The organism is Blastococcus sp. SYSU DS0753 (assembly GCF_054051175.1).
Window position 1 is genome coordinate 1 of record NZ_JBJHAT010000018.1, and the last position, 57377, is coordinate 57377.

Here is a 57377-nt window from a genome sequence, read left to right on the forward strand (position 1 = left end):
GGGCCCGGGAGCGTCATCGCTCCCGGGCCCCCGGCGTCCACCCCTCCCGTCGGTCAGCGGCGGCCCCGCGCCTTCCGCAGCTCCTTCACCAGCAACGCGATCCCGGCACCGATCAGGACCAGCCAGAGCAGGCCACCGTCGTCCAGCAGGCCCAGGGCGAGGTCCACGCCGGCCATCGTCGTGATCGCCAGGAGCACGAAGACCAGGCCGGGCACCAGCGCGACGAGATCCGGCTTCCGCCGCTGTGGCGGCTGCGGGTGGTCCTCGGTCGCCAGCGGCGCCACCATCTGCCACTGCTGCTCCTGCCACGCCGTCGGCGTGGTCGGGAACTCGCTGTAGTCAGCCACGGGACACCTCCACCTGTCCGATACCGGAGTCGATCTCGAGCACGATCTCGGCCTCGCCATCGTCGGTCCACTCGGCCGCGCCCGTCCCGGGGTAGAAGCCACCGCCGGACCCGAGGGAACCGAGGACGTCGGCCTCACCCAGCCCCTGGTCCACGCGGACGCTCGCGTCCGCGGAGGAGGGCAGGACGACCTCGACGTCGCCGACGCCGTGCTCCACGCGGATCTCGAGGGCGTCGGCCAGATCGGCCACGGGCACCTCGGAGAGGTCCACGGTGAGGGTGCCGACACCGCCCTCGTAGAGCTCGCGCACGTCGGCGACGGACTGCGGCCGGTACGTGCGGTCGCCCACCCCGGCGTCGTTCGGCGCCGCGTCGGCGATCGCCAGCGCCACCGCCAGGATGATGCCGAGGGTGAGCAGGCTGCCGCGCGCGGTGCGGCCCTGGCTGAACGCGGCGACGACGAGCCCGGCGCCGACCACGAGCAGGGCGGTCCCGAGGTAGCCGACGGCGCCGACGTCCCAGCCGGTGAGCTGGGCGATCAGCGCGAGCGCCCCGACGACGATCAGCAGGCAGGCGATCGTGAAGCCGGGGACCGGCGAGCGGGGGCCGGCCGGTTCCCGGACGCGCGGTGTGGCGGGCTGCCCGGGCGACGGCTCGGCCGTCCCTTCCGGGCCGGCCGGCATGAGCAGCCAGAGCAGGAGGTAGACCAGCAGGCCGGTGCCGCCGGCGAGCGCGAGGGCGACGAAGCCGACCCGCCACAGGAGTGCGTCGATGCCGGTGTACTCGGCCAGGCCGCCGTTCACCCCGCCGATGACCTTGTCGGTGCGGCTGCGGCGCAGCGGGGGGCGGGCCGGTGGGCCGGGCGGCGGGGACCAGGCCGGTGGCTCCACCGTGGGCGGAGCCGGAGGGGGTGGTGAGGTCATGCCACAGAGCCTGCCCACCGGACGAGGCGGACACCATCAGGGAATCCCCGGAACCGACCCTGGTTCCTCTTCCGGGGTGATCACCGGTGTCGGCGGCGCCACGCCCGGTGCGACGATCGGTAGCGTGACCACCACCCTGCCGCCGCGCCCGCCGCTGGTGCGCCCGCGCGAGGGCCGGGTCGTCGCCGGGGTGGCGGCCGGAACCGCGGCCCACCTGCGCCAGGACCCCCTGGTGGTGCGGGTGGCCTTCGTGCTGCTGGCCACCACCGGGCTGGGCATCATCGGGTACGGGCTGCTCTGGATGACGATGCCGGTCGGCGCGCCCGGGGTTCCGGCGCCCGAGCCGCAGGGCTGGCGACCCGCCGGCGTCCGCCAGTGGGTCCTGCTGGCGGTCCTCGGCCTCGCCGCGGCGAGCCTGCTCGGTCAGCTCACGGCCTGGACCAGCAGTGACGTCGTCCTCCCGCTCGTCCTGCTCGTCGGCGGCCTGGCCGTGATCTGGCGGCAGCTGGACACCGACCGGACGCTCGCCGTGCCGGCGGCCCGCTGGGTGCTGGCCGGCGGGGTCGCCGTCGTGGGTGTCGGGCTCTTCCTCCTGCTGGCCACCACCGGTCAGCTGGCCAACGCCCGCAACGGCTTCGCCGCGACGCTGCTGATCCTCACCGGCGTCGTCCTGGCGACCGCACCGCTGTGGCGCCGGCTGCTCGACTCCCGCGCCGAGGAGCGCGCCGCGCGGATCCGGTCGGAGGAGCGAGCCGCCGTCGCCGCGCACCTGCACGACTCGGTGCTGCAGACCCTGGCCCTGATCCAGCGCAACGCCGACGAGCCGCAGGCGGTGAGCCGGCTGGCCCGCAGCCAGGAGCGCGAGCTCCGGGCCTGGCTGTACGACCCGGCGGCCGTCCGCGAGGGCGGCACGTGGGCCGGGCTGGTGGCGGGCATGGTCGCCGAGGTGGAGGCGGACCACGCGCTCACCGTCGACCCCGTCGTGGTCGGCGACGCCCCCGTCGACGAGGAGCTGGCCGCGCTCGGCGCCGCGACCCGCGAGGCCCTGGTCAACGCGGCCAAGCACTCCGGCGTGCCGTCCGCGGACCTGTACACCGAGGTGACCGCCGACCAGGTGTCGGTGTTCGTCCGGGACCGCGGCAAGGGGTTCGACCCCGGCACGGTGCCCGACGACCGGCGCGGCCTGCGCGACTCGGTGCGGGGCCGGCTGGCCCGGCTGGGCGGCAGCACGCAGATCCGGTCGACGCCGGGGGAGGGGACCGAGGTGGAGCTGGTCCTGCCGAGGAAGGCCGTGGGCGGGCAGCGGCGGGAGCAGCGCGGCGAGGCGGCCGCGGACCGGGCGGGAGCACCGCAGCGAGGATCGAGAGTGGAGCGGACCAACCGCGGAGGTGGCCTGGGCATGCGAGCGGGGAGCGGTGCGCCGCACGGAAGCGAACAGGGAGGCCGGGCATGACCTCGCGGGTGTTCGTGGTCGACGACCACGCGATGGTGCGCACCGGGGTGCGGGCGGAGCTCGGCGACTCCGTGGCCGTCGTCGGCGAGGCGGCCGACGTCGCCGGCGCGGTCGAGGGCATCCGTGCCACCCGTCCCGATGTCGTGCTGCTGGACGTGCACATGCCCGGCGGGGGCGGGCGCGCGGTGCTGGAGACGCTGCGGGGCGAGCTGCCCGAGGTGCGGTGGCTCGCGCTCTCGGTGTCCGACGCCGCCGAGGACGTCATCGCCGTGATCCGCGCCGGGGCGCGCGGCTACGTGACCAAGACGATCTCCGGGCCCGACCTGCTCGACGCCGTCCGCCGGGTCGCCGACGGCGACGTCGTCTTCAGCCCCCGGCTGGCCGGGTTCGTGCTGGACGCCTTCGCCGCCGGGGGCGCGGTCGCGCAGGCGCCGGCGGCCGAGGAGGCCAGCGACCCGGGGCTGGACCTGCTGAGCGCCCGCGAGCGGGAGGTCATGCAGCTGCTGGCCCGCGGCTACACCTACCGCGAGATCGGCTCCCGGCTGTTCATCTCGGTGAAGACGGTCGAGTCCCACGCCTCCAACGTGCTGCGGAAGCTGCAGCTGTCCAACCGCAACGAGCTCACCCGCTGGGCGGCGACCAACCGGCTGCTCTGACCGGCGACGACTGGCCGCTCCGCCGGCCCCCGGCCAGGATGTGTGGCGGACCACATCCCCGGGGAGAGGAGCTCCTTCGTGCTGCGCACCCTGTCGCGCCCGCTGGTGACCGGCGTCGAGAGGTACCTCCCGGGGGCCTTCGTCTTCGCCGTCGTCCTGACCGTGATCGTCGCCGTCCTCGCGCTGGTCTTCGGCGACATCGGTCCCGCCGAGCTGACCCGGGCGTGGGGCGACGGCCTCTCCGGCCTGCTGGCCTTCATGACGCAGGTGGCCCTCGTGCTCCTGCTCGGCTACACGCTGGCGCTCACGCGGCCGGTCAAGGCCGGGCTGACCCGCATCGCCGACGTCCCCAAGAGCCCCCGGGCGGCGTACGCCTTCGTGGCCCTCGTCTCGGCCCTCGCCTCGCTGATCAGCTTCGGGCTGGGGCTGGTGGTCGGCGGCGTCATCGCCCTCGAGGTCGGCCGGGCCGCCCGGCGTCGCGGCACGCGACTGCACTACCCGCTGCTGGTGGCCAGCGCCTACTCCGGCTTCGCCGTCTGGCACATGGGCTACAGCGCCACCGGCCCGCTGGCCGCGGCGACCCCGGGGAGCTTCGTCGAGGAGGCGATCGGCCGCACCATCCCGATCAGCGAGACGGTCTACTCGCCGTGGAACCTCATCGCGATCGTCGTCGCCGTCGCCGCGATCCTCGGCACGGTGGTGCTCCTGGCCCCCAAGGACAGGGACCGGGTCGTCCAGCTCCCCGAGCGGATGGGGACCGAGGAGCCCGACATCGAGCTGAAGACCCCGGGGACCCCGGCCGAGCGCCTGGAGGCCTCGCGGCTGGTCACCCTCGTCCCGGGTGTCGCCCTGCTCGTCTACCTCGGCGTCTACTTCGCGCAGGAGGGCTTCGACCTCACCCTCGACATCGTCAACTGGAGCTTCCTCGCGGCGATCCTGCTCATCGTGCGCAGCCCGGCGGAGCTGGCCGAGCTCGTCGGCGGAGCGGTGCGGACCGTCGGGGAGGTGCTGCTCCAGTACCCGCTCTACGCCGGGATCATCGGGATGATGACCGCCTCCGGGCTGGCGGCGCAGCTGAGCGGGTGGTTCACCGACATCGCCAGCCCCGGCAGCCTCGGGCTGATGGCCTTCCTCTCGGCCGGGCTGCTGAACCTGTTCGTGCCGAGCGGCGGCGGCCAGTTCGCCGTGCAGGCACCGATCTTCCTCGACGCCGCCGACTCCCTCGGCGTCGATCCGGCCGTCATCACCATGGCGATCGCCTACGGCGACCAGTGGACGAACATGATCCAGCCGTTCTGGGCCCTGCCGCTGCTCGCGGTGGCCGGTCTCGGCGTCCGCGACATCTTCGGGTTCACCGCGATCACCTGCCTGATCACCGGCATCATCTTCGCCGGCACCCTGCTCGTGCTCGGCGGCGGCTGAGCGGCGCCGCCGCCGAGCACGGCCGTCAGCGGAAGTGGCTCTTCGGGATGACCCCGTGCACGCCGACGGTCCGGTCGACCACCTGGGAGACCTCGAAGTCGACCGCGGCGGACAGGTACGCGTAGGCGACGGCGCGGTCCATCCCGAGGTCGTTCTGCAGGAAGTCCAGGGCGTGCACCACCGCCCGCCGGTTGGCGACGTCGAGATCGCTGCCCTGCCCGAACCGGGCGCCGTCGGGGTCGGACAGGCCGATCGGCAGCCATGACTCCGGCGTCTCCCCGAACGGGTAGCGGAACGCCACCGAGGGGGCGTCGGAGGTGCCCGCGCGGCAGACGGTCAGCCGGAACGTGAGGCGCAGCGAGCCCTCGAGGGCGGTGAGGGCGACCTCGCCGCTGCCCATCGACATGTGCGGGTCCCCGACCGAGAAGAGCGCGCCGGCCGCGACGACCGGCACGTAGAACGCCGACCCCACACCGAGAAGGTTCACGTCGATGTTGCCGCCACCCACGGTGGGCGGGATGGAGTTGACCAGCGGGTCGTTGAGCGCCGTCGCGTCCCCGACCGTCGCCACCGCCATGAGGCCGGCGAAGGGGTCGACCGGCCAGGAGACCGTGCCCTTCGGCCCGCGCGGCAGGGATGCCCGCACCACGCCGCCGCGGACCGCCAGCGGGGTGAAGTGCGAGACGTTGCCGTACTTCAGCGGGTCCCCGGTGCCGCGCCCGTCGGGCGTGGTGGGCATGACCTCGGCGGCGGTGATGTCGCCGGGGTCGGCGGCGAACGCCGCCGACAGCGCGCCTTTGCCGTGCCGGCTGGAGACGACGCCGTAGGGGACGCGGGGCAAGGCCGTCAGCAGTTCGATCTTGAGGACGTCGCCCGGGCGCGCGCCCTCGACGTGCACCGGCCCGGTGACCACATGCGGGCCGTCGGCGTCGAAGTTCCGTGGGTGCCGGGCGTACTCCGCCGCGATGGCGACGGCGTCGTCGAGCACCTCGCCCCGGGGCACCCCCTTGCTGCCGAACCAGGCCACCGGGTCGCGCCCCTGGTCCTCGAGGATCCCTTCGTGGCTGACGGTGTCGATGGTGATCGTCCCGCCCGACCGCAGGTGGGCCACCGGGGTGTCGGTGGTGCGCGGGAGGTAGCCCCACCGCACCTCGTCGGGTCGTGAGGGCAGGTAGACCTGGCCGTCGATCGGTCCCTTGCCCGGCTGGAGGACCTCCCGGGGCAGCCGCGTGCGCGGCGCGGGTGCGGCGGCCGCCGGACCCGCTGTCGCCGCCCCCGCGGCCAGCAGCGCCCCGGTGGCCAGGGCGGCCTGCACGAACCCGCGGCGGCCGAGCCCCCGCTCGAGGCGCTCGGCCGCCTCCTGCGGGTCGGGGGTGGCGCGGTCGTGCGAGGTGGTCGTCAACGTGTTCTCCCGGTGCCGGCGGTGGGCGTCGGGGGAGTTCTACGGGCCCGGTGTTGCGTCCACGTGGCGCCGACGGGACGCCGTGTTACGAGCTCGTTCCGCCCGCCGTCGAGCGCTCGGGAGCGAAGGCGGCGCGCCGGAAGGCGTCGAACAGCGGCGGTGGCTGCGGGGAGGCCCACATCTGGTTGGTCAGCAGGACGGCCGTCGTGCCGGTGACCGGGTCGGTCCACCACGTGCTGCCCAGGCCGCCGTCCCAGCCGTAGGACCCGGCGTGCCGCCCGTCCGCCTCGTCGGTGCGGCGGACGCCGATACCCAGCCCCCATCCGCCGCCCTCGTCGTCCACCGGGCCGACCTGATCGGTGGTCATGGCGCGGACCGCGCCCTCGCTCAACACCCGCGTCCCGTCGGGGGCGCACCCTCGCGTCTCCAGCGCGCAGGCGAGAGCGGCCAGGTCGCCGACCGTGGAGACCAGGCCGTCGGCGCCGTCGGGGAACGCGGGTGCCGACGACCACTGGCCGTCCACCGGGTCGTAGAGCTCCCGCACGCCATCGGGCCCCGGCGGCGTCCAGTGCGGCCCCAGCCGGTGGCGGGCCGCCGCCGGCACCCCGAAACCGGTGCTGCGCATCCCCGTCGGCCGGAGGATCCGCTCGTCCAGGACCGCGGGCAGCGGCCGCCCCGCGGCGCGCGACACCAGGACGCCGAGCACGCTGGCGCCCACGTGGTAGAGCCAGCGCCTGCCGGGCTGGTGGGCCAGCGGGACCGTGCCGAGCAGCCGCATCCACTCGTCCGGCTCCGGTGCGGCCCGGGGCGCCGGGGGTCCCACGGGCAGCCCCGCTGCGGCGAGCGCGGCCACCGTGGGGGACGGCCAGGGCGCGGTGAAGTCCAGGCCGAGCCCCAGCCGGAGGGTGAGGACGTCGCGGAGCGTGATCGGCCGCTCGGCCGGCACGGTCCCGGCGTCCGGGTCGGTGGGATCGACCAGGACCCGACGGGCGGCGAGCTCGGGGAGGAGTGCGTCGACGGGCTCGTCGAGGGCGAGGACGCCGTCGTCCACGAGCGCCATGGCCGCCGCGGCGACGACCGGCTTGGTCACGGAGGAGATGCGGAACACGGTGTCCGGGCGCACGGCGTCGCCGGTGCCGGGCGCGTGCACGCCCGCTGCGCCGCTGGAGACGGGTTCGCCGTGCCGGCCGACCCACCACGCGGCGCCCGGCACCTCCCCGGCGGCGACCGCCCCGGCCACCGCGTCCTCGATCCGGTCTGCGCGCTCTCTGCCACCGTCCACGGGGAGATGACCGGTCGCGCGGCCGCGACTCATCGCGTCAGGCGGTGTGCACCACGTGGAAGGCCTCGGCGGCCCGGCCGGCGGGCAGGCCGAACCGCTCCGCCGTCTGCCGCATCCAGGCGGTGACGAAGCCGTCGAGGTCGTCCAGATGGCTCACCTGGGTGACGTGCCGCCGGAGCGCGGCCAGCTTCCGGTCGAGCGCGTCGGTGACGTCGACGGCGTGGTCGGCGCGCGGGCTGGCGCCGAGCCACACCTCCGCGACGGTCCACGCCTCCAGCCCCTCGTCGGTCAGCAGCTCGGGGAAGGCGAACGGGTTGCGGGCGTCGGGGTAGACCGCGCGCAGGGTCGACTCGCCCACGGTCATGTGGTCGGGGTGGCTCGCGCCGATCCGCTCCCAGAAGCGCTCCGGCGAGCTGGTCAGCACCCGCTGGGGCCGCACCTGCCGGATGACCCGGCTGATGTCCCGGCGCAGGTCGAGGCTGAGCTCCAGCCGGCCGTCCGGGTAGCCGAGGAAGCGGACGTCGGTGACGCCGACCTCCGCGGCCGCCGCGACCTGCTCGGCCCGGCGCAGCGGCCCCATCCGCTCCCGCGGCGTCTCGTCGAACCCGCCCGCGTCGCCGTCGGTGACGATCAGGTAGGTGACCTCCGTGCCGGCGGCGGTCCAGGTGGCGACCGTCCCGGCGCTGCCGAAGTCCACGTCGTCGGGGTGGGCGAGCACGCAGAGAGCGCGCTCGACGTGGTCGGCGGGCCGGGTCGGCAGCGGGGAGGTCACCCGGCGGAGCCTACGGAGAGCCCGCGGAGCTTGTCCGGGTTGCGCACGACCAGCAGCTGCTCGATCCGCCCGTCGGTGACGACCGGCGAGATGGCCAGCAGCGGCGTTCCACCCGCCCACGCAGCGATGCCCGCGGCGCCGTTGACGTCGACGACCTCGATCCTCAGGTCTGGCAGCGCCGCGCCCTGCGCGACGATCCCTAGCAGGAAGCGCGCCACCTTGTCCGCGCCGGTGACCGGCCGCAACGCCGCCTTCACCTTGCCGCCCCCGTCGCTCACCAGGACGACGTCCGGCGCGAGGGCGGCGAGCAGCGCCTCGACGTCCCCACCGGCGCAGGCCGCGAAAAACCGCTCGGTCACCTCCTGCTGCGACCGGCGGTCGGCGGCGAACCGGGGACGGCGTGCCCGCACGTGCTCGCGGGCGCGGTGGGCGGTCTGGCGGACCGCGGCCTCGGACCGGCCCAGCGCCGCCGCCACCTCGGCGACCGGCAGGCCGAAGACCTCGCGGAGCACGAAGACCGCGCGCTCGGCGGGGGAGAGGCTCTCCAGCACCACGAGCAGGGCGAGGCCGACCTGCTCGCCGAGTTCCGCGGATCCGGTCGGGTCGGTGGGTGCGGGCGCGGCCGCCACCGGGGCGGCGCCGGTGAGCAGCGGCTCGGGCAGCCACGGCCCCACGTAGCTCTCCCGGCGGGCCCGGGCCGAGCCGAGCCGGTCCAGCGCCAGCCGGGTGGTGATCCGCACCAGGTAGGCCCGCGCGTCGGCCACCTCGCCCCGGTCGGCCGCCGACCAGCGCAGCCAGGCGTCCTGCACGACGTCCTCGGCGTCGGCGACGCTGCCGAGCATCTGGTAGGCCACCGAGAACAGCAGCCCCCGGTGCCGGTCGAACGGGGCGAGGGGCGCAGTCACGCGGGGAGCTCGCAGCGGTCCGAGAAGCCCTGGCTGGTGAGGCCCAGTGCGCTGTTGAACCGGGACCGCGAGTTCTCCACGGAGATCATCATCGTCAGCTCGACGAGCTCGGCGTCGTCGAGGTGGCGGCGCAGACCGGCGACCATCTCGTCGGTGACCTGCACCGGGGTCGTCGTCATCGCCTCCCCGTAGGCGAGCACCTGCCGCTCGAGGTCGGTGTAGACGTCGCTGTCGCGCCACCGCCGGACGTCCCGGAGCTTCGCCGGGTCGACCCCGTCCTGCGTGCTCACCCAGTAGCCGAAGTCCAGGCACCAGGAGCAGCCGATCGTCGCGGCCGACGACATGACCGCCAGCGCCTTGAGCGTGGGGTCCAGGCGGTTCCAGCGGGCCACCGACTGCTCGTGCCGGACGTAGGCGCGCAGCACGCGGCCGTGGTGCGCCATCGCCGCGCCAGGGTCCAGGACGACGCCGAAGCGGCGGCGGGAGTACCACTCGGCGAGGCGGACGAGCGGGGTGCGGGGCGGGTCGAGCGGGATGCGGGCCATGGTCGTTCCTCCCCACGGGGACGGGTGCCCATGGAGACGACGCAGCCGGCCGGGATGTGACACCGGGGCGCCGTCGACCGCGCCGCCGGCATCCCGCAGACTCGCCGTCGTGCCCGCCTTCACGCTCTCGGTCGCCCTCCGGTCCTCCGCCCCGCTGGACGACGCCAGGGTCGACGAGCTCCGGGCCGCCCTCGCCCCGGGCGACCCCGAGCTGCGGCTGTGGCGGGAACCCGACCGGGCGGTGCTGCGGGTGGCGACGGAGCGGGAGGCCGCGGACCTCGACGCCGCGCTGGTGCTGGGCATGCAGCTCGCCGACGAGGCGAACGAGGCCTGCCCGGGGCGGGTGTTAGAGGTCGCGGCGATGGGCGACGACGACTCGCAGGTCTGGCGCAGCGGCCCCTAGGCCCCCGTCGAGCCCCTCACCCCTCGCGCGCGAGGGGTGAGGAGGACGGCGGCCTCCTTGCAGGGGCCCGCGGCGGCCCCGTCCAGAGGCTCATCCTGAGCGTGCGAAGGGTGAGGAGGACGGGGTGTTCCTAGAGCCGGCCGCGGCCCTGGCGCAGCAGCATCATGCCCAGGTCGGCACCGCCGGGCCCCAGCGCCGAGCGGAACCGGGACAGGACCTGCTGCTCGCGGGAGAGCGAGAGCCGGGTTCCGCCGGAGGCAGCGCGCAGCGCGCCGATCTCCTGGCTGATCCGCAGCCGGCGGCGGACGAGCTCGATGATCTCGGCGTCGCAGGCGTCGATCGCGCTGCGGAGCGCACCGATCCGTTCGGCCGGGTCGGCGGGAGCGGTCGGGCCGGCGGGGGAGGAGGCGGTGAGCGTGTTCATCGGATGTCCTTCGCGGTGGCTGGACCTGGACCCGGGAAAAGAAAAAACGCCCCGGGCTCCTCGGGCCCGGGGCGTCGATTGCGGCATGTGCTCAGCCAGCGGTGACGGACACCGGATCCCGGTGGCCGTAGGAAAAGCGGACCGTGGCGAACACGAGCGGGAGTGTGCCACAGCCGCGCGGCCGGAGGTAGACGCGGTCGCCCGGGGCGGGTGGTGCGGCTGGTCCCCGGGCCCGGCGGAACGGTCACCCGTCCGGCTTACAGTGGCGGTCTCATGAGCAGCAGCCTCCAGCAGTCCCTCCCCGGCACCGCCGCCCTGCAGCGCTCCGCTCCCGGCTCGCTCGGGCGGGAGCTGGACCGGATGCTGGCGGGGCTCAACGGCCCGCAGCGCGACGCCGTCGTCCACGAGGGCAGCCCGCTGCTCATCGTCGCCGGCGCCGGGTCGGGCAAGACCCGGGTGCTCACCCACCGGATCGCCTACCTGCTCGGCGCGCGCGGGGTGCAGCCGGGCGAAATCCTCGCGATCACCTTCACCAACAAGGCCGCCGGTGAGATGAAGGAGCGGGTCGCCGCACTGGTCGGACCGCGGGCGCGGTCGATGTGGGTGTCGACCTTCCACTCGATGTGCGTGCGCATCCTGCGGGCCGAGGCCGCCAAGCTCGGAATGAAGTCCTCGTTCACGATCTACGACCAGGGCGACTCCATCCGGCTGATGACGATGGTCGCGCGCGACCTGGACCTCGACGCGAAGCGCTATCCCGGCCGCAGCCTGGCCAACCAGGTGTCCAACCTGAAGAACGAGCTCGTCGACGAGGAGTCGTTCAGCCCCCAGACGGCGCCGGAGAAGGTGCTGAAGGAGGCGTACACGCTCTACCAGCGGCGGCTGCGCGAGGCGCACGCCATGGACTTCGACGACCTGATCATGACGACGGTCCACCTGCTGCAGGCGTTCCCCGACGTCGCCGAGCACTACCGCCGCCGGTTCCGGCACGTGCTGGTCGACGAGTACCAGGACACCAACCACGCCCAGTACATGCTCGTGCGCGAGCTGACCGGCACGGGCGAGGGGCCGGTGCCGCAGGCCGAGCTGTGCGTCGTCGGTGACGCCGACCAGTCGATCTACGCGTTCCGCGGCGCGACGATCCGCAACATCGACGAGTTCGAGCGCGACTACCCGCAGGCGACCACGATCCTGCTGGAGCAGAACTACCGCTCCACCCAGCGGATCCTCAAGGCCGCGAACACGGTCATCGCCAAGAACACCGGCCGCCGGCCGAAGAACCTGTGGACCGACTCCGGCGACGGCGAGCTGATCGAGGGCTACGTCGCCGACAACGAGCACGACGAGGCGGCGTGGGTCGCCGAGCAGATCGACGCCCTGGTCGACGAGGGCGCGTTCCAGCCGAAGGACATCGCGGTCTTCTACCGCACGAACAACGCCTCCCGCGTGTTCGAAGAGGTCTTCATCCGCGTCGGCATGCCGTACAAGGTCGTCGGCGGGGTCCGGTTCTACGAGCGCAAGGAGGTCCGCGACGCGCTGGCCTACCTGAAGCTGGTCGCCAACCCGGCCGACGTGGTCAGCCTGCGCCGCATCATCAACGTGCCCAAGCGGGGGATCGGCGACAAGGCCGAGTCCTGCATCGAGTCGTTCGCCGACCGGGAGCGGATCGCGTTCGGGTCGGCGCTGCGGCGCTGCGCCGAGGTGCCCGACCTGGCCACCCGCTCGCTCAAGGCGCTGCAGGAGTTCGTGGCGCTGCTCGAGGAGTTCGAGCAGCTCGTCGAGACCGGCTCGGGCCCGGCTGCGCTGCTGGAGAGCATCCTCGACCGCACCGGCTACCTCGCCGAACTGCAGGCCAGCACCGATCCGCAGGACGAGGGCCGCGTCGACAACCTCAACGAGCTCATCTCGGTCGCCGCGGAGTTCGAGGCCGCCAATCCGGGTGGCTCGGTCACCGACTTCCTGGAGCAGGTGTCGCTGGTCGCCGACGCCGACCAGATCCCGGTCTCGGGTGACGAGGCCGGCGTGGTCACGCTGATGACCCTGCACACCGCGAAGGGGCTGGAGTTCCCGGTCGTCTTCCTCACCGGCATGGAGGACGGCGTCTTCCCGCACCTGCGCGCGCTCGGTGACCCGCGGGAGCTGGAGGAGGAGCGCCGGCTGGCGTACGTGGGCATCACCCGGGCGCGCCAGCGGCTGTTCATCTCGCGGGCGACGGTGCGCACCAGCTGGGGGCAGCCGGCCTACAACCCGCCGTCCCGGTTCCTCGACGAGATCCCGGCCGAGACCATCCACTGGGAGCGCACCGACCCGGTGCCCGCCCCGTCGACCGGCTACAAGTCGGCGCAGACGCGGGTGGCCGCCACCGGCCTGTCCACCGGTGGTCTGCGCGGCGGGGCCGGCAACCGGCAGGTGATCAGCGTCGAGGTCGGCGACCGGGTCAGCCACGACGCCTTCGGGCTCGGCACGGTGGTGGAGGTGACCGGCGTGGGGGACAAGGCCCAGGCCACGGTCGACTTCGGTTCCGGCGGCACCAAGCGCCTCGTCCTCCGCTACGCCCCCCTCGTGAAGCTGTAGCCCGAGGAGCGGGGCACGAAGGGTCCCCGACGAGGGCTGGAAGCCGCGGCACTGACCGGAGGAGCGGGCCCGAGGGGCCCTCGACGAGGGTCAGGACGCGCTCAATGCATCAGGGGACGGCACGTGGCCGCGGTGTCGCCCGGAGGGCGACGGATCAGGGAGTCGCGGTCGATCGGGCGGAGCCCGATCGATCAGACGCTCGCCCCGCGCTCGGCCAGCCAGGCCCGGGGGTCGATCGGTCGCCCGTCCATCCCGCCGCGGTGGATCTCGTAGTGCAGGTGCGGCCCGGTCGACTGGCCCTCGTTGCCGATCTTGGCGATCTGCTCCCCGGCGGTGACGATGTCGCCGGCGGAGACGCTGTAGTAGCGCATGTGCCCGTAGATGTGCACGTTGCCGTCGGCGTCCTGGATGTAGACGGCGTTGCCGTACCCCGAGGCGCGTCCGGCCCGCACGACGACGCCGTCGGTGGCGGCGACGATGGGCGTGCCGAGCGGCGCCGCCAGGTCCAGGCCGTAGTGCATGGTGCCCCAGCGGCGGCAGAAGCAGGTGGTGAGCGTGCCCTGCGTCGGGGCCACGATCTTGGGCTGCCGGGCGGCGCGGGAGGCGGCGAGCTCGCTGAGCCGCGCCTGGGCCTCGGCCTCGGTGATGCCGCGCCGGGCGTCGGCGCCCTCGAGGCCGCCGGCGAAGCTCACTTCGGTGCTGACGCCGAGGCCGTAGTCGGAAGCGGAGGCGGAGACGTCCGCGCGGTCCCCGGTCGCGGCCGGGACCCCGGCGAGGACGGCGCCGGCGACCAGGGCGGCGAGCCAGAGGGGGGCGCGACGGCCCGGCGGGTGCGGCAGCCGGCGGCGGACGCGTGGCTCGGCCGAGGTCGTGGGCTCGGCGGGCGGCGGCGTCGGGGCCGGCGCGCGCACGGGGCCCTCGACGGCGGCGCGCGGCCGGGGCACCACGGCGACGTCGGCGCGTGGTCCCTCCAGCACCTGTGCACTGCTGCGAGACACGGCGAACCTTCCCGGACTGCCTGGCCGGCGAGCGCTCGCTGAGCGTTCGTCGGGGGAGCGACGACGGCGAGGACACCGTCAGTGGCGTCCGCCGGCCGTACCGGCGCCGTGATCGGACCGTAACGATCCGTGAGTGGGCGACCAAGCACCGAACGTTGCGTGTCGCGATGTGTGCACGTCGTCTCGTCGACGGGTCGACTCGGCGCGCCTCCCCGGGGCCGGTCGGCTCAGGCGACCGCGGCCACCGGTGCGCCGTGCGCAGTGGGCTCGGCGACGTCGGCGAGGGTGGCGGCCACCTCGTCCAGGACGCCGCGGTGGATGGGCAGCGACATGTGCCCGACGCCCCGGAACAGCACGTTGCGGGCGCCGAGGTCGGGGTGGTCGCAGCGCCCCGAGTGCGTGGGCAGCACCACCTGGTCCAGGTCGCTGTACACGGCCGTGACGCGGGTCCGGCAGGCCGGCGCGGGGTGGTCCAGTTCCTGCAGCAGCGGCGAGCCGGGACGCAGTTGGCGCACCAGCGGCGTGGGCAGCACGTGGGCCAGGATCGAGCCCCGGTGCGGCGTGCCCAGGGTTACGAGCGTGTCGACCCGGCGGTCGCCACCCTGCCGCTGGACGTGGTACCGGGCGATCAGCCCACCGAGGCTGTGTCCGACGACGTGCACCCGGTCGTAGCCGGTCTGCTCGCAGATCCGCTCGATGTGCTCGCCCAGGTCGGCGGCACCGCGCGTGACGTCGGTGAGGAAAGGGCTGTAGTTCCACGAGCAGACGGCGGCGAACCCGCGCCGGCGCAGGCTCCGCCGCATGACGGCGAAGACCGAGCGGTTGTCGATCAGCCCGTGCACGAGCAGCACCGGGGTGCGGGCCGCCAGCGGATCGGTGGCGAACAGGGCCCGCGCGGCGGGGGGCTGGGCATCGGTCCGCCGGCACGGGTCGGGGCGGAACTGCTCCATCCGGGTGCCCAGCGGGTACAGCAGGGCATGGGCACCGACCCAGGCCAGCTCGGTGAGGCCGCCGACGATCCCGGCGGGCGAGCAGAGCGCGCGCAGTCCTCGTGGCGTGGCGTCGGCGTCGTCCGCGGTGTGCCACTCTGGACCAGGGCCCAGCTCGCTCGATGGGCGCATGGCTGCCCTCCCGTTGGAGCCTCCGGCGGAGCACGGCTCGTGCCCGTCCCGCCGACCGGCGGTGCTCGGGTGTGTGTGCTCCGTTCACCGCACGGTAATGCGGGGGTGTGTCGGTCGTCACATGAAAGTCACCGACGAGCCGTCGATCGAGTCCGGTTCGTGACATGCAGCAGAGGGGGAGACGTGTCCACCCGCGACGATCGCGCCCGGGCAGGCCGGACCAGGGGCGCCGCCCGCAGAGGGCCCGCAGGGGCGTCGGCGGCCACGCCGCCGGCGGCCGACGGGGACCGGGTGGTCGTCGGTACCGTGCCGCCCTCGGTGCGGCTCTGCGGACTGCTGCTCGTGCTCGCCGGCCTGGCCGGCGTGCTCGCCGCCGTGCCGACCTACCTCGTCGTCGGTGGAGAGGAGCTGCGCCAGGTGCGGGGGTTCGGCGGTGCGCTCGCAACCCTCCTCGTGCCCGCCGTCCACCTTGCGGTGGGGGTCACGCTGCTCCGCCGCGCCGTTCCGAAGTTCGGGCTGGCCTACGCCGCCGTGGCCGGTGCGCTGTCGGTGGGGGAGCTGCTCATCGAGCTCTACCGGGGGAGCAGTTCGACGGCCCGACCCGGCGTGGAGGTGCTGGCGGGCGAGCGGGTGCTGACCAGCGGCGTCCAGATCGGCGCCGGCTGGGTGCTGGGCATCGTCGCGCTCGTCCTGACCGTGCTGGCCGGCGCCGTCGCCGTGGCGGCCTGGGGCCGGACCGTGATGGAGGACCGCGGACCGCTGGAGCCGATCCGCTCCGTGCTGGCGGGGGCCGCGGTGCTGCTGGGGGTGGTGGCCGTCCTCTGCCTGGCGCTGCCGCCGGCCGATGTGCCCCAAGAGCTGCGCATCGACCCCGTGACCGGCATGCGGGTCGTCGTGACGCAGGAGGGGCCGCAGGCGCTGCTCGAGCGGCCGGGGCTCGCGCTGCTCGGTGGGCTGCTGCTGGCCGGTGCGCTGCTGCTCTGCGCGGTCGTCGCACCGTCGCTGCGGCCCCGGCTGGGAGCGGTCGGGGGGCTGCTCGCCGTCGCCGTCACCGTGCTCGGTGCGGGGCTGGAGGGCCTGCGGGACGCCGTCTCGTCCGACGAACTGGTCTGGACCGTTCCCGGCATCGGGCTGCTCGTCGCGGGGCTGGGTCTGCTCGGCCTGACGGCGGGCGCCTGGCGGGTGCGGCGCACCGGGACGTGACCCGCGCCACTGCGCCGGCGCGAGAGCTCCTAAGCTGCCTGCCGTGGTGGACGAACGCATCCGGGTGGTCATCGCAAAACCAGGGCTCGACGGGCACGACCGCGGGGCCAAGGTCGTGGCGCGGGCACTGCGCGACGCCGGGATGGAGGTCGTCTACACCGGCCTGCACCAGACGCCCGAGCAGATCGTCGAGACGGTCGTGCAGGAGGACGCCGACGCCGTGGGCCTGTCCGTCCTCTCCGGCGCGCACATGACGCTCTTCGCCCGGCTCGCGGAGCTGCTCCGGGAACGCGGTGTCGACGACGTGGTCGTCTTCGGTGGCGGCATCATTCCGGAGGAGGACGTGCCCGAGCTCCAGCGGCTCGGCGTCACCGGCATCTTCACGCCCGGGGCCACGACGACCGAGATCGTGGAGTGGGTGCGCAGCCACGTGGGAGAGTCCGCAGGCGCCTGAGGGGCCTTCGGCGCTGTGACCAGCGCGAACGCGCGAGCAGCGTTGTGATGCAGACCACGTCCGACCCCCGTCCGGGCCGCCCGGGGCAGCGTTCCGGTGGCCAGCGGTCTACGGTGCCTTTCCGTGGATCTCTTCGAGTACCAGGCCCGTGACCTGTTGGCCTCGCACGGCGTCCCCGTGCTCCCCGGCGGCGTCGCCGAGACCCCCGAGCAGGCGGAGGCGATCGCCCGCGAGATCGGGCAGACCGTCGTCGTCAAGGCGCAGGTGAAGACCGGCGGCCGCGGCAAGGCCGGTGGCGTCAAGCTCGCCGACAACCCCGAGGACGCCAAGGCGCGCGCCCAGGACATCCTGGGGCTGGACATCAAGGGCCACATCACGCACCGCGTGATGGTGGCCCAGGCCAGCGACATCGCCGAGGAGTACTACTTCTCCTACCTGCTCGACCGCTCCAACCGCACCTTCCTGGCCATGGCCTCGAAGGAGGGCGGCGTGGAGATCGAGCAGCTGGCCGTCGAGCGTCCCGAAGCGCTGGCCCGCATCCCGATCGACGCCACGGTCGGCGTCGACAGCCAGAAGGCCGCCGAGATCGTCGACGCCGCCGGCTTCCCCGCCGAGGTGCGCGACCAGGTGATCGCCATCGCCGTCCAGCTGTGGGACACCTTCGCCAAGGAGGACGCCACGCTGGTCGAGGTCAACCCGCTCGCCAAGGCGCCCGACGGCACCGTCCTCGCCCTGGACGCGAAGGTCACCCTCGACGAGAACGCCGGCTTCCGGCACGCCGAGCACGCCGCGCTCGAGGACGCCGCCGCCGCCGACCCGCTCGAGGCCGCGGCGAAGGAGAAGGACCTCAACTACGTCAAGCTCGAGGGCGAGGTCGGGATCATCGGCAACGGTGCCGGCCTGGTCATGAGCACCCTGGACGTCGTCGCCTACGCCGGAGAGGAGTTCGGCGGGGTCAAGCCGGCCAACTTCCTGGACATCGGCGGTGGCGCCTCGGCCGAGGTCATGGCCAACGGCCTGGGGATCATCCTCTCCGACCCCGCCGTGAAGAGCGTCTTCGTCAACGTCTTCGGCGGGATCACCGCCTGCGACGCCGTCGCCAACGGCATCGTCGCCGCCCTGCAGCAGCTGGGCGACCAGGCCACCAAGCCGCTGGTGGTCCGCCTCGACGGCAACAACGTGGAAGAGGGTCGGCGGATCCTCGCCGAGGCCAACCACCCGCTCGTGACCGTGGTCGACACGATGGACGGCGCCGCGCGCCGGGCCGCCGAGCTCGCCGCCGCCTGAAGCCCTAGCGAACAGGACCTGTAGAGATGTCGATCTTCCTCAACGAGAACAGCAAGGTCATCGTCCAGGGCATGACCGGCTCCGAGGGCATGAAGCACACCTCGCGCATGCTCGCCTCCGGCACCGCGATCGTCGGGGGCGTGAACCCCCGCAAGGCCGGTACCAACGTCGACTTCGACGGCAGCAGCGTGCCGGTGTTCGGCTCGGTCGCCGACGCCATGAAGGAGACCGGCGCCGACGTCAGCGTCATCTTCGTGCCGCCGCCGTTCGCCAAGGGCGCCGTCATCGAGGCCGTGGACGCCCAGATCGGGCTCGCCGTGGTCATCACCGAGGGAATCCCGGTGCACGACTCGACCTACTTCTGGGCGCACGCCCAGGGCGGCTCGACGCGCATCATCGGCCCGAACTGCCCCGGGCTGATCAGCCCCGGGCGCAGCAACGCCGGCATCATCCCGGCCAACATCACCAAGCAGGGCAAGATCGGCCTGGTGTCGAAGTCGGGCACGCTCACCTACCAGATGATGTACGAGCTGCGTGACATCGGTTTCTCCACCGCGATCGGCATCGGTGGCGACCCGGTCATCGGAACCACGCACATCGACGCCCTCCAGGCCTTCCAGGACGACCCGGAGACCGAGGCGATCGTGATGATCGGCGAGATCGGCGGCGACGCCGAGGAGCGGGCCGCTGACTTCGTCAAGGCCAACGTCACCAAGCCGGTCGTCGGGTACGTCGCCGGCTTCACCGCGCCCGAGGGGAAGACCATGGGCCACGCCGGCGCCATCGTGTCCGGCTCGGCCGGTACCGCCCAGGCCAAGAAGGAGGCCCTCGAGGCCGCCGGTGTGCGCGTGGGCAAGACGCCGTCGGAGACGGCGCAGCTCATGCGGGAGATCGTCGGCTCCTGACCTCCCACGCCGCCACGCTGCCCGGTGACCGCTCTGGTCACCGGGCAGTGGTGCGTCCGGAGGGCGCCGGGTGGGTGGCAGCATGTCGTTGCGCGGGCCGCGTCCCGACCGCCACGATCGATGAGCACCTGATCCGTCCGGAGGAGATCCAGTGACCGCGAGCCAGCCCCCGCAGCCGCCCGAAGGCGGCCGACCTCCTGCGGGTGGCCAGTCACCCGAGGGGCTGGGTGAGGAGGCTCCGCGGACCGCGGAGGCCGGGGCGCAGGGAGGGGACCCGGGGCCGTACCAGCAGCCGCAGGGTGGACAGGCCCACGAACAGCCCGCCTACGGCCAGTTCCCGTACGGGCAGCAGCAATACGGCCAGCAGCAGTACGGGCAGCCCCCGTACGGGCAGCCCGCCTACGGCCAGCAGTACGGGCAGCCCCCCTACGGGCAGCCCCCGTACGGCCAGCAGCAGTACGGGCAACCCCCCTACGGGCAGCCGGCCTACGGCCAGCAGTACGGGCAGCCCCCCTACGGGCAGCCCCCGTACGGCCAGCCGCCGTACGGTGCGCCCCAGCAGCCCTACGGCCAGCCGGTCCACGGGGCTCCCGGCTACGGACCCCCGTTCGCCGGTCCCGGGTACCCGGGCGGCCGGCGACCGGGCGGCGCCGAGTTCTCCTTCGACCCCAAGCGGCTGGCCTGGACCGACTACGCCGTCGCGGGCGGGACGCTGCTGTACCTGCTCGTCGCCTTCCTGCCCTGGTGGCGGTTCGGCGACGCGACCTTCGGCGTGACGTTCAGCGGGCTGGAGGACGGCATGGTCCGCGCCGCCTTCGTGCTCCTGCTGCTGGCGACGACGTGGGCGGTCCTGCCGGCCTTCGTCCGGACGACGCTGAGCTTCCCGCGCTCCGCGGTGACCGCCGGCCTGGCCGGCCTCGGCCTGGTCCTCACCCTGTTCTCGTGGTTGGACACCCTGCGGTACGCCTTCTCGTTCTGGGCGCTGCTGGGCTTCCTGACCGCGGCCGCCGTCACCGCGCTCGCGGTGGTGGCGCTGCGGAGGGAGCTGCGCGAACGACCGGCGCGGCCGGCCACCTCGCACCCCGGCGGGCAGTGGGCCGGCCCGGGGGTCGGGCAGCCGTACCCCTACGCGCCGTACGGGCCGGGGCCGTATCCCTACCCGGGGCAGCAGGCCCCGCCCCCGTGGCCGCCGCATCCCGGCGCGGAGCAGGGTCCGGCCCCGGGACCCGCCGGCGGGCCCGGGGGGTCGACCGCCTCCGGCGAGCCCCCGGGCACTACGCAGAGCGAGCGCCCCGGCACGGACACCTGATCGGCGTTCCGGCGCGCCCCTTCCGGGACGGCCGGCTCCGGCGCGTGCGGCGGACATCCGCCGCGCTGGCTTGCGAGAGTGGAGGGGTGGTCGCCCTGCTCGCACGCCTGCCCTTCCGGCGGGACGACGGGTCGACCACGCGACCCGCGCCGCCGGCCTTCCTGGCGGCCCTCGCCGCGGCCGCCGTCACGGTCGCGGGGGTGGCCGGCCTCTGGCTGGCGCTGGTGGTCGTGCAGGCGCTGGACCCGGCCGGTGGCATGTCGGCGGGCGGATCGGCGTCCCTCGCCACCCGGCTGTGGCTGCTCGCGCACGGCGCCGAGCTCCGGCCGGCCTCCGGCGCGCTGGCGCTGGCGCCCTTGCTGCTGACCCTGCTGGCGGCCCGGGGCCTCTGGTGGGCCGGGCGGGTGGCCGTCCGGGTCCTGGACGACGACGCGTCGGCGCCGACGGTGGCCGGCGCGGCGTCCCTGGTCGTGCTCGTGCACCTCGCGGTCACCTGGCTGCTGGCGATGGTCGTGGACGACGCGACGGCGGGCATCGGCTGGCCGCGCACGCTGGCGGTCCCCGCCGGCCTGACCCTGGTCGCCGTCGGGTGGGGCGCGGGGCGGGAGTCCGGGCTGCTCGACGCCGGGCTGGACCGGTTGCCGGGTGTCGTCCGCCCGGTCCTCCGCGGAGTGCTCGCCGGGCTGCTCACCGCGCTCGCCCTGTCCCTCGTGGTCGTCGCCGTGGCGCTGGCCAGCGACGCGGGCGGCTACGCGGCTCTGTCGCGCGCGCTCGGCGGGGCGGGTGCGGGCGCCGTCGGGCTGCTGGGGCTGAGCGCGCTCTACCTGCCGAACGCGGGGATCGCCGTCCTCGGGCTGGCGGCCGGCCCCGGCTTCTCCGTGGGCACCGGCACGCTCGTGTCGGTGCACGGCATCACGCTGGGCAGCGTGCCCGCCCTCCCGTTGCTCGCGGCGCTGCCCGACACGCAGGCGGTCCCGCTGGTCGCCTTCGTGTCCCAGGCGATCCCCGCCGTCGCGGGCCTGGTGGCCGGCAGCACCCTGGGCCGCTGGTTCACCGACCGGGACGGCGGCTCGGTGGTCGCCGGACTCGCCGGGCTGCTGGCCGGCTCCCTGCTCGGGCTGCTCACCGGGGTGCTCGCCTGGGCCGCGGGCGGCGCCCTCGGGAACGGCGCACTCGCGGTGGTCGGCGCCCCGCCCGTGGCCACCGGCATCGCGATGGCCGCGCAGGCCGGGATCGCCGCGGCGCTCGCCGGCGCGGTGACCCGCTGGCGGGCGCTGGGCTGAAGCGGCCCCGTCGAGAGGCTCGCGCCGAGGCTGCGAGGCGTGAGGACGACGGGGTCCTTATAGGGTCGACGCCGTGCCCGCCGACGAGCCTCCTGCCCGGGCACGGGTCGTCGTCCTGCTGTCCGGCACCGGGTCGCTGTGCGCCGCCCTGCTGGACGCCACCGACGACCCGGCCTACCCGGCCGCCGTGATCGCGGTCGGCGCCGACCGCGACGCCCCCGGTCTGGAGCACGCCCGCCGGCGCGGCCTGCCCACGTTCGTCTGCGCGCTCGGCGACCATCCCGACCGCGCCGCCTGGGACCGCGCGCTGGCCGACCGGATCGCCGGGTTCGCGCCCGACCTGGTCGTGTCGGCCGGGTTCATGAAGATCGTCGGCCCAGCCGTGCTCGCCGGGTTCGAGGGCCGGCTGATCAACACCCATCCGGCGCTGCTGCCGGCCTTCCCCGGCGCCCACGCGGTGCGCGACGCCCTGGCGGCAGGGGTGGCCACGACGGGGTCGACCGTGCACCTGGTCGACGCCGGCGTCGACACCGGGCCGGTGCTGGCCCAGCGCGCGGTGCCGGTGCTGCCCGGGGACGACGAGGCGACGCTGCACGAACGCATCAAGCACGTGGAGCGCGAGCTCCTGGTGGAGACGGTGGCGGAGTTCGTCACGCCACAGACCAGCCCGAGCCAGACGAGGAAGAGCCCCAGATGAGCGACCGCACCCCGATCCGCCGTGCCCTGCTGGGCGTCTACGACAAGACCGGTGTCGAGGAGCTGGCCCGTGGGCTGGCCGCCGCCGGCGTGGAGCTGGTGAGCACCGGCGCGACCGCGCGGCGGATCGCCGACGCCGGCGTGCCGGTCACTCCCGTCGAGCAGGTCACCGGCTTCCCCGAGTGCCTCGACGGCCGGGTCAAGACGTTGCACCCCGCCGTGCACGCCGGGATCCTCGCCGACCGGCGCAGGCCCGAGCACGTCGCGCAGCTGGAGGAGCTCGGCGTCGCGGCGTTCGACCTCGTCGTCGTGAACCTCTACCCGTTCACCGAGACCGTCGCCTCGGGCGCCGCCCCGGACGAGTGCGTCGAGCAGATCGACATCGGCGGCCCGGCGATGGTGCGCGCCGCGGCCAAGAACCACCCGTCGGTGGCCGTCGTCGTCGACCCGGCCCGCTACGCCGACGTGCTCGCCGCGGTGTCCGCCGGCGGCTTCACCCTGGCCGAGCGGCAGCGGCTCGCCGCCGCCGCGTTCCGGCACACCGCCTCCTACGACGTCGCCGTCGCCTCGTGGATGGGCAGCGTGCTCGCCCCGGACGACGAGACGGGCTTCCCGGCGTGGGTCGGCGGGAACTGGGAGCGCGCCGACGTGCTCCGCTACGGCGAGAACCCGCACCAGGCCGCCGCGCTCTACCGCTCCGACCGGCCGGGGCTGGCGCACGCCGAGCAGCTGCACGGCAAGCAGATGTCGTACAACAACTACGTCGACACCGACGCCGCCTGGCGGGCCGCCCACGACCACGACGAGCCGTGCGTGGCGATCATCAAGCACGCCAACCCCTGCGGCATCGCCGTCGGCGCCGACATCGCCGCCGCGCACCGCAAGGCGCACGCCTGCGACCCGGTGTCGGCCTTCGGCGGGGTCATCGCGGCCAACCGCGAGGTCGACCTCACGATGGCCGAGCAGGTGGCCGAGGTGTTCACCGAGGTGGTCGTCGCGCCCTCCTTCACCGACGACGCCGTCGCGGTGCTGACGGGGAAGAAGAACATCCGGCTGCTGCGGCTGCCGCACCTGCCCGAGACCGGCGTGGAGTCGCGCCCGATCAGCGGCGGGCTGCTGCTGCAGACGCGCGACCGCGTCGACGCCACCGGCGACGACCCGACCACCTGGACGCTGGCGACCGGCGAGCCGCTGGACGCCGCGGGCCTCGACGACCTCGTGTTCGCCTGGCGGGCGGTGCGCGCGGTGAAGAGCAACGCCATCCTGCTGGCCCACGACCGGGCCACCGTCGGCGTGGGCATGGGCCAGGTCAACCGGGTCGACTCGGCGCGCCTCGCGGTCGCCCGGGCGGGGGAGCGGGCCACCGGCGCGGTCGCCGCCTCCGACGCGTTCTTCCCGTTCGCCGATGGGTTGCAGGTGCTGCTGGACGCCGGCGTGCGGGCCGTCGTCCAGCCCGGTGGGTCGGTGCGCGACGAGGAGGTCGTCGCGGCCGCCGCGGCCGCGGGCGTGCCCCTCTACCTGACCGGCACCCGGCACTTCGCGCACTGATGCGTCACTCCGCCCGCCCGCACGTCCGGCCGCCGGAGGCAGGTGCGCACGTCGAGGAGGAGGACTTCGCGCGCGTCGACTGGTGGGGGGTCGAGCTCGACGGCGTCACGTTCACCCGGTGCCGGTTCGACGACGCGGGCCTCGAGGAGCTGGTCACGCGCCGGTGCGTCTTCGAGGAGTGCGTCCTGACCGGGGTCCGCATGGGCGGCTCGCGGCACCTGGGGACGGCCTTCCTCTCCTGCCGGTTCGACCGGGCACGGCTGTTCGACGCGACGTTCGACGGCTGCAAGCTCACCGGTTCCCAGTTCCTCGGAGCCCAGCTGCGGCCGCTGGTGGCGATCGACTGCGACTGGTCGTGGACCTCGCTGCGCGGGGTCGACCTGTCGGCGCTCGAGCTGTCCGGCCAGCGCTTCCGGGAGGCCGACCTCACCGACGCCGACCTGCGCGGCACCGATCTCAGCCGCGCCGACCTGGACCGGGCGCGGCTGCAGAACGCGAAGCTGCGCGGCGCCGACCTGCGGGGCGCCTCCACCGACGAGGTGAACTGGCGTTCCTTCGAGCTGACCGACGTGCGGCTCGACGCCGTCCAGGCGGTGCAGTTCGCCCGCGCCCACGGCGCCCGCGTCGAGACCTGAGCGCTACCTCGACGGGTACCGGGGCCCGGTCAGCACCGCCTTGAGCGAGCCGAGCAGGCCCAGGACGGCGACGGCGATCCCGCACCAGAAGCCCGGGCCGAAGGAGCCGACGTCCCAGCCGGCGTCGGCCAGCGGGACGAGCACGGCGGCCGTGACGACGCCGCTGACCAGCAACGCCACCGCGCCGACGAACCGGTGGCTGCGGGCCGGCAGCCACAGGGCGATGCCCAGGAGGAGCAGCAGGCCGCCGCCGAGCACGATGGCCAGGGGCTGCCAGCTGCCGTCGTCGAAGATCCCCCCGAGGTCGTCGAACGCATCGCGCACCAGCGCCCAGCCGCTGGCGTCGCGGTCGCGCAGCCAGTCCAGCGGCAGGCTGATGGCGGCGGCGATCCCCGCGAGGATCAGCAGCAGCCCGCCCAGGCTCTCCGGCCCGCGGAACGCCACGGGGCGGTCCGAGTACGCCGGCGTGGTGGCCGGTCCGGCCCCCGACGACGCGGACGCGCCGGTGGGGGTCTGGTAGCGCTCGGTCATCGGGCTCCTCCGCAGGTCGCCGGGGCACCGACGCCCCGCCGCTGCCGACCCTAGGCCCGCACCCACGTGGGCGGCACCCTCTCCGGCAGACTGTCGGCGTGCCCGCGACGATCCTGGACGGCAAGGCCACCGCGGCGGCGATCCGCGCCGAGCTCACCGAGCGGGTGGCCGCTCTCACCGCGGCCGGTCATCGACCCGGCCTCGGCACGTTGCTGGTGGGGGACGACCCCGGCAGCCGCTGGTACGTGAACGCCAAGCACTCCGACTGCGCCCAGGTCGGCATCGCCAGCATCCAGCGCGAGCTGCCGGCGACCGCCACCGAGGCCGACGTGCTGGCCGTGGTGGAGGAGCTCAACGCCGACCCCGCCTGCACCGGGTACATCGTCCAGCTGCCGCTGCCCACGGGCATCGAGGAGAGCGCCATCCTCGAGGCGATGGACCCGGCCAAGGACGCCGACGGCCTCCACCCGGTGAACCTGGGCCGGCTGGTCCTGAACGTCGCCGGGCCGCTGCCCTGCACGCCAGTGGGCATCGTCGAGCTGCTGCGGCGCTACGACGTGCCGATCGCCGGAGCGGAGGTCGTCGTCATCGGCCGCGGCATCACCGTGGGGCGGCCGCTCGGGCTCCTGCTCACCCGGCGGACGGAGAACGCGACGGTGACCCTCTGCCACACCGGCACCCGGGACCTCGCCGCGCACGTGCGCTCCGCCGACGTCGTGGTCGCCGCCGCCGGGGTGCCGGGCCTGATCACCGGCGACATGGTCAAGCCGGGGGCCGCCGTCCTGGACGTGGGCGTCAGCCGCGTGGACGGCAAGATCGCCGGCGACGTGGCCCGGGACGTCGTCGAGGTCGCCGGGCACGTCGCGCCCAACCCGGGGGGAGTGGGGCCGATGACCCGGGCGATGCTGCTGCAGAACGTGGTGCTCGCCGCCGAGCAGGCCGCGGCAGCCGAGGCGCTGTCGGCCTGATCCGTGAGCCGCCCGCCGCTCTACGTCCGCCGGCCCTTCCTCGCCGGGCTGCTGCGGCAGCTGCCGCTGCTCGCGGTGCTGGTCGGGGTGGGGATCGGGCTGCTGCTGGTCACCGTCGAGCACTGGCGCTGGGGGCTGGTGGTGGTCGGGACCTCCCTGGTGGGCGCGGCGCTGCTGCGGCTGCTCCTGCCGGTCCGGCGGGTGGGCTTCCTCGCGGTCCGCAGCCGGGCGGTCGACGTCGTCCTCCTGGCCGGGACGGGGATCGCGCTCGCCGCCGTCGCCCTGGCCATCCCCGGCACGTGAGCGCCCCCGGGGCGGCGCGGGGCGCCGGGCAGGGCTAGGTTGGCGACCATGGCGAAGCAGCCCAGGAACGGCAAGGTCACCGTGGTCGGTGCCGGTTTCTACGGCTCCACCACCGCACTGCGACTGGCCGAGTACGACGTCTTCGAGACCGTCGTCCTCACCGACATCGTGGAAGGCAAGCCCGAGGGGCTCGCGCTGGACATGAACCAGTCGCGCCCGATCGAGGGGTTCGAGACCCAGGTGGTGGGCGTCGGCGGAGGCTCCTACGAGGGCACCGAGGGCTCCGACGTCGTCGTCGTCACCGCCGGTCTGCCGCGCAAGCCCGGCATGAGCCGGATGGACCTGATCGAGACCAACGCGGGCATCGTCCGCCAGGTCTCGGAGAACATCGCGCGGACCTCGCCCGACGCCGTCGTCATCGTCGTCTCCAACCCGCTGGACGAGATGACCGCGCTGGCGCAGCTGGCGACCGGCTTCCCGAAGCAGCGGGTCATGGGGCAGGCCGGCATGCTCGACACGGCCCGCTTCACCAACAACGTCGCCGAGGAGCTCGGTGTCCCGGTCTCCTCGGTGCGGACCCTGACCCTGGGCTCGCACGGCGACACCATGGTCCCGGTGCCGTCCCGGTGCACCGTCGACGGCAAGCCGCTGGCCGAGGTGATGGCGCCGGACCGCATCGAGCACCTCGTCCAGCGCACCCGCAACGGTGGCGCGGAGGTGGTGGCCCTGCTCAAGACGGGGTCGGCCTACTACGCGCCCTCCGCCGCTGCCGCCCGCATGGCGCGGGCGGTCATGGAGGACTCCGGCGCCGTCATGCCGGTGTGCGCCTGGGTCGACGGCGAGTACGGCATCTCCGGGGTGTACCTCGGGGTGGAGGCCGAGATCGGCCGGGAAGGCGTCCGGCGGGTCGTCGAGAGCGACCTGGCGGAGAGCGAAGTGGCGGGCCTGCGTGAGGCCGCCGAAGCAGTGCGCGCGAAGCAGGCCGACGTAGCCGACCTCTGAAGAAGTAGAAGGATCCCGTCCTCCTCACCCCTCGCACGCTCGGGGCGAGCCCCGGGACGGGGCCGTGACCGCACAAGGAGAACGCGTGAGCAAGATCAAGGTCGAGGGCACCGTCGTCGAGCTCGACGGCGACGAGATGACCCGGATCATCTGGCAGTTCATCAAGGACCAGCTGATCCTCCCGTATCTCGACGTCAACCTGGAGTACTACGACCTGGGGATCGAGGCGCGGGACGCGACCGACGACCAGATCACCGTCGACTCCGCGAACGCCATCAAGAAGCACGGCGTCGGCGTCAAGTGCGCGACGATCACGCCGGACGAGGCGCGCGTCGAGGAGTTCGGGCTCAAGCGGATGTACCGCTCGCCCAACGGGACGATCCGCAACATCCTCGGCGGCGTCATCTTCCGCGAGCCGATCATCATGGAGAACGTGCCGCGGCTGGTGCCGGGCTGGACCAAGCCGATCGTCGTCGGCCGCCACGCCTTCGGTGACCAGTACCGCGCCACCGACTTCAAGTTCCCCGGCGAGGGCACGCTGACGATCAGCTTCCAGCCGGCCGACGGGTCCGCGCCGATCGAGCACGAGGTCTTCCAGTCGCCCGGCGGCGGCGTCGCCATGGCGATGTACAACCTGGACGACTCGATCCGCGACTTCGCGCGGGCCTCGATGAACTACGGCCTGCAGCGCGGCTACCCGGTCTACCTGTCGACCAAGAACACGATCCTCAAGGCCTACGACGGCCGCTTCAAGGACCTGTTCGAGGAGGTCTTCCAGGCCGAGTTCAAGGAGAAGTTCGACGCCGCCGGCATCACGTACGAGCACCGGCTGATCGACGACATGGTCGCCGCGTCCCTCAAGTGGGAGGGCGGCTACGTCTGGGCCTGCAAGAACTACGACGGCGACGTGCAGTCCGACACCGTGGCCCAGGGCTTCGGCTCGCTCGGCCTCATGACCTCGGTGCTCATGAGCCCCGACGGCCGCACGGTGGAGGCCGAGGCCGCTCACGGCACGGTGACCCGGCACTTCCGCCAGCACCAGCAGGGCAAGGAGACCTCGACCAACCCGATCGCGTCGATCTTCGCCTGGACCCGGGGCCTGGCCCACCGCGGCAAGCTGGACGGCACGCCCGAGGTGACCCGCTTCGCGGAGACCCTGGAGAAGGTCTGCATCGACACCGTCGAGAGCGGTCAGATGACCAAGGACCTGGCGCTGCTGATCAGCAAGGACCAGCCGTGGCTGACCACCCAGGAGTTCCTGGCGGCCATCGACACCAACCTGCAGAAGGCCATGGCCTGAGAAGGACCCCGTCCTCCTCACCCCTCGCACGCTCGGGGTGAGCCTCTGGACGGGGCCGCTGCGCGTCCGGGGCCGCCTGTGGACGGCGCTCGCCGGGGTGCGCAGCCAAGGCGGGTAGGCGAGACCGGGCGAGTCAGCCGAACAGCTGGGTCCACCAGGGCCCGCCGGAGCCGGTCGCCACACCGACGCCCAACCGGGTCAGCCCGCAGTTCAGGATGTTGGCCCGGTGGCCGGGGCTGTTCAGCCACGAGGCCATGACGGCGGCCGGGTCGGCCTGGCCGCGCGCGATGTTCTCCGCCCGGGCGGAGACGCCCGCCCGGTCGGCCCGGTCGAACGGGTCGAGCCCGTCGGGGTCGACGTGGTCGAAGAACCCGCGGTCGCGCATGCCGGCGCTGTGCGCCCGGGCGACCGCGGCGAGCCCGGCGTCGGCCGCCACCGGACCGCAGCCGGCCTGAGAGCGCTGGGCGTTCACCAGGGCCACGACCTCGCCCTCGGCGCCCGGGGCCGCCGGCGCGCTCGCGGCACCGGTCGCCGGCGCGCTCGCGGCGCCGGGGGGCGGTGCCGCCGCGGCGGCCGTGGGGGCAGGGGCCCGGCTGGTCGACGCGGAAGGGCCGGCGGGCGCGGACGGCGGCGCAGCCCCGTGACCGGGCGCGGGCGCAGGTTCGGGCGCCGGCTCGGGGACGGCCGCCGCAGGCTGCCCGGAACCGGTTTCCGGCGCCGCGGCGGTGTCGCCGGACGGCCCGGGCGCTGCCGGGGCGGTGCCGGGCACCACCGACGTGGAGGAGTGGGGAGCGGATCCGGCCGAGGACGACGGGTCGAACGGGCGGGGCGCCTCCTCCGGCCCGGAGACCACGGGGGCGGTGAGCACGACGGCGGTGGCGCCGAACGCCATCGCGACGGCGAGACCCACCCTCGGGGACCGTCGGGTGGGCAGCAGGGGGCCGGACGGCCGGTGGCGCATGCGGCTCCTCAGAAAGATCACGATCCGTTATCGATCGAAGACTATCCGTACGCACCCTGCGGCGAAAGCGCCTGGGAGTGCGCACACTCACGCACCCGACCGGGGTTCCCGGGCGTGCGGGCGCGGTCGCCGGGCAGCATGGACCCGGCACCATGGAACGGTCCGCCCCATCCCGAACCCCTGAGGAGCACGCCGCCGGTGAGCGACGTATGGCTCAACATCGTCATGGTCGTCGTCTTCATCCTGATCGGCGGCGCGTTCGCCGGCGCGGAGATCGCGCTGGTCTCGCTGCGGGAGTCGCAGGTCCGGGCCATGGCCGAGCAGGGTGGCCGCCGCGGCAAGGCGGTGCAGAAGCTCCTCGGGGACCCGAACCAGTTCCTCGCCGCCGTGCAGGTGGGGGTCACCCTCGCGGGGTTCTTCTCCGCCGCGTTCGGTGCGAGCACCCTTTCGGCGCCCCTGGCCGACTGGCTGCAGGACCAGGGCGTGAGCCAGAGGCTCTCCGGCACCCTGGCGCTGGTCCTGGTCACCGTCGCGATCAGCTACGTGTCCCTCGTCGTGGGTGAGCTCACCCCCAAGCGGCTGGCCCTCCAGCGGGCCGAGGGCTTCTCCCTCATGGTCGCCGCACCGCTGAACGCCATCGCCAAGCTGTCCCGGCCGGTCATCTGGCTGCTGTCGAAGTCGACCAACGGGCTCGTCCGGCTGGTCGGCGGTGACCCCAAGGCCAGCGGTGAGTCGATCAGCCAGGAGGAGCTGCGCGACCTGGTGGCCGCGCACGAGTCGCTCAGCAGCGACGAGCGCCGGCTCATCGACGAGGTGTTCCGCGCCGGCGAGCGCGAGGTGCGCGAGGTGATGACGCCGCGCACCGAGGTGCAGTTCCTCGAGGCGTCGATGACCGCCAGTCGCGCGGCCAAGCTGGTGGCGGAGTCGAACTGGTCGCGGTTCCCCGTCGTCGGCCAGGACGAGGACGACGTCGTCGGCTTCGTGCACGTGCGCGACCTGTTCCTGCCCAACCACCCGGCGGGGCGGGCGGCGACCGTGGGGGACCTGGCCCGCGAGGTCACCAGGCTGCCCGGCACCGCCGCGGTCCTGACGGTGCTCAGCGAGATGCGCCGGGACAACCAGCACCTGGCGATCGTCGTCGACGAGTACGGCGGCACCGACGGCATCGTCACGCTCGAGGACCTCATCGAGGAGGTCATCGGGGAGATCTACGACGAGTACGACGAGGAGGTCGAGCCCGAGGCCCGGCAGTCGCCCGACGCGCCGCGGGAGGTCGACGGCCTCCTCAACCTCGACGACTTCGCCGAGGCCACCGGGCTGCGGCTGCCCGAGGGGCCGTACGAGACGGCCGCCGGCTACGTCCTGGCCGAGCTCGGCCGGCTGCCCCGGGTCGGGGACACCGCCGAGGCCGAGGGGCGCAGCATCGAGGTGCTGGAGCTCGACGGCCGGCGGATCGCCCGCCTGCGCGTCGGCCCGCCCCCGGCCCCCGACGTCCCGGAGGACGACGAGCGCAGCGAGGCCCCGACCGCCTAGGGGCGCCCCGCTGCGTCGGGCGTCAGCGGGACCGGGCGACCGCCCAGGCGTCGCGCACGATGCCGACCAGGTCGGTGTGCTTCGGCGCCCAGCCGAGGTCGGCGCGGATGCGGTCGCTGGAGGCCACCAGCTGCGCCGGGTCGCCGGCCCGCCGTTCGCCGATGGTGACCGGGATGGGGTGGCCGGTGACCGTGCGGGCGGCCTCGACGACCTCCTGCACGGAGAAGCCGGTGCCGTTGCCCAGGTTGTAGATGCGGTGCTCGCCGGCCGCCGGTGCGGGCAGCGCGAGCAGGTGGGCGTCCGACAGGTCCTCGACGTGCACGTAGTCGCGGATGCAGGTGCCGTCGGGGGTCGGGTAGTCCTGGCCGTAGACGGTCAGCGACTCACGCTGCCCCGCCGCCACCTGGAGGGCGATGGGGATGAGGTGGGTCTCGGTGGCGTGCCGTTCGCCGAGCCCGTAGGCGGCGCCGGCGACGTTGAAGTACCGCAGGCTCACCGCGGCGAACCCGTGGGCGACGGCGTACGAGGTGAGCATGTGGTCGACGGCGAGCTTCGAGGCGCCGTAGGTGTTGGTCGGCCGGGTGGGTGCGTCCTCGCGGATGGGCACCTGGTCCGGCTCCCCGTAGGTCGCGGCGGTGGAGGAGAAGACGATCCGCCGGCAGTCGACCGCGCGCATTGCCTCCAGCAGCGCGAACGAGCCGCCGACGTTGGTGTGCCAGTAGTCCTCCGGCTGCTGCTGGGAGACCCCGACCAGCGACTTGGCCGCGAAGTGCAGCACCGCCTCGGGCCGGACCTCGGCGAGCACCGGCGCGGAATCGTGCAGCGACACCTCGGCCAGCGTCGCGCCCTCGGGCACGGCGTCGGCGTGCCCCGTCGAGAGGTCGTCGAGGACGGTGACGTCGTGACCGCGGTCGAGCAGGGCGGCGGTCACTACGCTGCCGATGTAGCCGGCGCCGCCGGCGACGAGTACGCGCATGGGCACACCTTAGAAGGACGGCCCGTGGGAAGCGGAGGATCTGGTGGTCAGTGCCCGACCGGCGGTGCAGTCGCTGCCCGCGTACCGGCCCGGCCGGAACCCGGCGGACCTGGCCCGCGAGATCGGCGTCGAGCGCGCTGTGAAGCTCGCGAGCAACGAGGTCGCGTTCCCGCCGCTGCCCGCCGTCGTCGAGGCGGTCACCGCCGCGGTCGCCGAGACCAACCGGTACCCGGACAACGGCGCCGTCGTCCTCACCGGCGCGCTGGCCGAGCGCTACGGGGTCGACCCCGCGCAGGTCGCCAGCGGCTGCGGGGCCGTGGCGATCTGCCAGGAGCTCGCCCAGGCGTACAACGACCCCGGGACGAGCATCGCCTTCGCCTGGCGGTCGTTCGAGATGTACCCGCTGCTCGCCCGGGTCGCCGGCGCCCGCGCGATCCAGGTGCCGCTGGTCCCCGGCCGGCCCGGCGGGTCTCCCGACACCCACGACCTCGAGGCGCTGGCCGCCGCATTGGACGACGCCACGCGGCTGGTGTTCGTCTGCAACCCCAACAACCCCACCGGGACGGCGGTGCGCCGAGCCGAGCTGGAGCGCTTCCTCGACGCGGTGCCCGCGGAGACGCTGGTCGTCCTCGACGAGGCCTATCGCGAGTTCGTCACCGACCCCCGGGTCCCCGACGGCGTGGAGCTGATGCGCGGGAGACCCAACGTGGCGGTCCTCCGCACCTTCTCCAAGGCCTGGGGGCTGGCCGGGCTGCGCGTCGGCTACCTGCTCGCCGAGGACCCGGCGGTCGCCGAGGCGGTGCGCAAGACCCACCTGCCGTTCAGCGTCGGCATGGTGGCCCAGGCGGCGGCGGTCGCGGCGCTGGCCAGCGAGGACGAGGTGCGGGTGCGGTGCGCCGCGGTCGTCACCGAGCGCGAGCGGCTCACCGCCGCGCTGCGCGACCGGGGGCTGGAGGTCGCCGACAGCCAGGCCAACTTCGTGTGGCTGCCGACGGGGGAGCGCACGGCCGAGCTCGCGGCTGCCCTGGAGGCCCGGGCGGTGATCACCCGGCCGTTCGCGGGGGAGGGCATCCGGGTCACCGTGGGCACGCCGGAGGAGGACGACGCCTTCCTCGCCGCGCTCGACGACGCGCTCCCGGTCACGGCACGCTGACCAGCACCGACCCCGCCCCTGCGGCGGCCGGTGTCCCGGCGGTGCGGGGGAGCCCGGAACGGGCGCCGGCCCCGGCTGGTTTGATGGCCGACGTGGCTCTTCCCCGAGTGCTCTCCGGCATCCAGCCGACGGCGGACTCCTTCCACCTCGGCAACTACGTCGGCGCCCTCCGGCAGTGGGTGAGCATGCAGGAGGACCACGACGCCTTCTACTGCGTCGTCGACCTGCACGCGATCACCCTCGAGCCGCCGGACCCGGCCGTGCTCCGCCGGCGCACGCTGGTGTCGGCGGCACAGCTGCTCGCCCTGGGCGTGGACCCCGCCCGCAGCACCCTGTTCGTGCAGAGCCAGGTGCCCGAGCACGCCCAGCTGGCCTGGGTGCTGCAGTGCCTCACCGGCTTCGGGGAGGCCGGCCGGATGACCCAGTTCAAGGACAAGAGCTCCCGCGAGGGGGTCGGTCCGACGTCGGTGGGGCTGTTCACCTACCCGGTGCTGCAGGCCGCGGACATCTTGCTGTACCAGGCGCACCGGGTGCCGGTGGGAGAGGACCAGCGGCAGCACCTGGAGCTCACCCGCGACCTGGCCGGCCGGTTCAACGGGCGGTACGGCGAGACGTTCACGATGCCCGAGGCCTACATCCCGGCGGGCGCGGCCAAGGTGCTGGACCTGCAGACGCCCGAGAAGAAGATGAGCAAGAGCCTTCCCCCGGCCGGCTGCATCAACCTGCTGGACGACCCGAAGGTGACGGCGAAGAAGATCCGTTCCGCGGTCACCGACACCGGGCGGGAGATCGTCGCCGACCCCGAGAACAAGCCGGGCGTGACGAACCTCCTCACCATCCACTCCGCCTTCTCCGGACGGAGCACCGCGGAGCTGGAGGAGCACTTCGCCGGCCGCGGGTACGGCGACCTGAAGAAGGAGCTCGCCGAGGTCGTCACCGACGCCCTTGCCCCGGTGCAGCGGCGCACGGCGGAGCTGATGGCCGACCCCGCCGAGCTCGAGCGCCTGCTCGCCGCGGGAGCGGCACGCGCCCGGGAAGTGGCCGGCCGCACGCTGGCCACGGTCTACGAGCGGGTCGGCTTCCTGCCACCCGCGGGGCCGGTGGCATGAACGACGACACCTTCGTCGGCCGGCTGGGGACGCCGCCGGAGACGGCGGTGCTCGGGGTGATCGTGCCGATCCCCGAGCCCTGGGCGTCCCTGCTCGTCGACTGGCGCGCCAAGGTCGGCGACCCGCAGGCGACGCTGGTCCCGCCGCACGTGACCCTGCTCCCGCCGACGGAGGTGCCGGTCGCCGACCGCGCCACCATCACCGAGCACCTCGCCGACGTCGCCGCGGCGCACCCGCCGTTCGACATGCACCTGGCCGGTACCGGCACGTTCACGCCGGTCTCCGACGTCGTGTTCGTGGCCGTGGCTCGGGGGATCGGCAACTGCGAGCTGCTGGCCAACGACGTCCGCCGCGGTCCGCTGGCCCGTTCGCTCTCCTTCCCGTACCACCCGCACGTCACCGTCGCCCACGACGTGCCGGCCGACATGCTCGAGCTGGCCTACTGCGGGCTGCAGGACCTCTCCGCCGAGTTCCGGGTGGACCACTTCACCGAGTTCGAGCAGACGGCGGCCGGCGCCTGGGAGATCGCCCGCGAGTACCCCCTGACCGGCCGGGAGCGCTGAGGGCGCGCACCCGGCGGCCAGCCGCCAGACTCGGGCGGTGAGCTCCGCCCCTCCCCGCGACGCCCCCGCCCGGAAGGGGTTGCCGGCGCGGACGTGGGACCGCGTCGAGGGGACGGTCGACGCCGCTCGGCGGCGGTCCCCCTGGTTCGACCACCTGGCCCGTGCCGGTGGGCGGTACCGGCGGACGCAGGGGGACCTCATGGCCGCGGGCGTCACCTACTTCGTGTTCCTCGGGTTGTTCCCCGTGCTGCTGCTGGTGGCCTCGGTGATCGGGCTGGTGCTGGCCGGGAATGAGCTGCTGCAGCGGGAGCTCTACGAGGCGATCCGGGAGGCGTTCCCCGGCAGCACCGGGCGGGACATCGTCGCGGACCTGCGCGGGGCGGTCGGCTCGGCCGAGGTGGTCGGCGTGATCGGCCTCGTGGGGTTCGTCTACGCCGGGCTGCGGGCGATGGACAAGCTGCGCATCGGCATGGAGCGCATCTGGAAGGGGCGCGCCGATGAGCCGGAGTTCCTCCGCGACAACGTCCAGGACCTCTTGGCGCTGGTGCTGCTGGGCGCGGTCGGGCTGGCGAGCCTCGTGCTGACCGGGGTCGCCACGGGGGCGACGTCGTGGTTCCTCGACGTGCTCGGGCTGACGGACGCGACGGGGCTCGCGGTGTTCACGACCGTGGTGGGGCTGGCGCTGGCCTTCCTCGGCGACACCGTCGTCTTCCTCTGGCTGCTGAAGGTGGTCCCGGCCACGCCGCACCCCGTGCGGCGGCTGCTGCCCGGGGCGCTGTTCGGCGCCGTGGGCTTCGAGGCCATGAAGCTGATCGGGAACCTCTACCTGTCGCTCATCTCCGGGAGCGTGACCGCGTCGGCCTTCGGCGGCGCCGTCGGCATCCTGGTCTGGATCAACATCGTGTTCCGGTTCGCGTTCTTCACCGCCGCCTGGACCGCCACCCTCCCCGCGGTGGAGGGCGCCGGCCGGCAGCCGGAGGAGCGGGCGCCCGTCGCCGCCGCCGCGCCGTCGCGCTGACCGCGCCGAGCGCGCCGAGCCCCAGCCCGGCGAGGGCGGCCACGGCCCAGGGCGACGCGGCCGCGTGCGGCGCGGGCGCGGCGAGCATCGGGCGACGCGGCGCCGGGGAGGTCGGGGCGGAGGGTGCGGGCGGGGTGGCGGGCGCCGCCGGCGTGGCGGGGGCCAGGTCGGCGGGGCGGACCAGCGTCCCCACCCCCGGGACGGTGGTGGGGACGGCGAACCCCCAGTCGAGCAGCAGCGCCGCCTGGTCGGCCGCCCGCAGCGGTCGGTTCTCCGTGTCCAGGACGCTCACCACGAGCCGGCGGCCGTCGCGCTCGGCTGCGGTGACGAACGTGTGCCGGGCGGCGTCGGTGAACCCCGTCTTCCCGCCGAGGTTGCCGGGGTAGCCGGTCAGCAGCGGGTTCTGGTTCTGGATCTGGAAGCCCGGGAACCGGTCCCCGACCGCCGGCATGTCCGCCGTCGGCGTGCGTAGCACCGCCGCGGTGACCGGGTCCTCTACGAGCGCGCGGAAGATCAGCGCCAGGTCGTAGGGGGAGGAGGACTGGCCGGCGACGTCCAGCCCGGACGGGGTGCCGGCGACCGTGTCGTAGGCACCCAGCTCCACGGCCGTCCGGTTCATCGCGGCAACCGTGGCCGCCTCGCCGCCGGCCGCCCGCGCCAGCGCCGATGCGACGTCGTTCCCCGACTGCAGCATCAGCGCCGTGAAGAGCAGCGGGACGGGGTAGCGCCCGCCGGCCACGAGCCCGACGCGGCTGCCCTCGATCTGCTCGTCCTCGACCGTGCCCACCACCACCTCGGCCGGGTCGAGCCGGTGCGCCAGCGTCAGGAGGGTCAGGGTCTTGAGGGTGCTCGCCGGGTAGTACCGCCCGTGCGGGTCGCGGGCGGCCAGCACCGCCCCCGTGCCCGCGTCGGCGACCAGCCAGCCGGACGCGACCACGCCGTCGGGGAGCGGGGGAGCGCCGTCGGCGACGACGAGGCCGCGGGTGCGCAGCCGCTCGCCGCCCACCGTGCTGCCGTCCGGGGCGGTGCCCCGCGGGGGCAGGCCCGTGCGGGGCGCGGTCGGCGTCGGCGCGGTGAGGTCGACCGTGGGGCGAGGCGGGGTCGCCGTCGTGGTCGGCGGCGGCGGGGTCGCTCCGGCCGGGCCGGCCGGGCCCGCCACGAGAGCGAGTGTCACGGCGCCCGCCAGACAGGCCGCACGTCGTCGTCCCATGCCCGGAGGCTATGCGGAGGTGAGGTGGGACACGGCTTCCGGGGAGAAGGCGGCCCGATCGGATGAGGGTTCGCAACGATCGGGTTTCAGTCCGCCGCAGAGTTTGGGGCGTGCCGGGTCCGCGCGGTTAGCGTCCTGGGTCGTGGCCCACGACGGCCCGCTCCACGCGGGCCCGCGAGCCACCGCAGTCCACACCCCCGGGAGAACCCCGCCACGCGTGGGTCCTCCCCCCAGAGAGGAGATCGTCTTGCGCCGAGCGCGGATGACGAAGGCCGCGGCGCTGCTGCTGGCCGGCAGCCTGGCCCTGGCGGCCTGTGCCAGCGACGAGGAGCCCACGGCCGGCGGCGACAGCGGCGGCGGCAGCGGTTCGGGTGACCTCCAGGTCGGCCTCGCGTACGACGTCGGTGGCCGCGGCGACCAGTCGTTCAACGACTCGGCCTACGCCGGTGTCGAGGCGGCCATCGGGGCGCTGGACGGCGAGGTCCAGGAGTTCAGCCCCAACGACGACGGCTCCGACCGCGTCGAGGGCCTGGCCAACCTGGCCGAGGCGGGCTACGACCCGGTCATCGCCGTCGGCTTCGCCTACAGCGACTCGATCGGCGAGGTCGCCGAGGACTTCCCCGACACCACGTTCGCCGTCGTGGACGTCCGCACGGAAGAGGAGGGGATCGAGACCGAGAACCTGACCGGCCTCGTCTTCGCCGAGGAGGAGGGCAGCTTCCTCGCCGGCGTCGCGGCGGCGCTGAAGAGCGAGACCGGGCACGTCGGCTTCGTCGGCGGCGTCGAGATGCCGCTGATCCAGAAGTTCGAGGCCGGGTACGTGGCCGGTGCCAAGGCCGTCAACCCGGACATCCAGGTCGACGTCGAGTACATCTCGCCGGCCGGCGACTTCTCCGGGTTCGGTGACCCGGCCCGCGGTCAGATCCTGGCCCGCAGCATGTACGACGCCGGCGCGGACATCGTGTTCCACGCGGCGGGCGGCTCGGGCACCGGCGTCTTCCAGGCGGCGGCCCAGACCGGCAACCGGGCGATCGGCGTCGACTCCGACCAGTACCAGACGGTCGACGACCCCGCGCTGCAGGCGGTGATCATGACTTCGATGCTCAAGCGGGTCGACAACGCCGTCGAGAGTTTCATCACCGACTACGCCGAGGGCAACGTCCAGGGCGGCATCGACCTCGTCTACGACCTGGAGAGCGACGGCGTCGGCCTGGCCACCTCGGGTGGGCAGATCGACGACATCCAGGGCCAGCTCGAGGAGTGGCGCCAGCGCATCGTCTCCGGCGAGATCGAGGTCCCCACGACCCCGTGAGGCCGGGTGCGCCGGCCGGACAGCTCCGGCCGGCGCACCGGAGCGACCCTCCGACGGCGGGTCCGGGCATCCCGCCCGGGCCCGCCGTCGTGGCGAGCGGGCCCCGACCCCGCGGGGGGCACGGTCCCGGTCGCCGCGAGGGTGCGACATCATGCGCAGGGCGGGTGCCCGAACCCCGGTCACCCCGCCCGACCACCGGTCATCCGGGGGACGACGACCCGACCGGCGTCGTCACCGGTGCGCCGGATCGAGACCAGCGCCGCCCGCGCGGCGCACCGTCAGAGAGAGGCCCACCCATGGCCCAGGCTCCAGCCGCCGGCGCCACGTCCGGCGACGAGGCGGCCCGATCGCCCTACGCGGTCCAGCTGCGCGGCATCACCAAGCGCTTCCCCGGCGTCGTGGCGAACAAGGACATCGAGCTGGCGGTCCGCCGCGGCGAGGTGCACGCCATCGTCGGGGAGAACGGGGCCGGCAAGTCCACGCTGATGAAGACGCTGTACGGCGAGCACCGGCCGGACGAGGGGACGATCCTCGTCGACGGCCGCCCCGTGCAGTTCCGCAGCCCGGCCGACGCCATCGCGGCCGGGATCGGCATGGTCCACCAGCACTTCATGCTGGCCGACAACTTCACGGTCCTGGAGAACGTGGTCCTGGGCAGCGAGCCCACGAAGGGCGGCCGGCTGGACCGGGACGGCGCCCGCCGCCGGATCGAGGAGATCTCCGACCGCTACGGCCTCGGGCTGCGCCCCGACGCGCTGGTGGAGGAGCTCGGCGTCGGTGACCGCCAGCGGGTCGAGATCGCGAAGGTGCTCTACCGCAACGCCCGCACTCTCATCCTCGACGAGCCGACCGCCGTCCTGGTGCCCCAGGAGGTCGACGAGCTCTTCGGCAACCTCGCGGAGCTCAAGCGCGAGGGCCTCACCGTCATCTTCATCTCGCACAAGCTCGACGAGGTACGCAAGGTCGCCGACACGATCACCGTGATCCGCCGGGGCACCACGGTGGGGGAGGCTGATCCGCGCACGACCACGGCCAAGCAGCTCGCCGAGATGATGGTCGGCGCCGAGCTGCCCACGCCGGAGCTCCGCAGCTCCACCGTGCGCGAGGTCCCGGTGCTCCGGCTGTCGGGCGTCACCGTGGCCTCGGACATGGGGCGGCCGCTGGTCGACTCCGTCGACCTGACCGTCCGCGAGGGCGAGGTCGTGGGCATCGCCGGGGTCGAGGGCAACGGCCAGGCCGAGCTGGTCGACGCGATCATGGGCCTGCGCCCGCTCGCCGCCGGCAGGGTCCGGCTCGGCGAGGACGACGTCACCGGGTGGAGCACGCGGGCCCGCCGCGAGGCCGGCATCGGCTTCATCCCGGAGGACCGCCACCGGCAGGGGATGCTGCTCGACGCCCCGCTCTGGGAGAACCGGATCCTGGGCCACCAGACCCGGCCGCCGGCGGCCCGGGGCCCGTTCATCGACCGGAAGGCGGCCCGCGCCGACACCGAGCGGATCATGCGCGAGTACGACGTCCGCGCGCCCGGCCCCGAGACGCTGGCCGCCGCGCTCTCCGGCGGCAACCAGCAGAAGCTCATCGTCGGCCGCGAGATGAGCGCCGGCCCGCGGCTGCTGATCGCCGCCCATCCCACCCGAGGGGTCGACGTCGGCGCCCAATCGGTCATCTGGGAGCTGCTCAAGGACGCCCGCGGCGAAGGGATGGGGATCGTGCTGGTCTCTGCCGACCTCGACGAGCTGATCGGGCTCTCCGACACCCTCCACGTCATGTTCCGCGGCCGCCTCGTGGCCACCGTGGACCCCCGCCAGGTCACCCCCGAGGAGCTCGGCGGGTACATGACCGGCGCCCGGACCGCGGCGGGTGCCGCGTGAACCGCCTGCGCCGCACCGGCCTGACGCTGCTGGGCCCGGTGCTCGCCGTCCTCGTGGCGCTGGTGATCTCCGCCCTCGTCATCGCCCTCATCGGGGAGAACCCGTTGCGGGCGCTGCAGGTCATGGTCGACCTGGGCGAGCGGCCCTCGCAGCAGGTGCAGTCGATCGTGGTGATCCTCAACCGCGCCGTCCCGCTGTTCCTGGCCGGGCTCGCCGTCTCCATCGCCTTCCGCATGGGGCTGTTCAACATCGGCGTCGAGGGCCAGTACCGGCTGGCCACCGTCGTCGCCGCCGCCGTCGGTGCGGCCGTGGCGCTGCCCGGCCCGCTGCACGTCCTGCTGGTCATCGTCGTGGCCATGGTGGTCGGCGCCTTCTGGGCCGGCATCGTGGGCGTGCTCAAGGTGACCCGCGGTGTCAGCGAGGTCATCAGCTCCATCATGCTGAACTTCATCGCGCTCGGGCTGGCGTCCTTCCTGCTCACCGGTCCGTTCCGGGGCAGCCCGGAGGGCGCGTCGATCATCACCACGACGCCGCTGCCGGAGTCGGCGTGGTTCCCGGGGCTGGGCGGGGTGCTCGGCGCCTTCGGGCTGGCCGAGCCGCGCACGGAGCTGTTCGGCTTCCTCGTCGTGGCCGTCGTGGTGGGGATCGTGATCGCGGTGCTCGTCCAGCGCACCCGGTTCGGCTTCGACCTGCGGGCCACCGGCATCTCGGCGTCCGCCGCCACCGCCAGCGGTGTCGACGCCCGCCGCATGGTCGTCACGACCATGCTGCTCTCCGGTGCCGTCGCGGGGCTCATCGGGTTGCCCGACCTGCTCGGCGAGACGCGCGCCTTCGGCACCGAGTTCACCGCCGGGCTCGGTTTCCTGGGCATCGCCGTGGCCCTGCTCGGGAGGAACAACGTCCTCGGCATCGCGTTGGCGGCGCTGCTGTTCGCGTTCCTCGACCGTGCGGCGCTGCCGCTGCAGTTCGCCGACATCCCCGCGTCGGTGGTGACGATCATCCAGGGGACGATCGTGCTCGCCGTCGTGATCGCCAACGAGGTCGCCCGCCGGCTGGCCCTGCGCTCGGCCGAGCGGTCCGCTGCCGAGGCGACCGGCGCGCCGCCGGACCCGGGTGGCGGTGCGGGCCCCGGCGGTCCCGGCCCCGGCGCCGGTCCGGACGGCGGGCACCGGGTCCGCACCGGAGTCCCGGGCTCTTCCGAGGAGGCGCGCGCATGACCACCGCGACCCCGGCCGGCGGCAGCACCGCGACCCGGCCCAGCCGTGGCCCGCTCACCGACCGGCTCACCGGCGGGAGCCGGGGCAGCAGGATCCTGTGGCTGGTCGTCGGCCTGCTGTTCGTCTTCTCCGTCACCCGGGCGGTCTCCGGCGAGGAGGCGCTGACCTCGTCGTCGACGATGCGGGCTGCGCTGCTGCTGGCGGTGCCGATCGGGCTCGCGGCGCTGGGTGGCCTCTACTCCGAGCGCGCCGGCGTGGTCAACATCGGCCTCGAGGGGATGCTGATCCTCGGCACCTGGGGCGCCGGCTGGGCCGGCTGGCAGTGGGGCTGGGTCGGCGCGATCATCGGCGGCACCGTGCTCGGGGCCATCGGCGGCCTGCTGCACGCCATCGCGACGGTGACCTTCGGCGTCGACCACGTCATCTCCGGGGTGGCGATCAACATCCTCGCCGCGGGTGTCGTCCGCTTCCTGTCGGAACTGGTCTACGTCCAGGGCACCGGGGGCGGCCCGACGCAGTCGCCGTCGGTGGGCGGCGACCCGCCGAGCTTCTCGATCCCGGTGCTCTCCTCCGGGCCCGACCTGCTGGGCGACCTGGAGGACACCGGCTGGTTCCTGCTGAGCGACCTCGCCGGGGTGCTCCGCGGGCTCACCAGCGGGCTCGGTGTGGTCACCCTGCTGGCGATCCTGCTCATCCCGATCTCGTACGTGATCCTCTGGCGGACGGCGTTCGGGCTGCGGCTGCGGTCGTGCGGCGAGAACCCCGCGGCGGCGGACTCGCTCGGCGTCCCGGTCTACCGGATGAAGTACATCGCGGTGATCATCTCCGGCGCGCTGGCCGGGCTCGGCGGCGTCTTCCTCGTGTTCGTGGCCGGCATCTACCGCGAAGGGCAGACCGGTGGCCGCGGCTTCATCGGCCTGGCCGCGCTGATCTTCGGCAACTGGCGGCCGGGAGGCCTGGCCGCCGGCGCCGGGCTGTTCGGCTTCTCCGACGCCCTGCAGCTGCGCAGCCGGACGGCGGTCGTCGCGCTGCTGCTCCTGGTCGCCCTGCTGCTCGTCGGCGTGGCCGTGTACCAGGCGCTGCGCCGCCGCTGGGTGCCCGCGGGCCTCGCCGTGGTGTTCGCCGCCGTCGCGCTGGTCGGCTTCCTGACCATCGACGAGCTGCCCGACGGCATCGTCTTCTTCACCCCGCACCTGACCACGCTGCTGGTCCTCTCGCTGGCCTCCCAACGGCTGCGGATGCCCAAGGCGGACGGCCTGGTGTACCGACGAGGGGAGCACTAGTGCCCGACCTGCCCGAGCCCGACTGGGATGCCCTTCGGACCGCGGCCCGCGAGGCCATGACCCACGCCTACGCCCCCTACTCGAGGTTCCCGGTCGGGGTCGCCGGGCTGGTCGACGACGGCCGCGTCGTCACCGGGTGCAACGTGGAGAACGCCTCGTACGGGCTGGGCCTGTGCGCCGAGTGCGGGATGGTCAGCGACCTGGCCCGCACCGGAGGCGGCCGGCTGGTCGCGGTGGCCTGCGTCGGCGGGGACGGTCAGCCGCTCATGCCGTGCGGCCGCTGCCGGCAGCTGCTCTGGGAGCACGGCGGCGCCGACATGCTGATCGAGACGGTGTCCCTCGGCATCGTGCCGATGCGCGAGGTGCTGCCCGACGCCTTCGGTCCCGAGGACCTGACGGCTGCCGCCGAGCGGGGCCAGGGCTGATGGCCGGTCACGACGCCATCGACGTCATCCGCGCCAAGCGGGACGGCGTGCCGCTCACCACGGAGCAGATCCGCTGGGTGATCGGGGCCTACACCGCCGGTCAGGTCCCCGACGAGCAGATGAGCGCGCTGCTCATGGCGGTGTTCTTCCGCGGGATGACCGCCGACGAGCTCGCGTCCTGGACCCAGGCGATGATCGACTCCGGCGAGCGCAAGGACCTGTCGTCCCTCGGCCGGCCGACCGCCGACAAGCACTCCACCGGTGGCGTCGGCGACAAGATCACCCTTCCTCTGGCGCCCCTCGTCGCCGCCTGCGGGGTGGCCGTGCCGCAGCTCTCCGGCCGGGGCCTCGGCCACACCGGCGGCACGCTGGACAAGCTCGAGGCGATCCCCGGGTGGCGGGCCGACGTGCACGAGGAGGCCTACCTGGCGCAGCTGCGCGACGTGGGCGCGGTCATCTGCGCCGCCGGCCACGACCTGGCGCCGGCCGACAAGCTGCTCTACGCGCTGCGCGACGTCACGGGCACCGTCGAGTCGATCCCGCTGATCGCCAGCTCCATCATGAGCAAGAAGATCGCCGAGGGCGCCGACGCGCTGGTCCTGGACGTCAAGACGGGCTCCGGGGCGTTCATGAAGGACCCCGCCGCGTCGCGCGAGCTGGCCCGCACGATGGTCGGGCTCGGGGAGGCGGCCGGGGTGCGCACCGTCGCCCTGGTGACGGCGATGGACCGGCCACTGGGCCGCGCCGCGGGCAATGCCGTGGAGGTCGCGGAGTCGGTGGAGGTGCTCGCCGGTGGCGGCCCGGCCGACGTCGTCGAGCTGACCCTGGCGCTGGCGCGGGAGATGCTGGCCGGTGCCGGGCGCGACGACGTCGACCCCGCCGAGGCGCTGGCCGACGGGCGGGCCATGGACGTGTGGCGGCGGATGATCGCCGCGCAGGGCGGCGACCCCGACGCCCCGCTGCCGCGCCCGGCCGAGACGCACGTGGTGACCGCGCCGGCCACCGGCATGCTGACCCGCCTGGACGCCTACGCGCTCGGCGTCGCCGCCTGGCGGCTGGGCGCCGGCCGAGCCCGCAAGGAGGACCCGGTGTCGGCCGCCGCGGGGATCACCTGGACGGCCGGCGTGGGGGAGCTGGTGACCGCCGGCCGGCCGCTGCTGGAGCTGCACACCGACGACGCCGCGCGCATCCCGCGGGCGCTCGCGGCGCTCGAGGGGGCCATCGGCGTCGACACCGGTGACGAGCCGCTCCCGCTCGTCCTCGACCGCATCACCGCAGGGTCGTAGGGGACACTGGTCTCTCGTGCAGAAGGACTCCCTCCTCCCCACCACTCGCACGCTCGCGGCGGGCCCCGAGAGGGAGCCGTTGAACCCGGACGCAGCCATCTCCATCCGCGGCCTGGTCAAGCGGTACGGCGACCGTGCGGCCGTCGACGGCCTGGACCTCGACATCCACCGCGGGGAGATCTTCGCCCTGCTGGGTCCCAACGGTGCGGGGAAGACGACCACCGTCGAGATCTGCGAGGGCTACCGCGATCGCGACGGTGGTGAGGTCCGCGTGCTCGGGGTCGACCCGGCGCGGGGCGGGCGCCGCTGGAAGGCCGAGCTCGGCATCGTGCTGCAGTCCGGTGCGGGGGACAGCCAGCTCTCGGTGCGCGAGCTGCTGTCGGCGCAGGCGTCCTACTACGCCGATCCCCGCGACCCCGACGAGGTGCTCGACCTCGTCGGTCTCACGGAGAAGGCGGGCGCCCGCGGCCGCACGCTCTCGGGTGGGCAGCGGCGCCGGCTGGACGTGGCGCTGGGCATCGTGGGCCGGCCCCGGCTGCTGTTCCTGGACGAGCCCACCACCGGGTTCGACCCCGAGGCCCGCCGCCAGTTCTGGGCGCTGATCCGGTCGCTGCGCGAGCTGGGCACCACCATGCTGCTGACCACCCACTACCTCGACGAGGCCGAGGAGCTGGCCGACCGGGTCGGGGTCATCGCCCACGGGCAGCTGGCCGAGGTCGCCGTCCCCACCGCGCTCGGCGGCCGCGGCACCGCGCCGGCCGTCGTCAGCTGGACCGAGGCCGGCGCCCGGCGCACCGCCGAGACCGCCACGCCGACCGCCTTCGTCTCCGAGCTCGCCGCGCGCTTCCCGGGCGAGGTGCCCGACCTCGCCGTCAGCCGGCCGACGCTCGAGGACGTGTACCTGAAGATGATCGGGGACCGCTCGTGACCACCACCGCCCCAGGGCGCGCCGCGCTGCCCTCGGTCGCCCGGGTCTCCCGCACCCGGGCGGGGGTCGAGCTCAAGGAGTTCTTCCGCCAGCGTGAGTCGGTGGTCTTCACGCTGCTGTTCCCGGTCATCCTGCTGCTGGGGCTCGGCGCGGTCCTGGACTACGACCTCGGCTCCGGCGTGGACTTCCCGCAGTACTTCATGGCGGGCGTCATCGCCGCGGGGATCGTCGGGGCGAGCCTGCAGAACATGGCGATCCACATCGCCGGCGAGCGCTCCGACGGCACCCTCAAGGCGCTGGCCGGCAGCCCCATGCCGAAGACCGCCTACTTCGTCGGCAAGGTCGCGCAGGTCGTCGCCGTGACGATCGCGACGATCCTCGCGCTGCTGGTCGTCGGCGTGCTCGTGTTCGGCATCGACCTGCCGACCGGGGCGGACTGGCTGACCTTCGCCTGGGTGACAGTGCTGGGCGCGGCGGCCTGCACGCTGCTCGGCATCGCCGTCTCCTCCCTCGCCCGCAACGCGCGGTCGGCCTCGGCGACGGTCACCCCGATCGCGCTGGTGCTGGAGTTCGTCTCCGGCGTCTTCATGCCGTTCGACCAGGTGCCCGGCTGGCTGCAGGACGTCGCCTCGGTCTTCCCGGTGAAGTGGCTGGCCCAGGGACTGCGGTCGGTGTTCCTGCCCGACTCCCTCGCCGCCCGGGAGCCGGCGGGCTCCTGGGAGCTCGGCACCGTCGCGCTGGTGCTCGGGATCTGGTGCGTCGTGGGCCTGCTGCTGTGCGTCCGCACCTTCCGCTGGCAGGACCGGGACGGCCGGTAGGTAGCGTTCTCCCGTGCCCGCTCCGCTCACCGCCGACGACGTCCGCCGCGCCCCGAAGGTCCTGCTGCACGACCACCTCGACGGCGGGCTGCGGCCGCAGACGGTGCTCGACCTGGCCGCCGAGCTCGGCTACCGCGACCTGCCCGCGGGCGATGCCGAATCCCTCGGCCGGTGGTTCCGCGAGGCCGCGGACTCCGGCTCCCTCGTGCAGTACCTGGAGACGTTCGCGCACACCGTCGCCGTGATGCAGACGCCGGACGCCGTGGCGCGGGTCGCCCGGGAGTGCGCGCTCGACCTCGCCGCGGACGGCGTGGTGTACGCCGAGGTCCGGATGGCGCCCGAGCTGCTCACCGCCGGGATGCCGATGGAGGCGGCCGTCGAGGCGATGCTCGACGGGTATGCGCAGGGGAGCCGGGAGGCCGCCGCCGCGGGCACGCCGATCCGGATCGGCACGCTGCTGTGCGGGATGCGGCAGAACGACCGCTGGGAGGAGGTCGCCGACCTCGTCGTCCGCTACCGGGACGCCGGTGTCGTCGGCTTCGACCTCGCCGGCCCGGAGATCGGCTTCCCGCCGGACCGCATCCCCGCCGCCATCGCCCTGCTGGACCGCGCGGGGGCGCACCGGACGGTGCACGCGGGGGAGGCCGCCGGCATCGCCAGCATCGAGGCAGCGCTGGACGGCGCCGGTGCCGAACGGCTCGGCCACGGCGTGCGGATCGCCGACGAGGTCGCCGCGGACGGCGCCCTCGGCCCCGTGGCCCGGCGGGTGCGCGACGCGCAGGTGACGCTGGAGGTGGCGCCCTCCTCGAACGTGCAGACCGGCGCCTACCCCTCGCTGGCCGAGCACCCGGTGGACCGGCTGCACCGGCTCGGCTTCGCCGTCACGCTCAACACCGACAACCGGCTGATGAGCGGCGTCTCGGTCACCAGCGAGGTCACAGCGGTGGCGACGACGTTCGGCTGGACGTGGGACGACGTGCAGACGGTGACCGAGCGCGCGCTGGCCGGTGCCTTCCTGCCCGCGGAGGAGCGGCAGCGGCTTCTCGACGACGTGGTCCGCCCGGGCTACGCCGCGCTGCGGGGCTGACGGCGGTGGACGTCCTGCTCGCCGAGGCGGCCGGGCAGTCCTGGGACCGGTTGGGCGACCTGGGGGTGGCCTTCCTCCTCTCGGCGCTCATCGGGTTCGAGCGGGAGCTGCGGCAGAAGGCGGCCGGGCTGCGGACGCTGACCATCGTCGGGTTCGCCGCGGCGCTGTTCATGGTGATCAGCCGGGCTGAGTTCGGCGACTCGCGCGTCGCCGCGCAGGTGGTCTCCGGGCTGGGGTTCATCGGCGGCGGCCTGATCTTCGTCCGGCGCGACGCCGTCCGCGGGCTCACCACCGCGGCCGTCGTCTGGCTGACCGCGGCCGTCGGCATGGCCGCCGGCGCGGGGCTGTGGCTGTACGCCGTCGTCGCGACCGCCGGCCACCTCCTGGTGGCCTACGCCTTCACCCCGCTGGCCCGCCGCTTGTCGGGGCGGGCAGCGCACTCCTACTCCCTGGTGCTGACCTACCGGGACGGCGAGGGCGTGCTGCGCCGGGCCCTGGCCGAGTGCACGCAGCAGGGCTTCACCGTGCGTCACCTCGACACGGCGGTCGAGGCCGAGCGGCGGGGCGGCGCCGGCCCGCAGGCCACGGTGCGGATGACGATGGAGGGGGCGGGGTCGGTCACCGCGCTCGCCGCCCGGCTGGCCGACCTCGAGGGGGTGCTGGCGGTGTCGGCCGGGCACCAGGACGAGGACCGCGACTGACCGCCGGCGCGCACGGGCCGGCCGCGGGTGGGGGGCGTCACTCCGGCCTGCGGGAATCGCGTCGTGATCTCCGCTGCTACGGTAAGTGCACCGGCACAAGGCCGGTCATCCTCCCGGACGGTTTGTCCGGGCACGAGCGCATCCGTGCAGATCCAGCGTTCCATCCCTGGGCGCAGACGATCGCCAAGTGAGGACGCCGGTACGTCACGGTGCTCCTCCTCTTTCACGGGACGCGCTCCGAGCAGTATCGGAGCCCCACCCCGCATGACTTTGGTCCACCCTGCCGCGTTCGAGTCGTCCACGACCGAGAACGCTGTCGAGAACACCACCGAGAACACCATCGTGAACACCACCGGCAACACGGCCGAGGACGCCGCGGCGGAGACCGTCGCCGAGACCCCGGCCGGCCCCACCTTCGGTCAGCTGGGTCTGCCCCAGCAGCTGGTGACCGCGCTCGAGCGGCGCGGCATCCACCGCCCGTTCGCCATCCAGACCTCGGCCCTGCCGGACGCCCTCGCCGGGCGTGACGTGCTGGGCAAGGCCGCCACCGGCTCGGGCAAGACGCTCGCGTTCGGGCTGCCGCTGCTCGCCCGCATCGGCGCCGAGGTCAAGAACGGTCGTCGGGCCCCGCGCGGGCTGGTCCTCGTGCCCACCCGCGAGCTCGCCCAGCAGGTGCACGACAACCTGGCGCCGCTGGGCCAGGCGACCGGCGTGCAGCTGGCCACCGTCTACGGCGGCGCACCCATGTACCGCCAGATCCAGCAGCTGCGCCGCGGCGTGGACGTCATCATCGCCACGCCGGGCCGGCTGCAGGACCTGATCAGCCAGGGCGAGGCCACCCTCGCCGAGGTGGTCGTCACGGTGCTGGACGAGGCCGACTTCATGGCCGACCTGGGCTTCCTCCCGGTCGTCAAGGAGCTGCTCGACCAGACCGACCGGAACGCCCAGCGGCTGCTGTTCTCGGCCACGCTGGACGGCGAGGTCGACTCCCTGGTCCGCCGCTACCTCAAGGACCCGGCCCGGCACGAGGTCAAGCGGGCCGGCGACGACGCCCCGCCGGCCGAGCACCTCGCCTTCAGCCTCGCCTTCCGCGACAAGCTGCAGGTGGCCACGGAGCTGGCTGCTCGCCCCGGCCGCACGATCATCTTCGCCCGCACCCAGCTGGGCGTGGACCGGCTGGCCGAGAACCTGAAGGCCGCCGGGATCAAGGCCGAGGCCATCCACGGCGGGCTGCCGCAGTCGGCGCGCAAGCGTGCGCTCGAGGAGTTCACCGACGCCCGCTCGCCGGTGCTGGTGGCCACGGACGTCGCCGCGCGCGGCATCCACGTCGACGATGTCTCGCTGGTCCTGCACTACGACCCGCCGACGGACGCGAAGACCTACCTGCACCGCTCGGGCCGGACGGCCCGCGCCGGCGCCGCGGGTGTGGTCGTCTCGCTGCTCCTCCCCGACCAGGTGGGACAGGCCAAGCGCCGGTTCCGCACCGCGAAGGTGGACCCGCCCCTGGACCGCACGCGGCCCGGTGACCGGCCGATCCTCGAGCTGGTCGCCTCCGGCATCCCCGTGGAGCCCAAGGAGCGCACCCAGCGCGACATGCGCCGCGGTGGCGGTGGCCCCGGCGGCCGTCCGCGTCGCGAGGGTGACCGCCCCGGCGGTTCCCGTGGTGGCCCCCGTCGCTCGTACGGCGACCGCAACCGCTCCGGTGGCGGCGACCGCCGCTTCGGCGGCGAGCGCTCGGGCCGTCCCCCGCGCCAGGGCTGAACGAGGACCCCGTCCCCTCACCGCTCGCGGTGAGCCTCCGGACGGGGGCGACGACGGCGGCCCGTCCCGGTTTCCCGGGGCGGGCCGCCGTCGTCTCAGTCGCGGAAGACCAGGGCGCCGCTCACGGCGGTGACGACCTCGTCCCAGGCGGGGCGCAGCTGTCCGGCCTCGGCCGCGTCCAGGGGCTCGTCGGGCTGCCGGTCGGCGCGGGCCACCGCCCGGCCCAGCGGGGAGGTGGGGGCGAGCAGCTCGTCGACCCGGGTGAGCCGGGCGTACTCGGCGAGGTCCCGCACCCCTTCGGCCGGCTGCACGAGCGCCCGGTGGGGGACCAGACCGGCGGCGCCATCGGCGACCTCGGCCAGCACCTCCGAGACCTCGGTGAGGTCGTAGCGGTCCTGCTCGGCGGGCAGCGGCAGCGTGTCCGTGTCGGCGACCTCGGGCCAGGTGGCGATCTCGACGAGGTCGTGCTGCTCGTTGCCGGCGCAGAAGCGGGCCAGGTCGGCCGGGGTGTCGAAGACGAACACCTCTCCGTCGCGGCCGAGGAAGCGGGCGACGTCCTCGACGTAGCAACGCAGGGTCACCCCGGCGCCCTCGGGGACCACGATCTCGACCGGCAGGATGCCGACCGCCTCCCAGAACTCGGCGGCGGCGGCGACCGCGGTGGGGGAGGCGGTGACCCGGCTCCTGCGTGCGATGGTGCTCACGCCCGGCCGGCCGGCCACCGAGGTGGCGGTCGCACCGGCGGGCGCGCCGGCGGCCGTCTCCGCCTGCTCGGGCAGGTCCTCGTCGGCGAGGGCGCCGAGCTGGTCGTCCGCGGACTCGGCGGCCGAGGGGTACTCCTCGATCGTGGCGGTGCCCCCGCCGGTCCAGTCGAAGTGGTCCGAGAGCTCCTCGACGACGTCCTCCCACAGCTCGTCGAAGACCGTGCCGACGCCGATCCACGCGTCCTCGCCGGAGCGCCCGGCGAAGGCCTCCACGCCGAGCCCGAGAGAGCCGATCTCCGGCTTGGCGGCGAACTCGGCGACGGCCTCGAACTGCTCCTCGTCGTCGTCCTCGGTGGTGTCCAGGCACTCGGCGAGCCGGCTGACGATGTCGACGGTCGCGGCGAGCTCCTCCACCGCCCACCGGTCGGGGTCCTCGGCGGCGACGTCGTACACCCCGTCGAGGTCGTACCGGTGGTCCTCGTCCGGGGTGAGGTCCGCTGCGTCCAGACCGGCGACGACCGGCCACACCGGGTGGTCGGCCAGGTCGTGGTCGGTGCGGGTGCGGCAGAAGGCGGCGAGCTTCTCCGGCGACGGGAAGAGGTGCACCGTGGCGCGCCCGCCCGCCCCGTCACCCTCGGTCGTGCCGAGGAACGCCTGCCACTCCTCGCCGTCCTCCTCCCACGGCGGAGCCCACAGGGTGTATCCGGTGCGGTCGTCGAGGGTCAGTGCGATGGGGACGATGCTGGGCCTGGCCACCGCACCATCCTGCCTTGTCGGCTCGGAGTTGCACCTCCGGGCCGCGCGGCGGGACCCCGAGGTCGATCATGTGGCCGGCGCGGCCGTGGATCGCCTCCTGCGGCCTGCTCAGATCCCCATCGGGTGCCACACCGTCTTGGTCTCGAGGAACGGGGTCATCCGGGACAGCCCGGGGTCGACGGTCCAGTCCGGCTCGGTGGCCGGCGGGCGGACGACGCGCTTGATCGTGCCGGCGGCCTCGCGCTCGAGCTCCATCGCGCGGTCGGCCGGAGCGCCGGTGAGGTCGATGGCGTCGACGTCGGCGTGCTCGGCCAGCCACGGGCCCAGCTCCCCGGCGTCGCCGGTGAGCAGGTTGACCACCCCGCCGGGTACGTCGCTGGTGGCGAGCACCTCGCCCAGGGTGACGGCCGGGATCGGCCGCTCCTTGGAGGTGACGACGACGGCGGTGCTGCCGGTCGCGAGCACCGGGGCGAGAACGCTCACCAGTCCGAGCAGCGACGACTGCTGGGGCGCGAGGACGGCGACCACACCGGTGGGCTCGGGCAGGCTGAAGTCGAAGTACGGCCCGGCGACGGGGTTCGCGCCGCCGAGGACGGCGGCCAGCTTGTCGGTCCAGCCGGCGTACCAGACCCAGCGGTCGATGGCGGCGTCGACGGCGGCCCGCGCCTTGGACGCCGACAGGCCCTCGGCCGCGCCGACCTCCTCGCAGAACTGGACGTGCCGGCCCTCCATCACCTCGGCCACCCGGTAGAGGACCTGGCCGCGGTTGTACGCGGTCGCGCCCGACCACTTCGCGAAGGCGCCGCGGGCGGCGACGACGGCGTCGCGGGCGTCCTTGCGGCTCGCCCACGCGACGTTGGCGAGGAAGAGGCCCCTGGCGTCGGTGACCTCGTAGGTGCGGCCGGACTCCGAGCGCGGGAAGGCGCCGCCCACGTACAGCTTGTAGGTCTTGCGGACGGCGAGACGATCGCTGCTCACTGCTCGGCACCCTTCAGGTATGCGGCCAGACCGTGCCGGCCGCCCTCTCGCCCGTAGCCCGACTGCTTGTAGCCGCCGAACGGCGACGTCGGGTCGAACTTGTTGAACGTGTTGGCCCACACCACGCCGGCGCGCAGCTGGTCGGCGATCTTCAGGATCCGTGACCCCTTCTCGCTCCAGATGCCGGCCGACAGCCCGTAGGTGGAGTTGTTGGCCTTGGCGACCGCCTCGTCCGGCGTCCGGAAGGTGAGCACCGACAGCACGGGGCCGAAGACCTCGTCGCGGGCGATGCGGTGCGCGGGGGAGACGTCGGTGAAGACCGTCGGGGGGAACCAGTAGCCGCGCTCGGGCAGCTCGCAGGCGGGCTGCCAGCGCTGCGCGCCCTCGGCCTCGCCGATGTCCGACAGCTCGCGGATGCGGGCGAGCTGCTCGGCGCTGTTGATCGCGCCGATGTCGGTGTTCTTGTCCAGCGGGTCACCCACCCGCAGCGTGCCGATCCGCCGTTGCAGGCTGGCGATGACCTCGTCGTGGATCGACTCCTGCACCAGCAGCCGGGAGCCCGCGCAGCAGACGTGGCCCTGGTTGAAGAAGATGCCCTGCACGATGCCCTCGACGGCCTGGTCGATCGGGGCGTCGTCGAAGACGATGTTCGCCGCCTTGCCGCCGAGCTCCAGCGTCAGCTTCTTGCGGGTGCCGGCGACCGCGCGGGCGATCTGCCGGCCGACGTCGGTGGACCCGGTGAAAGCCACCTTGTCGACGTCGTCGTGCTCGACGACCGCGCGGCCGGTGTCGCCGGCGCCGGTCACGATGTTCACCACGCCCGGCGGCAGGTCGGCCTGGCGGCAGACCTCGGCGAACAGCAGCGCGGTGAGCGGGGTGGTCTCGGCGGGCTTGAGGACGACGGTGTTGCCGGTCGCGAGCGCCGGGGCGACCTTCCACGCGAGCATCAGCAGCGGGAAGTTCCACGGGATGACCTGGCCGGCGACGCCCAGCGGCTTCGGTCCCGGCCCGAGGCCCGCCCAGTCCAGCTTGTCGGCCCAGCCCGCGTGGTAGAAGAAGTGCGCCGCGGCCAGCGGGACGTCGACGTCGCGGGACTCCCGGATCGGCTTGCCGTTGTCCAGCGACTCGAGGACGGCGAACTCGCGGGCGCGCTCCTGCAGCAGCCGGGCGATGCGGAACAGGTACTTGCCGCGGTCGGCGGGGCGCATCGGACCCCAGGTCCTCTCGAACGCCTTCCGGGCGGCGCGCACCGCGCGGTCGACGTCGGCGGTGGTGCCGGTGGCGACCTCGGCGAGCACCTCCTCGGTGGCCGGGTTCACCGTCTTCAGCGGCTCGCCGGAGCCGTCGACGAACTCGCCGTCGACGAACAGGCCGTACGAGGGGGCGATGGTGACGATCGACCGCGACTCGGGCGCGGGGGCGTACTCGAAAACGCTGGTCATCGCTGTCAGTCCACCGTGACGTAGTCGGGGCCGGAGTAGTGGCCGGTGCGCAGCTTCTGCCGCTGCAGCAGGAGGTCGTTGAGCAGGCTGGAGGCGCCGAAGCGGAACCAGTCGGGGTCCAGCCAGTCGGGGCCCACGGTCTCGTTGATCAGCACGAGGTGCTTGATCGCGTCCTTCGTCGTCCGGATGCCGCCGGCGGGCTTGAAGCCGACCTGCCGGCCGGTGGCGAGGCGGAAGTCGCGGACCGCTTCCAGCATCACCAGGGCGACGGGCAGTGTGGCGGCAGGGCTCACCTTGCCGGTGGAGGTCTTGATGAAGTCGCCGCCGGCGAGCATGGCGATCCAGCTCGCGCGCCGGACGTTGTCCAGCGTCATCAGCTCGCCGGTCTCGAGGATGACCTTGAGGTGTGCGTCCCCGCAGGCCTCCTTCACCGCGACGATCTCCTCGTAGACGTCGAGGTAGCGGCCGGCCAGGAACGCGCCGCGGTCGATGACCATGTCGATCTCGTCGGCGCCGTTCGACACGGCGTCCCGGACGTCGGCCAGCTTCACCGCACGGCTCGCGCGGCCGCTGGGGAAGGCGGTGGCGACGGCGGCCACGTGGATCCCGGTGCCGGCCAGCACCTCCCGCGCGACGCCGGCGAGGTCGCCGTAGACGCAGACGGCGGCGACCTGCGGCGTCGTCGGGTCCGACGGGTCGGGCTGCTTGGCCTTGGCGGCCAGGCTGCGCACCTTGCCGGGGGTGTCGGCGCCCTCGAGCGTGGTCAGGTCGACCATCGAGATGGCGGTGTCGATCGCCCACGCCTTCGAGGTGGTCTTGATCGACCGGGTGCCCAGCTGCGCGACGCGCGCCTCGGCGCCCACCTGGTCGACGCCGGGCAGGCCGTGCAGGAAGGCGCGGAAGGCCGAGTCGGAGCGGGTCACGTCGTCGTACGGCGGCGACGGCGCGTGCACCGCGGGGGTCGCCCCGGGCAGCGCGTCGGGGTCGAGCACGTGGGTCATGCCGGCCATTCTCCCCTGCCGGGGGACCGGTCCCCGAACGCGCTCACCCGCAGGGGCGGTCCTGACCCGCAGCCGAGCTCGTGACGTTCCCGCGGGAACGTGCTCGGGGCCTTCGGATCGCGAGTGACCGACCCGCCGGTGGGCGTTCCCGCGGGAACGCGCTCGGCCCCCTCGGACCCGGGTGGCGGACCCCCCGGTCGGGCGTTCCCGCGGGAACGTCCCCCTTGCTGGGGGTGGCGCCCCGTCCGTCGGGCGCTCCCGCGCGGGAACGTGCCTGCTGGGCCGGAGATGTCACCCCCCGCTCCTACGCTTCGATCACACGTTCGAAGGAGGCGTCGTGGTGGAGAAGTCCGTGCCGGAACTGGCACGCGAGATCGCGTCCGGCGCGGTGCGGCTGGCCGCCGCCACCGCCGCGTGGCTGCGGCTCGTGGCCGAGTTCGATCGGCGGGAGGGCTGGCGCGCGGTCGGGATCCTGTCGTGCGCCCACTGGCTGGCCTGGCAGTGCGGCATGGCCCCGGGCACGGCCCGGGAGCACGTCCGGGTCGCCCGGGGTCTCGGTGCGCTGCCGTTGATCTCCGCCGCCTTCGCCGAGGGGCGGTTGTCCTACTCCAAGGTCCGGGCGTTGACCCGCGTCGCGGAGCCCGACACCGAGCGGGAGCTGCTGGAGACGGCGCTCGAGGCCACGGCCTCGCAGGTGGAACGCCTGGTCCGCTCGTGGCGGCGGGCGGACCGCGCCGACGAGGGGACCATCGCACTGAAGCGGCAGTTCCAGCACTGGTGGGACGACGACGGCATGCTCGTCGTACGGATGCGCCTTGCGCCCGAGGAAGGTGCGGACTTCCTCGCGGCGGTCGACTCGCTGGCCGAACGCGAAGCCCGTCGGGACCGCGCCGCGGCGAAGCGGGCAGCCGCGGAGCGGGAAGCGGGCGTGGCCGGAGGCCTGGAGCGGGACGAGGACCTGGAACGAGAGGAGATCGCGTGCGCCCGCGAGCGGACGGGGGCCCGGCGCTGCACGGCGGTCGCCCGGCTCGCCGGAGCCGCCCACCACGCCGACCGGCGGCCGGGTGACCCACCCCGGCGCGAGGTCGTGGTGCACGTCGACGCCGCCGTCCTCGCCGACGACGCTGCCGCCGGGCAGGCCTACCTCGATGGCGGCCCGGCGCTGCACGCGACCGAGGTCCGGCGGATGCTCTGCGAGGCGACCGTCGTGACCATGCTGGAGTGCGGGCGGGAGGTCCTCGGCGTGGGCCGCAAGCGCCGGCTGGCCACCCGCGCGCAGCGGCGTGCGCTGCTGCGCCGGGATGGGGGCTGCGCCCGGCCGGGGTGCACCGAGACGCGGATCGAACGGCTGCACGCCCACCACATGCGGCACTGGCTGTTCGGTGGTGGGACGGACCTCGACAACCTGGTGCTGCTCTGCGACGTCGACCACGGATCGGTGCACGAGCTGGACCTGGTGCTGACCCGGCGCGACGGCCGGTTGGTCGCGCTCGCCCCCGACGGGCGGCGGGTGTGGGGCGCCGCGGACGCCGCCTTCACCCATGGTCTGGCGGGTCTGGCCGGGAGCCCCGAGGTTCCCGCCGAGGCGGCCTTCGTCGGCGTGCAGCCGGTCGACGAGCTGGCCGCCCGCCGCCCGGAGCCTCGGCCGTCCCCGCGACCGGCGGCCGGTGCCCCCGGTGCGTCGGCGGACCCGTTGTTCCCGGACGGGAAGCCGCCGCTGCCCGACGCGATGCGCGCGGGGGGCGAGCGCATGGACATGGCCTGGGCCGTGGGTGTCCTGATGGGGAACCGGGACCTGCGGCGTCGCTTGGCCGCCGAGGCCCGTGGCAACCCGTTGGTGGCCGCCTGAGCGCCAGGTCGGAAGGCGCCCCCAGTGACCGGGCGAACGCAGCGCCGGGTGCCGATACGGTGTCCGGCGTGCAGCTCACCGTCGTCGACCACCCGCTCGCCCGTGCCCGCCTCTCCCGGATGCGGGACGAGCGCACGGACAACGCCATGTTCCGCGCCGCCCTGCGCGAGCTCACGCAGATGCTGGTCTACGAGGCCACCCGCGACCTCGCGGTGGCCGAGGAGCCGATCACCACCCCCGTCACCACGACGACCGGCTACCGGCTGGCCGCGCCGCCGCTCATCGTCCCGGTGCTGCGGGCGGGCCTCGGCATGGCCGACACCGCGCACGGGATGCTGCCGGAGTCGCAGATGGGCTTCGTCGGGCTCGCGCGCAACGAGGAGACCTTCCAGCCGGAGGCCTACATGGCCTCGCTGCCGGAGTCGCTCGTCGGCCGCGACGTCTTCGTCCTCGACCCGATGCTGGCCACCGGCGGATCCCTCGTGCACTGCTGCCAGCTGCTCACCGCGCGCGGCACGACCTCGATCACGGTGCTGTGCGCGCTCGCCGCTCCGGACGGCATCCGCCGGCTGGAGGAGAGCGGGCTGCCGCTGCGCGTCTTCACCGCCAGCATCGACGAGGGGCTCAACGACAAGGCCTACATCGTGCCCGGCCTGGGTGACGCCGGCGACCGCCAGTTCGGCGCGGTCTGACCGTGCGCTTCGGAATCCTCGGCACCGGTCACTGGGCGCGTGCCGTGCACGCGACCGCCCTCGCCGGCCACCCGTCGGCCGAGCTGGTGGGCG

The 57377-nt window shown here is 74.2% G+C and carries 55 protein-coding genes (1 of these 55 running past the window's edge); 37 read left to right on the forward strand and 18 right to left on the reverse strand.

Going from position 1 to position 57377, the window contains the following annotated elements:
* Window positions 1-53: 53 nt before the first annotated feature.
* Both ACI799_RS13930 and ACI799_RS13935 read right to left on the reverse strand, forming a co-directional pair.
* The gene (locus ACI799_RS13930) at window positions 54-347 is read right to left on the reverse strand and encodes a hypothetical protein (RefSeq protein ID WP_456600112.1); all 294 of its coding nucleotides are present in this window, start codon (window positions 345-347) and stop codon (window positions 54-56) included.
* Window positions 340-1269: a PspC domain-containing protein gene (locus ACI799_RS13935; protein WP_456600113.1), complete on the reverse strand. Its 930-nt coding sequence runs from the start codon at window positions 1267-1269 to the stop codon at window positions 340-342. The genes ACI799_RS13930 and ACI799_RS13935 overlap by 8 nt, the downstream gene beginning before the upstream one ends.
* A 124-nt stretch (window positions 1270-1393) precedes the next feature.
* On the opposite strand from ACI799_RS13935, the gene ACI799_RS13940 reads away from it, so the two are divergent.
* The 3 genes from ACI799_RS13940 (at window position 1394) to ACI799_RS13950 (ending at window position 4800) form a co-directional block, all read left to right on the forward strand.
* On the forward strand, window positions 1394-2722 hold the full coding sequence (locus tag ACI799_RS13940) for an ATP-binding protein (RefSeq protein WP_456613311.1): 1329 nt from the start codon (window positions 1394-1396) through the stop codon (window positions 2720-2722).
* A complete protein-coding gene (locus tag ACI799_RS13945; RefSeq protein WP_456600115.1) occupies window positions 2719-3378 on the forward strand; it encodes a response regulator in 660 nt (219 codons plus the stop codon). The genes ACI799_RS13940 and ACI799_RS13945 overlap by 4 nt, the downstream gene beginning before the upstream one ends.
* A 78-nt stretch (window positions 3379-3456) precedes the next feature.
* Window positions 3457-4800, forward strand: coding sequence for a short-chain fatty acid transporter (locus ACI799_RS13950; protein WP_456597855.1), 1344 nt, complete (start codon window positions 3457-3459; stop codon window positions 4798-4800).
* Window positions 4801-4825: 25 nt separating this feature from the next.
* On the opposite strand, the gene ACI799_RS13955 is transcribed toward ACI799_RS13950, so the two are convergent.
* The 5 genes from ACI799_RS13955 to ACI799_RS13975 all read right to left on the reverse strand — a co-directional run bounded on the left by ACI799_RS13955 (window position 4826) and on the right by ACI799_RS13975 (window position 9706).
* Entirely contained in the window at window positions 4826-6202 is a 1377-nt protein-coding gene (locus ACI799_RS13955; RefSeq protein ID WP_456600116.1) for an acetamidase/formamidase family protein, read from the reverse strand.
* Between the two features lie 85 nt (window positions 6203-6287).
* On the reverse strand, window positions 6288-7484 hold the full coding sequence (locus ACI799_RS13960) for a serine hydrolase domain-containing protein (RefSeq protein WP_456613312.1): 1197 nt from the start codon (window positions 7482-7484) through the stop codon (window positions 6288-6290).
* Between the two features lie 37 nt (window positions 7485-7521).
* The gene (locus ACI799_RS13965; RefSeq protein WP_456613313.1) at window positions 7522-8256 is read right to left on the reverse strand and encodes a PIG-L deacetylase family protein; all 735 of its coding nucleotides are present in this window, start codon (window positions 8254-8256) and stop codon (window positions 7522-7524) included.
* Window positions 8253-9161, reverse strand: coding sequence for an RNA polymerase sigma-70 factor (locus ACI799_RS13970; protein ID WP_456590392.1), 909 nt, complete (start codon window positions 9159-9161; stop codon window positions 8253-8255). The genes ACI799_RS13965 and ACI799_RS13970 overlap by 4 nt, the downstream gene beginning before the upstream one ends.
* On the reverse strand, window positions 9158-9706 hold the full coding sequence (locus ACI799_RS13975) for a carboxymuconolactone decarboxylase family protein (RefSeq protein WP_456613314.1): 549 nt from the start codon (window positions 9704-9706) through the stop codon (window positions 9158-9160). Before ACI799_RS13975 ends, ACI799_RS13970 begins: the two co-directional genes overlap by 4 nt.
* A gap of 109 nt (window positions 9707-9815) precedes the next feature.
* Here ACI799_RS13975 and ACI799_RS13980 point away from each other — a divergent pair, with 109 nt between their 5' ends.
* Complete coding sequence (locus ACI799_RS13980; RefSeq protein WP_456613315.1) at window positions 9816-10109, forward strand: hypothetical protein; 294 nt, start codon at window positions 9816-9818, stop codon at window positions 10107-10109.
* Window positions 10110-10239: 130 nt separating this feature from the next.
* On the opposite strand, the gene ACI799_RS13985 is transcribed toward ACI799_RS13980, so the two are convergent.
* Window positions 10240-10533 (reverse strand): chorismate mutase, encoded by a 294-nt coding sequence (locus ACI799_RS13985; protein ID WP_456590389.1) that lies wholly within the window; start codon window positions 10531-10533, stop codon window positions 10240-10242.
* Window positions 10534-10806: 273 nt separating this feature from the next.
* On the opposite strand from ACI799_RS13985, the gene pcrA reads away from it, so the two are divergent.
* Window positions 10807-13107: a DNA helicase PcrA gene (gene pcrA / locus ACI799_RS13990; protein WP_456590388.1), complete on the forward strand. Its 2301-nt coding sequence runs from the start codon at window positions 10807-10809 to the stop codon at window positions 13105-13107.
* A 191-nt stretch (window positions 13108-13298) separates the two neighbouring features.
* Here pcrA and ACI799_RS13995 read toward each other — a convergent pair whose 3' ends face one another.
* Window positions 13299-14105 (reverse strand): M23 family metallopeptidase, encoded by an 807-nt coding sequence (locus ACI799_RS13995; protein ID WP_456597849.1) that lies wholly within the window; start codon window positions 14103-14105, stop codon window positions 13299-13301.
* A 227-nt stretch (window positions 14106-14332) separates the two neighbouring features.
* Window positions 14333-15226: an esterase/lipase family protein gene (locus tag ACI799_RS14000; protein ID WP_456613316.1), complete on the reverse strand. Its 894-nt coding sequence runs from the start codon at window positions 15224-15226 to the stop codon at window positions 14333-14335.
* Window positions 15227-15517: 291 nt separating this feature from the next.
* On the opposite strand from ACI799_RS14000, the gene ACI799_RS14005 reads away from it, so the two are divergent.
* The 9 genes from ACI799_RS14005 to ACI799_RS14045 all read left to right on the forward strand — a co-directional run bounded on the left by ACI799_RS14005 (window position 15518) and on the right by ACI799_RS14045 (window position 24546).
* On the forward strand, window positions 15518-16429 hold the full coding sequence (locus ACI799_RS14005) for a hypothetical protein (RefSeq protein ID WP_456613317.1): 912 nt from the start codon (window positions 15518-15520) through the stop codon (window positions 16427-16429).
* Window positions 16430-16472: 43 nt separating this feature from the next.
* Window positions 16473-16883, forward strand: a complete 411-nt coding sequence (locus ACI799_RS14010; RefSeq protein ID WP_456613318.1) for a cobalamin B12-binding domain-containing protein — start codon at window positions 16473-16475, stop codon at window positions 16881-16883.
* Between the two features lie 123 nt (window positions 16884-17006).
* Window positions 17007-18170 (forward strand): ADP-forming succinate--CoA ligase subunit beta, encoded by a 1164-nt coding sequence (gene sucC, locus ACI799_RS14015; protein ID WP_456590383.1) that lies wholly within the window; start codon window positions 17007-17009, stop codon window positions 18168-18170.
* 26 nt (window positions 18171-18196) lie between these two features.
* Window positions 18197-19075, forward strand: a complete 879-nt coding sequence (sucD, locus tag ACI799_RS14020; protein WP_456590382.1) for a succinate--CoA ligase subunit alpha — start codon at window positions 18197-18199, stop codon at window positions 19073-19075.
* Between the two features lie 151 nt (window positions 19076-19226).
* Window positions 19227-20384, forward strand: a complete 1158-nt coding sequence (locus ACI799_RS14025; protein ID WP_456613319.1) for a hypothetical protein — start codon at window positions 19227-19229, stop codon at window positions 20382-20384.
* Between the two features lie 86 nt (window positions 20385-20470).
* The gene (locus ACI799_RS14030; protein WP_456613320.1) at window positions 20471-21667 is read left to right on the forward strand and encodes a cell division protein PerM; all 1197 of its coding nucleotides are present in this window, start codon (window positions 20471-20473) and stop codon (window positions 21665-21667) included.
* Between the two features lie 73 nt (window positions 21668-21740).
* Window positions 21741-22364, forward strand: coding sequence for a phosphoribosylglycinamide formyltransferase (purN, locus tag ACI799_RS14035; protein ID WP_456597843.1), 624 nt, complete (start codon window positions 21741-21743; stop codon window positions 22362-22364).
* The gene (gene purH, locus ACI799_RS14040) at window positions 22361-23911 is read left to right on the forward strand and encodes a bifunctional phosphoribosylaminoimidazolecarboxamide formyltransferase/IMP cyclohydrolase (RefSeq protein ID WP_456597842.1); all 1551 of its coding nucleotides are present in this window, start codon (window positions 22361-22363) and stop codon (window positions 23909-23911) included. The genes purN and purH overlap by 4 nt, the downstream gene beginning before the upstream one ends.
* Window positions 23911-24546 carry a pentapeptide repeat-containing protein gene (locus ACI799_RS14045; RefSeq protein WP_456613321.1) on the forward strand — a complete coding sequence of 212 codons (636 nt, stop codon included), beginning with the start codon at window positions 23911-23913 and terminating at the stop codon, window positions 24544-24546. Before purH ends, ACI799_RS14045 begins: the two co-directional genes overlap by 1 nt.
* Before the next feature lie 3 nt (window positions 24547-24549).
* Here the strand turns inward: ACI799_RS14045 and ACI799_RS14050 are convergent, their stop codons facing one another.
* Window positions 24550-25077, reverse strand: coding sequence for a hypothetical protein (locus tag ACI799_RS14050; protein ID WP_456590683.1), 528 nt, complete (start codon window positions 25075-25077; stop codon window positions 24550-24552).
* Window positions 25078-25175: 98 nt separating this feature from the next.
* Here ACI799_RS14050 and ACI799_RS14055 point away from each other — a divergent pair, with 98 nt between their 5' ends.
* The 4 genes from ACI799_RS14055 to ACI799_RS14070 all read left to right on the forward strand — a co-directional run bounded on the left by ACI799_RS14055 (window position 25176) and on the right by ACI799_RS14070 (window position 28650).
* Complete coding sequence (locus tag ACI799_RS14055) at window positions 25176-26045, forward strand: bifunctional methylenetetrahydrofolate dehydrogenase/methenyltetrahydrofolate cyclohydrolase (protein ID WP_456600312.1); 870 nt, start codon at window positions 25176-25178, stop codon at window positions 26043-26045.
* A 3-nt stretch (window positions 26046-26048) separates the two neighbouring features.
* A complete protein-coding gene (locus ACI799_RS14060; protein ID WP_456590681.1) occupies window positions 26049-26348 on the forward strand; it encodes a DUF3017 domain-containing protein in 300 nt (99 codons plus the stop codon).
* Between the two features lie 48 nt (window positions 26349-26396).
* On the forward strand, window positions 26397-27350 hold the full coding sequence (gene mdh, locus ACI799_RS14065; protein ID WP_456613322.1) for a malate dehydrogenase: 954 nt from the start codon (window positions 26397-26399) through the stop codon (window positions 27348-27350).
* A gap of 85 nt (window positions 27351-27435) precedes the next feature.
* Window positions 27436-28650 carry an NADP-dependent isocitrate dehydrogenase gene (locus ACI799_RS14070; protein WP_456590679.1) on the forward strand — a complete coding sequence of 405 codons (1215 nt, stop codon included), beginning with the start codon at window positions 27436-27438 and terminating at the stop codon, window positions 28648-28650.
* A 133-nt stretch (window positions 28651-28783) separates the two neighbouring features.
* Here ACI799_RS14070 and ACI799_RS14075 read toward each other — a convergent pair whose 3' ends face one another.
* Window positions 28784-29560: a CAP domain-containing protein gene (locus ACI799_RS14075; protein WP_456613323.1), complete on the reverse strand. Its 777-nt coding sequence runs from the start codon at window positions 29558-29560 to the stop codon at window positions 28784-28786.
* Window positions 29561-29809: 249 nt separating this feature from the next.
* On the opposite strand from ACI799_RS14075, the gene ACI799_RS14080 reads away from it, so the two are divergent.
* Window positions 29810-31144 carry a hemolysin family protein gene (locus ACI799_RS14080; protein WP_456590677.1) on the forward strand — a complete coding sequence of 445 codons (1335 nt, stop codon included), beginning with the start codon at window positions 29810-29812 and terminating at the stop codon, window positions 31142-31144.
* Window positions 31145-31166: 22 nt separating this feature from the next.
* Here the strand turns inward: ACI799_RS14080 and galE are convergent, their stop codons facing one another.
* Entirely contained in the window at window positions 31167-32120 is a 954-nt protein-coding gene (galE, locus tag ACI799_RS14085; RefSeq protein ID WP_456590676.1) for a UDP-glucose 4-epimerase GalE, read from the reverse strand.
* A 43-nt stretch (window positions 32121-32163) separates the two neighbouring features.
* On the opposite strand from galE, the gene hisC reads away from it, so the two are divergent.
* The 4 genes from hisC to ACI799_RS14105 all read left to right on the forward strand — a co-directional run bounded on the left by hisC (window position 32164) and on the right by ACI799_RS14105 (window position 35963).
* Window positions 32164-33273, forward strand: coding sequence for a histidinol-phosphate transaminase (hisC, locus tag ACI799_RS14090; RefSeq protein ID WP_456613324.1), 1110 nt, complete (start codon window positions 32164-32166; stop codon window positions 33271-33273).
* Window positions 33274-33356: 83 nt separating this feature from the next.
* Window positions 33357-34382 carry a tryptophan--tRNA ligase gene (gene trpS / locus ACI799_RS14095; protein WP_456600308.1) on the forward strand — a complete coding sequence of 342 codons (1026 nt, stop codon included), beginning with the start codon at window positions 33357-33359 and terminating at the stop codon, window positions 34380-34382.
* Window positions 34379-34945 (forward strand): 2'-5' RNA ligase family protein, encoded by a 567-nt coding sequence (locus ACI799_RS14100; protein WP_456600307.1) that lies wholly within the window; start codon window positions 34379-34381, stop codon window positions 34943-34945. The genes trpS and ACI799_RS14100 overlap by 4 nt, the downstream gene beginning before the upstream one ends.
* Before the next feature lie 37 nt (window positions 34946-34982).
* Entirely contained in the window at window positions 34983-35963 is a 981-nt protein-coding gene (locus ACI799_RS14105; protein WP_456600306.1) for a YihY/virulence factor BrkB family protein, read from the forward strand.
* Here the strand turns inward: ACI799_RS14105 and ACI799_RS14110 are convergent.
* Complete coding sequence (locus tag ACI799_RS14110) at window positions 35866-37173, reverse strand: D-alanyl-D-alanine carboxypeptidase family protein (protein WP_456613325.1); 1308 nt, start codon at window positions 37171-37173, stop codon at window positions 35866-35868. The genes ACI799_RS14105 and ACI799_RS14110 overlap by 98 nt on opposite strands.
* 262 nt (window positions 37174-37435) lie before the next feature.
* On the opposite strand from ACI799_RS14110, the gene ACI799_RS14115 reads away from it, so the two are divergent.
* The 11 genes from ACI799_RS14115 (at window position 37436) to ACI799_RS14165 (ending at window position 49862) form a co-directional block, all read left to right on the forward strand.
* Entirely contained in the window at window positions 37436-38485 is a 1050-nt protein-coding gene (locus ACI799_RS14115) for a BMP family lipoprotein (protein WP_456613326.1), read from the forward strand.
* Between the two features lie 296 nt (window positions 38486-38781).
* Window positions 38782-40356: an ABC transporter ATP-binding protein gene (locus ACI799_RS14120; RefSeq protein ID WP_456590669.1), complete on the forward strand. Its 1575-nt coding sequence runs from the start codon at window positions 38782-38784 to the stop codon at window positions 40354-40356.
* Window positions 40353-41573 (forward strand): ABC transporter permease, encoded by a 1221-nt coding sequence (locus ACI799_RS14125; protein ID WP_456590668.1) that lies wholly within the window; start codon window positions 40353-40355, stop codon window positions 41571-41573. The genes ACI799_RS14120 and ACI799_RS14125 overlap by 4 nt, the downstream gene beginning before the upstream one ends.
* On the forward strand, window positions 41570-42856 hold the full coding sequence (locus ACI799_RS14130) for an ABC transporter permease (protein WP_456598292.1): 1287 nt from the start codon (window positions 41570-41572) through the stop codon (window positions 42854-42856). The genes ACI799_RS14125 and ACI799_RS14130 overlap by 4 nt, the downstream gene beginning before the upstream one ends.
* Window positions 42856-43281 (forward strand): cytidine deaminase, encoded by a 426-nt coding sequence (locus ACI799_RS14135; RefSeq protein WP_456590666.1) that lies wholly within the window; start codon window positions 42856-42858, stop codon window positions 43279-43281. The genes ACI799_RS14130 and ACI799_RS14135 overlap by 1 nt, the downstream gene beginning before the upstream one ends.
* Window positions 43281-44567 (forward strand): thymidine phosphorylase, encoded by a 1287-nt coding sequence (locus ACI799_RS14140; RefSeq protein ID WP_456613327.1) that lies wholly within the window; start codon window positions 43281-43283, stop codon window positions 44565-44567. The genes ACI799_RS14135 and ACI799_RS14140 overlap by 1 nt, the downstream gene beginning before the upstream one ends.
* A 16-nt stretch (window positions 44568-44583) precedes the next feature.
* Window positions 44584-45495 (forward strand): ABC transporter ATP-binding protein, encoded by a 912-nt coding sequence (locus ACI799_RS14145; RefSeq protein WP_456613328.1) that lies wholly within the window; start codon window positions 44584-44586, stop codon window positions 45493-45495.
* Window positions 45492-46313: an ABC transporter permease gene (locus ACI799_RS14150; protein WP_456613329.1), complete on the forward strand. Its 822-nt coding sequence runs from the start codon at window positions 45492-45494 to the stop codon at window positions 46311-46313. The genes ACI799_RS14145 and ACI799_RS14150 overlap by 4 nt, the downstream gene beginning before the upstream one ends.
* 13 nt (window positions 46314-46326) lie before the next feature.
* On the forward strand, window positions 46327-47400 hold the full coding sequence (locus ACI799_RS14155) for an adenosine deaminase (protein WP_456613330.1): 1074 nt from the start codon (window positions 46327-46329) through the stop codon (window positions 47398-47400).
* Window positions 47401-47405: 5 nt separating this feature from the next.
* On the forward strand, window positions 47406-48101 hold the full coding sequence (locus ACI799_RS14160) for an MgtC/SapB family protein (RefSeq protein ID WP_456590661.1): 696 nt from the start codon (window positions 47406-47408) through the stop codon (window positions 48099-48101).
* Between the two features lie 264 nt (window positions 48102-48365).
* On the forward strand, window positions 48366-49862 hold the full coding sequence (locus tag ACI799_RS14165) for a DEAD/DEAH box helicase (protein WP_456590660.1): 1497 nt from the start codon (window positions 48366-48368) through the stop codon (window positions 49860-49862).
* A gap of 95 nt (window positions 49863-49957) precedes the next feature.
* On the opposite strand, the gene ACI799_RS14170 is transcribed toward ACI799_RS14165, so the two are convergent.
* The 4 genes from ACI799_RS14170 to deoC form a co-directional block, all read right to left on the reverse strand.
* Window positions 49958-51322, reverse strand: coding sequence for a hypothetical protein (locus ACI799_RS14170; RefSeq protein ID WP_456613331.1), 1365 nt, complete (start codon window positions 51320-51322; stop codon window positions 49958-49960).
* A 108-nt stretch (window positions 51323-51430) separates the two neighbouring features.
* Window positions 51431-52300 carry an aldehyde dehydrogenase family protein gene (locus ACI799_RS14175; RefSeq protein ID WP_456590658.1) on the reverse strand — a complete coding sequence of 290 codons (870 nt, stop codon included), beginning with the start codon at window positions 52298-52300 and terminating at the stop codon, window positions 51431-51433.
* Entirely contained in the window at window positions 52297-53742 is a 1446-nt protein-coding gene (locus ACI799_RS14180; RefSeq protein WP_456590657.1) for an aldehyde dehydrogenase family protein, read from the reverse strand. The genes ACI799_RS14175 and ACI799_RS14180 overlap by 4 nt, the downstream gene beginning before the upstream one ends.
* 5 nt (window positions 53743-53747) lie before the next feature.
* Window positions 53748-54743 (reverse strand): deoxyribose-phosphate aldolase, encoded by a 996-nt coding sequence (gene deoC / locus ACI799_RS14185; protein WP_456590656.1) that lies wholly within the window; start codon window positions 54741-54743, stop codon window positions 53748-53750.
* A gap of 337 nt (window positions 54744-55080) precedes the next feature.
* On the opposite strand from deoC, the gene ACI799_RS14190 reads away from it, so the two are divergent.
* The 3 genes from ACI799_RS14190 to ACI799_RS14200 form a co-directional block, all read left to right on the forward strand.
* Window positions 55081-56592: a DUF222 domain-containing protein gene (locus ACI799_RS14190; protein ID WP_456613332.1), complete on the forward strand. Its 1512-nt coding sequence runs from the start codon at window positions 55081-55083 to the stop codon at window positions 56590-56592.
* Window positions 56593-56660: 68 nt separating this feature from the next.
* A complete protein-coding gene (gene upp / locus ACI799_RS14195; protein ID WP_456590654.1) occupies window positions 56661-57284 on the forward strand; it encodes a uracil phosphoribosyltransferase in 624 nt (207 codons plus the stop codon).
* Between the two features lie 2 nt (window positions 57285-57286).
* Window positions 57287-57377, forward strand: the 5' portion of a protein-coding gene (locus ACI799_RS14200; protein ID WP_456590653.1) for a Gfo/Idh/MocA family protein. It continues 800 nt past the right edge of the window; the window shows 91 of its 891 coding nt (coding positions 1-91); its start codon is at window positions 57287-57289; its stop codon lies beyond the right edge, outside the window.

Excerpts from the sequence above, each read along its gene's own strand:
- ACI799_RS13935 (WP_456600113.1), bottom strand. The coding sequence starts at position 1,269 with ATGACCTCACCACCCCCTCCGGCTCCGCCCACGGTGGAGCCACCGGCC.
- ACI799_RS13945 (WP_456600115.1), top strand. The coding sequence starts at position 2,719 with ATGACCTCGCGGGTGTTCGTGGTCGACGACCACGCGATGGTGCGCACC.
- ACI799_RS13975 (WP_456613314.1), bottom strand. The coding sequence starts at position 9,706 with ATGGCCCGCATCCCGCTCGACCCGCCCCGCACCCCGCTCGTCCGCCTC.
- ACI799_RS13985 (WP_456590389.1), bottom strand. The coding sequence starts at position 10,533 with ATGAACACGCTCACCGCCTCCTCCCCCGCCGGCCCGACCGCTCCCGCC.
- pcrA (WP_456590388.1), top strand. The coding sequence starts at position 10,807 with ATGAGCAGCAGCCTCCAGCAGTCCCTCCCCGGCACCGCCGCCCTGCAG.
- ACI799_RS14000 (WP_456613316.1), bottom strand. The coding sequence starts at position 15,226 with ATGCGCCCATCGAGCGAGCTGGGCCCTGGTCCAGAGTGGCACACCGCG.
- sucD (WP_456590382.1), top strand. The coding sequence starts at position 18,197 with ATGTCGATCTTCCTCAACGAGAACAGCAAGGTCATCGTCCAGGGCATG.
- purH (WP_456597842.1), top strand. The coding sequence starts at position 22,361 with ATGAGCGACCGCACCCCGATCCGCCGTGCCCTGCTGGGCGTCTACGAC.
- ACI799_RS14045 (WP_456613321.1), top strand. The coding sequence starts at position 23,911 with ATGCGTCACTCCGCCCGCCCGCACGTCCGGCCGCCGGAGGCAGGTGCG.
- ACI799_RS14050 (WP_456590683.1), bottom strand. The coding sequence starts at position 25,077 with ATGACCGAGCGCTACCAGACCCCCACCGGCGCGTCCGCGTCGTCGGGG.
- mdh (WP_456613322.1), top strand. The coding sequence starts at position 26,397 with ATGGCGAAGCAGCCCAGGAACGGCAAGGTCACCGTGGTCGGTGCCGGT.
- galE (WP_456590676.1), bottom strand. The coding sequence starts at position 32,120 with ATGCGCGTACTCGTCGCCGGCGGCGCCGGCTACATCGGCAGCGTAGTG.
- trpS (WP_456600308.1), top strand. The coding sequence starts at position 33,357 with ATGGCCGACGTGGCTCTTCCCCGAGTGCTCTCCGGCATCCAGCCGACG.
- ACI799_RS14100 (WP_456600307.1), top strand. The coding sequence starts at position 34,379 with ATGAACGACGACACCTTCGTCGGCCGGCTGGGGACGCCGCCGGAGACG.
- ACI799_RS14110 (WP_456613325.1), bottom strand. The coding sequence starts at position 37,173 with ATGGGACGACGACGTGCGGCCTGTCTGGCGGGCGCCGTGACACTCGCT.
- ACI799_RS14115 (WP_456613326.1), top strand. The coding sequence starts at position 37,436 with ATGACGAAGGCCGCGGCGCTGCTGCTGGCCGGCAGCCTGGCCCTGGCG.
- ACI799_RS14120 (WP_456590669.1), top strand. The coding sequence starts at position 38,782 with ATGGCCCAGGCTCCAGCCGCCGGCGCCACGTCCGGCGACGAGGCGGCC.
- ACI799_RS14130 (WP_456598292.1), top strand. The coding sequence starts at position 41,570 with ATGACCACCGCGACCCCGGCCGGCGGCAGCACCGCGACCCGGCCCAGC.
- ACI799_RS14140 (WP_456613327.1), top strand. The coding sequence starts at position 43,281 with ATGGCCGGTCACGACGCCATCGACGTCATCCGCGCCAAGCGGGACGGC.
- ACI799_RS14165 (WP_456590660.1), top strand. The coding sequence starts at position 48,366 with ATGACTTTGGTCCACCCTGCCGCGTTCGAGTCGTCCACGACCGAGAAC.
- ACI799_RS14180 (WP_456590657.1), bottom strand. The coding sequence starts at position 53,742 with ATGACCAGCGTTTTCGAGTACGCCCCCGCGCCCGAGTCGCGGTCGATC.
- deoC (WP_456590656.1), bottom strand. The coding sequence starts at position 54,743 with ATGACCCACGTGCTCGACCCCGACGCGCTGCCCGGGGCGACCCCCGCG.